The organism is Gordonia sp. p3-SID1431 (genome assembly GCF_025143765.1).
In the GTDB taxonomy this organism is placed as follows: Bacteria; Actinomycetota; Actinomycetes; order Mycobacteriales; family Mycobacteriaceae; genus Gordonia; species Gordonia hongkongensis.
The window spans coordinates 1-54,036 of record NZ_JAMBDT010000026.1; the positions used below are offsets into that span (position 1 = coordinate 1).

Consider the following 54,036-nt stretch of genomic DNA (forward strand, 5'->3'; position numbering starts at 1 on the left):
GGCGTGGTGGGCCGCATCACGACTGCGGCCCAGGGCCGGACCGCGGGCGAGGGTGTGCAGCAGACCGAGGGGTCGCTCGTCGAGATCGGCGATCATCGCCGCGATCTCCTCGCCCGACCGCCCGACGAGCGGACCGCTGAGGTGCTTGGCCTTCCACGGCATCGCGGAGTCGACGTGTTCACCGGCGCCGAGGGACGAGTCCTCGCCCCAGAGGATCGCGCGGCGTCGGAGGAGATCGAGACGGGCGCGGACGGCGGCCGCATCGGCGCGGCCGGACAGGGCCTTGACGATCGTGGTGACCGACGGACGCCGCGACTTCTTCGGGCTGCGGCTGTGGCGGGCGGCGACCTCTTCCAGAACCGCGACGGCAAGGATGTCGAGATCCTCGCCGGCCAGGGCCAACGACGCCGCCGACAGGGCCCGTTGCGCCAGTACCCGCGTCCCCGACGGCGTCGGTGAGGCGAGGTCGGGGCGCTCGAGGAGGAGCTCGGTCAGCGCGTCGTCGGAACGCGCGGCCAACTCATCGGCCAGGCCGGTGTGCTGGTCATCCGAACTCATTCGGCCCAGCTTACCGGGGGCTCAGGCAGCGGGGAGCGGGGCTCAGGCAGCAGGAGGTCAGACGTCGCCGCGGCGGAGCATGCGACCGCGGGCGGTCTCGAAGTCGACCTTCTGCCCGCGCACCCAGGTCCCCTTGACCACACCGGCCAGTGCTCGTCCGTCGTACGGGCTGACCGGGTTCTTGTGGTGGAGGCGGTTGACGTCGACGATCTGCGCGGATTCCGGCTCGAAGACCGCGAAGTCGGCGTCGCAGCCGAGAGCGATGCGGCCCTTCGTCGGCAGACCGGCCAGGTCGGCGGGTTTCGACGCCATCCACTCGATGACCTGCGGCAGGTCGATGCCGCGCTTCTTTGCCTCGGACCAGATGAGCGACAGCCCGAGCTGAAGCGAGGCGACCCCACCCCATGCGACGCCGAAGTCGCCGTTCTCGGGGTCCTTGAGGTCGACGGTCGAGGGCGAGTGGTCGGAGACGATGCAGTCGATGGTGCCGGCCAGCAGCCCCTCCCACAGCAGTTCACGGTTGCCGGCCTCGCGGATGGGCGGGCAGCACTTGAAGGCCGTCGCGCCGTTGGGTACCTCTTCGGCCAGCAGGGTGAGGTAATGCGGGCAGGTCTCGACAGTGATCTTCACACCGTCGCGCTTCGCGCTGGCCAGCATCGGCAGCGCGTCCGACGACGACAGGTGGAGGACGTGGGCGCGGACGCCGGTCCAGCGCGCCCGCTCGATGACCTCCGCGATCGCCAGGTTCTCGGCGCCGCGCGGACGGGACGCGAGGAAGCGGGTGTACTCATCGCCCTCGGGGGAGGGGGCCTTGTCGATGGCGCGGGAGTCCTCGGCGTGGACGATCATCAGCGAGTCGAATTCGGCGAGTTTGGCCATGTCGGCTTCCATCTCGTCGGCCGTCAGGTGCGGGAACTCGTCCACTCCCGAATGCAGCAGGAAGCACTTGAAGCCGAACACACCCGCGTCGTGCAGGCCGCGCAGATCGTCCTCGTTGCCCGGGATGGCGCCGCCCCAGAATCCGACGTCGATGTGCGTCTTACCTTGTGCCGCAGCACGTTTCTCGGCCAACGCGTCGACGTTCACGGTCGGCGGGATCGAGTTGAGCGGCATGTCGATGAGCGTGGTGACACCACCCGCGGCCGCCGCCCGGGTGGCCGAGTCGAAACCCTCCCACTCGGTGCGCCCGGGCTCGTTGACGTGTACGTGGGTGTCCACGAGTCCGGGGATCATGACCTGATCGTCGGCGAGCTCGATGACCTCGGCCCCGGTCAGCCCGCTGCCGAGGGGCTCGATCGCGACGATCCGACCGTCGCGGATACCGATCTCGCGGGCCACGATGCCGGCCGTGGTGAGAGTCTGTTCACCCCGCACGACCAGGTCGAACGGTGCGTCGGAAGTAGCGGCCGGGGCATCGGGTGCTGCGGTCATGGGGCGGGACTCCTTGCTGGTGCCGTGTCCGGTGTCGTTCCAGAGACTAACCCAGGTTATTCCTCATCATGGAATGAAGCCGTGTCATTTCGGAACTCGACTCGCGAGTAGGCCGGTGTTGTGCTATTGACAACGGCCTCGATCGTCAGGCTAACTGTCACGAACGCGGAAACTTCATTCCACATCACGGAACTCCGCGAGTGTAGGAGCGCGGTCATCGATGACCGTCCGACCGAAAGTGCAGACATGAGCACTGAGCAGCACACAGCCCCCGTCGACGGACCGGTTTCGGAGGTCACCGGCACCGTCCCGGCCGGGCTGAGTCCGAAGCTGTACAACGACGACCTGGCACCGACCAGCCGCGTCGGACGACGCTGGAACACCTACAACATCTTCACGTTGTGGGCCAACGACGTACACAGTCTCGGCAACTACGCCTTCGCCATCGGTCTGTTCGCGCTCGGGCTCGGCGGGTGGCAGATCCTGACCGCCCTGGTGCTGGGTGGGGTGTTCCTCTTCCTGCTGCTGAATCTCTCCGGCTTCATGGGGGAGAAGACGGGCGTGCCGTTCCCGGTCATGAGCCGCATCTCGTTCGGGTTCCGCGGCGCGCAGATCCCCGCCCTCATCCGCGGTGGGGTGGCGATCGCGTGGTTCGGCATCCAGACCTACCTCGCGTCGGTCGTCCTGCGAATCATGCTGGTGGCGCTGTTCCCCGGCGCCGCCGACCTGGACACCAACCGTTTCCTCGGGCTCTCCACCCTCGGCTGGATCTCGTTCGTCTCGCTGTGGGTGATCCAGGTGATCATCGTCAGTTACGGCATGGAGATGATCCGTCGTTACGAGGCCTTCGCCGGTCCGGTCATCCTGGTCACCATGGTCGCCCTGGCCGTCTGGATGCTGAGCAACGCCGACTGGACCATCGCGTGGTCGACGCCCGATTCGCTGACCGGCGTGGACATGTGGCTCCAGATCATCGGCGGCGCGAGCCTGTGGGTGGCGATCTACGGCACCTTCGTCCTCAACTTCTGCGACTTCACCCGCAACGCGGAATCGCGAAAAGCGATCGTGCGCGGCAACTTCTGGGGCATCCCGCTGAACATGCTGCTCTTCGGTGCCATCGTGATCACCCTCGCCGGAGCCCAGTTCCGCATCAACGGCACCGTCATCGAGTCGCCGTCGGACATCGTCCAGACCGTTCCCAACACCTTCCTGCTGGTGCTGGCCTGCCTCGCGCTGCTGATCCTCACCGTCGCGGTGAACCTCATGGCCAACTTCGTCGCGCCGATCTACGCGCTGTCCAACCTGTTCCCGCGCCACCTCGACTTCCGGCGCGCGGCGCTCGTCGCCGCGATCATCGGCTTGGTCATCCTGCCGTGGAACCTCTACAACTCGCCGGCGGTGATCAACTACTTCCTCGGCGGACTCGGTGCCCTTCTCGGCCCGCTGTTCGGTATCGTCATGGCCGATTACTGGCTCGTCCGCCGTTCGCGAATCGACGTGCCCGCGTTGTTCACCGAGGCGCCGGGTGCCGCCTACCACTACCGGAACGGGGTCAACATGCGGGCGATCCTCGCGCTCGTCCCGACTGCGGCCATCGCCCTGGTGATGGCCTTCGTCCCGGCCTTCGAGGTGATCTCGGAGTTCTCCTGGTTCATCGGCGCCGGTCTCGGTGCGATCGTGTACCTGGCGGTCGCCGACCGTCGCGGTCCGTTCGCCGAGGTGTCGGGCGAGTCGATCTCCGTCGCCAGCACTCACTGACCCACGAAGGACATCACCGTGCGCATCCTGGTCGCCAACGTCAACACCACCGTGTCGATGACCGAGGCCATCGCCGACTCGGCCCGCTCGGTCGCCTCCCCGGGGACCGAGATCGTGGGTATCACACCGCGTTTCGGCGCCGACTCGTGTGAGGGGAACTTCGAGTCCTACCTCGCCGCGATCGCCGTGATGGATGCGATCCTCGCCTACCCCGAACCGTATGACGCCGTCATCCAGGCCGGTTACGGCGAACACGGTCGAGAGGGTCTCCAGGAGCTCCTCGAGGTGCCGGTCGTCGACATCACCGAGGCCGCGGCGTCGACCGCGATGTATCTGGGACACCGCTTCTCGGTGGTGACGACCCTGGACCGGACGGTTCCGCTCATCGAGGACCGGCTCAAGCTCGCCGGCCTCGACCAGCGGTGCGCGTCGGTGCGGGCGTCGGGACTCGGTGTGCTGGAACTCGAGTCGGACCCGGAGCGGGCGGTGAAGGCGATCGTGGAACAGTCCACGCGTGCGGTCACCGACGACCACGCCGAGGTGATCTGCCTCGGGTGCGGCGGGATGGCCGAACTCGAGGAGCAGGTCCGCGAGGCGACCGGGGTACCGATCGTCGACGGCGTGCGGGCGGCGGTCACGATCGCCGAAGGTCTTGTCCGAATGGGACTTTCGACCTCGAAGGTCCGGACCTACGCCCCGCCGCGGGAGAAGAAGATCACCGGCTGGCCGTTCAACCGCTAGTCCGCCTTCGCCGCCTGCGGCCACCGGGGATCCCGTCCGGTCAAGCCGGCGAGGCGGTCGACGAGGGGTGCGTCGTCGGGTACCTCGACCACCGGCCCGAACATGCCGTCGCGCTCTTCCTGCGGTTGGGGTGGGTAGTGGAGGTCGAAGACGACTTGGAGGATGTCGTCGGAGATGTCGAACGGGATGCACATGGCACGTGCGATGTCCCACCCGTGCAGCACGAGTTCCGACAGCGCCACGAGTCCCATGATCTCGGCCGGCAGTTCGACACCGCCCGCCTGGGTCATGCCGTCCCAGGCGGCGGGGTCATCCCAGGAGTCGGCGAGGTCGTGGACGTGGCGACGCAGGTCGTCACGCCACTGCGTCGAGAGCCGACTCTGCGCTGGGTCCGGCGGCGTCGAGGTCAGCGGTCCGAAGTCCTTCCGCGCCGCGGCCGCGAAGGCCTGGGACAGGCCGTCGACGTGGGCGACCAGCGCGGCGAGGTCCATGTCGCCGCAGGGGGTCGGACGGCCCAGGTCGGCGTCGGCGACTGTGGCGGTCAGAGCGAGCATGTGATCGGCGGCCGCTGATATCGATGGTGCTCGGGTGGTGTCGGTGGGCATGGGACTCCCTCTCGTCGTGTGTGCACTCGACAGGGCTGACCCGCTCGACGCCGGTTTCTCATCGGTCGCGAGCATCGATGTCCCCGTATTGTGGTCCCGTGACGTCTCCGACACGCGAGTACACGACCATCAGCCATCCGGAACCGAACACCCGTGTGTGGCATGAGATCCAGGGTGACGGGCAGCCGGTCGTGCTGCTGCACGGCGCCTTCTCGGGTGCGTCGTCGTGGGGCGGGCAGGTGCCGGCCCTGGTGGACGCGGGGTGGAAGGTGTTCTGTCCGGAGCGTCACGGTCACGGACACAGCCCGGACGTGACCGACGAGTTCCACTACGCGGACATGGCCGAGGAGACGATCGCCTACCTCGACGAGGTGGTCGGTGGTCCCGCCGAGATCGTCGGGTGGAGCGATGGCGCGGTGGTGGGCGTGCTGGTCGCGCTGCGGCGGCCCGACCTGGTCCGGCATCTGGTCCTGATCGGCCAGTACTACAACAGTTCGGGCCGGGCGGTCGGCGGCATCCTCGACGCGCTCGATTCCGCCGACGACGAGCTGATGGAGTTCTTCGCTGCCGACTACGCGTCCGAATCCCCGGACGGTGCAAGGCATTTCCAGGTCATCTTCGACAAGACGATGGCGATGATCAACTCCGAACCCGAGATCGACCTCGGTGATCTGGCCGCGATCACAGCACCGACGCTGGTCATGCAGGGGGACCGCGACGAGGTGACGCTCGAGCACAGCCGCGACGTCGTCGCCGCCATTCCGGGTGCCCGCCTGGCCGTGATCCCCGGGACGCACCTCATCCCCATCGAGGCGCCGCAGGCGGTGAACGCGGTCCTCGTCCAGTTTCTCGGCGCGGAGTGAGCCGGAGCCGTCAGTCCGGGACCATCGCCGAGAACGCGTCGGCCAGGGTGGGATAGAGGTCGAGCGTGTCGTCCAGGCCCGTCAGCCGCAGGGGCCGAGTGATGGCGGGATGCCCGCCGACGACGCCGAACCGGCCGCCGGCCGGGGTGACGGCCGCGTGCGCGGCGAGGAGCGCGGCGATGCCGGACGACGCGAGGAAGTCGGTGGCGGTGAGGTCGACGATCAGCCCCCGGGGTCGCTCGCTCACTGCTTCCAGCACGGCCGCACCCAACTGCGGGACGGTGAGCAGGTCGATGCTGCCGTGCACAGTCAGGATTATGAGTTGATCGCGCTGCGTCGAGATCACTGCCAGCGCGCGACCTGCCCGGGACGCGTCCTGGTCATCGTCGACGACCACCGGTTCGAAGCTGTCTGCCCTCATGTAGCCCTGCCTCCCTGTTCGCTCGAAGTCGCCCGTCCGTGAGATGGCAGCGCCTCGAGGTCCGCCTGGTGGCGTCGGCAGTTGGCTTCACCGGTGCCTTGGTGTGTCCTCGATATGACGTTCGGCGCCGTCGAAGACGCGGATGGCTGCGTGCCCCTCCCCGAGCACCGCGACATACCCGGCGACAGCTACTGCGCTGATGAGGAGCAGGTACCAGCCGGCAGCGTGATCGAAGGCCAGCAGGTAGAGCGCGGTCAGTGTCGCGGCGCAGATCGCCGCGGCTGGCAGTGCCGGAAGCCATCGTCTGTCTCGCAGGACGAGTATCGCCGCCTGACACTGCACGGCGATCTGCATCAGGGCCAGGAGCGCCCCGGCGCCGGCCATCCCGAGCAACCCCGGCAGTGTTCCGGTGTCGGAGAGGGCCGCAGTCGCGACGGTCGCGAGAATCGCGACCGAGCCGAGGGCTGCTCCGGCCGTCGGAGAGGTGAAGCGCGCGAAGTCCTGGTCTACAGAGTTCTCGGGGTTGTCGACGGAAAGGTGCATGACTTCTGTCTAACGCCTGATGCACTTCGGCGGTAGTATGCACAATATTGTCCATATGGACGAGGATGTCCACGCCGACGGCAGGGGTCTGACGATGGAGAACGAGGGCGAGTCCGTTCTGCGCGACCCGGTTCGACGTGCCTACGAGGTGTGCCCCGTCGAGGTGAGCGTCGCCGTGCTCGGCGGTTCCTGGAAGATGACCATCGTCAAGAACCTTCTCGAGGGGCCGTTGCGATACGGCGCCCTCGGGCGGGCGGTCGGTCCGGTCACGCCACGAGTGCTCACCCGCCAGCTACGTGAACTCGAATGCGACGGCATCGTGCAGCGCACGGCCTATCCCGAAGTCCCTCCGAGAGTTGAGTATTCGCTCACCGAACAGGGACGGGCGCTGCGCCCCTTCGTCACCGCCCTCAACGAGTGGGGGAAGACCTACGCGACCGAGGTGATCGAACCCAAGGTCGCGCAGCGGGAGAGTGCGGCGAGCTGAGTCGAGGTCGGAGTTGGTCCGAGGAGGTGTCAACACAGCGGACCTCCCGGCGACTGCGGCAACCGCCGCGCCGGCGACCTCCGAGCCACCGAGTCATTGAGCCCTTCGCTCCACGTCACCGTACGAAGCGTCGGGTCTCAGAAGGAATGGCCGCTGGGACGAAAGCCGAATCCGGGCTACAACCGGCCGATCTGGAGGACGACGATCTCGAGGTCGAGGCGGTTCAAGAGTTGGCCGTTGCGCGCAACCTCGTCGAAACCTGCGGCGTTCGACCCGGTCTCGGCACCGAGATGGCGACGCGCCTCTCGCTCGCCAACTTCGGTTTGCTCGGATTCGCAATGCTCAGCAGTGCGAATGCACGGGAGGCGCTTTGGGTCGCCCCGCAGGCGCTACAGATAGGCAACCGGTTCGTCGACATCAGCGTCGACATGAGTCAGTCGGTCGGACATATCGAGTTGCTTTGACGAGACACCCTGCCCGTCTGAACATGGGCCGCCGAACACTGCATCGACGCCTCGAACAGGAGGGGACAACCTTTCGGGTCCTGACCGAGGAGGTTCGTCATGAGGTCGCGGTCGACTTACTCGGCGTCCTCGGCGTCCTCGGCCTCACCGTTCAGGAGGCCGCCTCGCGTCTGGGCTACTCGATTGCCGCGGCCTCCAGCCGATCCTTCACCCGGTGGACGGGCAACCCTCCCAGTACCTATAGAAGGTGATCCCGAAGTGTTCCGCGGAACACTCTCGACCTCGGGTTGAGGCTCGAGGAATTGTCGGTGCCTGGCGATACCTTGTTCCTGTACTTCTCGCTCGGTTCAGGGGGTTGCGTTGGGGTTCAGTGCTTTTCGTTGCGGTGGAGATGCGTCGTCGATGTTCGATGGTGCGGATCCTGAGTCGCTGACGGATGAGGTGCTCGAGGCGCGGGTGCTGGGTATGCCGCTCGGATCACGGCTTTGACAGCGGACTTCCTTGAACTGGTGGCAGAACTGGATGGGCGGGAGTCGTGGCGGGGGCCGGGGATTCATTCGCTGGCGCACTGGTTGTCGTGGAAGGCGGGCATCGCACCGCGAACGGCGCATGAGCAGTTGAGGGTCGCCAAGGCGATACGGGAATTGCCGGTGATCCGCACGGCGTTTCGCGAGGGTCGGTTGTCGTATTCGAAGGTCCGCGCGTTGACACGGGTCGCTACGCCGGAGCGTGAGGCGGAGTTGGTGAACCTCGCATTGTCGTCGACGGCGTCTCAGTTGGATCGGGCGGTGCGGGCGATGGTCCAGATCGATCGTGACCGGGGTGTCGAGGAGGATGGACGGCCGCCGGTGGAGTCGACGGGCCGGTGGAAATGGAACACCGATGGGTCGCTGTCGGTGTCGTTGACGCTGAGTCCGTTGGATGGTGCGCGATTTCTCGCTGGGGCGGTGCGCGCAGAGTATGAACGCACCCGGACCGCCGACGATCCGGATCTACCAACCGCGGGGAGTGTTCCGCGGAACACTGAACCGGAGTCGGGTGACGGCGATTCGGGGCAGGGGTCGGGGGTGGTGCCGTCGCGGCGTCGGGATCTGTGGCGGCAGGTGCCGTCGAATGTGGCGCCGGCGGTGGTGGCGATGGCCGGCATGGTGCATGACGGGGTCGCGATGCCTGATCTCGCACCGGGTGCGGAGATCCTGATCCATGCCGGTGACGGGGTGGAGCATGCTCATCTGGATGACGGTCCGGCGTTGTCGGAGGTCGAGGTGGCCGAAGCTCGGTGCGGGGCGTCGACTCGGGATGTGGTGAGTCGCCGGGTTCCCGGGCAGCCCGGCAAGTGGCGTTGTTGGGGGTGGGGCGTCGGAAGCGGGTGCCGAACAAAGCCCTGATCAGGGCGTTGTTCGTGCGGGATCGGTGTTGTCAGGTGCCGGGGTGTGGTCGGACGCGTCATCTGCATGCCCATCATGTGCAGTTGTGGTCGGCGGGTGGGCGGACGGATCCGGACAATCTGATCTTGTTGTGTGGGTCGTGTCATCGGGCGTTGCATCGGGGGGAGTTCGCGATCACCGCACACGGTGAACAGCGGTTCAGCTTTCATCGCCCGGACGGCACCGAGATCGACGTGGCGCCAAAGACTTCGAAGCCGCCGGAGTGGCAGCCGAACCCTCGAATCGATACAGAGGCGACGGTCCCGATCGGCGGTGGTCGGATGGATCTGGGTTACACCACCGAAGTGCTGTACGCGGTGTGGGAATGGAAGCAGCACAACGAAACTCGCTCGACACCATGGGGTCGAGCGGCTGCGTAGCGACCCCGGGACACCAGCTACTCGTCGCGCAATTCGTCGATGTCGGCTCGCGCGATCTCGGTGAGCCGGTCGAGGATTCGTGTGTAGGCGGGGGACTGACGATGGACGAGTGAGGTGTGCGTTTCGCCGTCGAACAGGTGTAGATCAGTCGAGCCACCAGCAGCGTCGAGGGCGCGCGTGTACCGGCGGGAGTTGTCCGGATCGACATCGGTGTCGGCCAGTCCGTGGAACAGGGTGACCGGAAGCGCGGGGTCGAGGTTGCGGATGGGATCCACCGAGTCATAGCGGTCGGGGACCTGTCGTGGTGTGCCGCCGAGAACATGGGTGATCACCCGGTTGTTGCCGTGGCCGACGGCGTAGCGCATGTCGAGCGGGCCGGAGATGGACACCGCCCGGGATGGAACGAAGGCCGGACGCGAACCCACTTCGTCATCGGTGAGGCGATGGCGCGTGCCGCCCCACACGGCCAATTGCGCACCGGCGCTGTGACCGACCACCAGCTCGTCGTCGATTCGCAACTGCGGGTAGGTCTCGGCCATCGCGGGCACATGGTCGAGTGCTCGGGCCACGTCGTGGAAGGTCGTGGGCCACCCTCCGCCGGTGCCCAGACGTCGGTACTCCACGTTGTAGACCGCCAGTCCGCGATCGGCGAGGTCCCGGGCCATCTCGTCGAATTGCTCTGCGCCCGCTCGGCTTTCCCACCCGCCGCCGTGGATGATCGTCACCAGTGGCAGCGAGTCGTCGCCACGGACCCCGGAAGGCAGATACAGATTGGCCCAGTTCTCGGCGGGGTCGGCATCGTCGGAATCGAGATACTCGACGCGGACGACGTCGAAGGATTCGGTCCCCGCGGGGACCGGGGGAGCCGTCGCGGGTCCGTGCGCATCCGACGGCGTACCGGAAGACGGTGACGGCGTTGACGACTGCTGGTCCGGCGGCGTCGAGCAACCACCGGCCACGAGCGCGATCACGCCCACGGCCACCGTGACGATCCGACGTCTCATCGGTTATCGCAGACCGGAGGGCACGATCTTGCCGTTGACCGTCACGGTCACCTCGCCGGTCTCGGTGTTCTCGGAGATCTCGCCGTGCTCGAAGGTGACCACCTCGAGGTCACCGTCGACCGTCACGTCGCTCGTGGGCACACCGAGCGGCCCGGCCGAGCCGTTGGTGCCGAGGAGCAACGGGGTGCCGTCCGGAGCGCGCTCGGTGTTCCAGGCGTCCCGGATCTTGCCGGAGGTGACGATGTACCCAGGCGTTGCGGGGTCGCTGTTCCTCGCGATGATCACGCCACCGCGGAACTGTTGGTAGACAACGCCACTCTCTCGTGTCCCCGCGTTGTGATCCCCGGTCAACGGCTTGCCCAGGGCGGCCCGCTGTGCCTCGGTGGCCGACGCGTACTTCGTTGCGATCGGACCGGTGAGGGTCACCTCGACATCGTCCTCGCCCATGACCGTCGTCTCGGTGGGCTTCGCGTTTTCCACGACAGGAACGGGGCCCGTCGTGTCGCCGGCCGCTGAGGTCGTCGTCGAACCCCCGGTCGTCGAGGCTCCGGAGGGTGACTCGTCGGCGTCTGACGTGCCGCAACCGGCGGCGATCAGTGTGATCGCGAACAATCCGGCGACCAACTCGGAGCGGCGGGATGCCACCAGTTTCATGTGATCCTCTCGACCCTCGACTCGTCGGCCTAGGTGTATCACGGACCGCGACCCGTCGCCGAGCGGCTGCGGTTCACCCGTGCCGACGGCGGTACTCGCCCGCGGCACCCGGATGCAGGGGGATGGGTCCGGTGAGGATCAACGACTGCGCGTCGAGGAACTGGCTGCCGATCGCCTGGGCGGGCACGAGGTGAGCAGCCTGGTCGAGCAGGACGTCGGCGATGGCCGCGGCGGTCGCATCCGGCACATCCCGACGGGCGAGCAGGAGATTCGCGATCCCGACGGTGGTGACCGCGGGGTGCCGGCCGTAGATGTCGGCCGGGATGCGTACGGGCTCGTATGCGGGTCCGAACCGCTGTCGTAGGCCCGCGACCACGTCACCGAGGTCGAGCAGGACGATCGGCACGCGCGGGTCGGTGAACGCCGGGGTCGGCAGACCGCCCGCCCACATGACGGCGTCGACCTCTCCCGCGGCAAGGGCGGCGCCGGCGTCGGCCATCGTCTGCCGGACCGGGCGGATGTCACGGCCGGTATCGAGGCCGGCCGCGGCGAGTACCCGCTCGGAGAGCCCGGCGGCGCCGGACCCCGGTGCTCCGACACTCACCGACCGCCCGCGCAGGTCGGCGACCGTCGCGATCCCGGACCCTGTGCGGACCGCCACCTGAAAGTAGTTCTCGTACACGCATCCGAGCGCCGTCAGCTGTGGGCCCGCGCGCTCGATGGCCGTGTCGCTGAGACTGATGGCGAGTTCCGCGGAACCGTTCGCCAGGGCGTCGAGGTTCTCGGCCGAGCCGCCGGACTGCCGCGGGCGGATCTCCAGCGCGCCGGACCGGTCGGCCGCCGCGGCGAGGAGACCGGCGAACTCCCAGAAGAAGCCACCGGGCTCGCCCGCCGCGAGGCGGACCGGTGCGCCGCGTTCGGTTTCGCACGCGGTCAGGAGAAGCAGCGCGCCCAGGCCGGTGGCCCCGCGGAGCAGAGTCCGCCGGTCCACCGGCCCGCGCGCGAACGACATGATGACACCTTAGGCCCGCCGGGCAACGGCCTCTGCGTCGAGGAAGGCCCGCCCCTGCTCGCGATCGAGTGGGGTCTCCGCCTTGTTGCGCAAGACGAAAATGTAGACCATCAGCGACACCGCGATCACGACGGTGACGTAGGCGATGAACCACGGGACATGACCGCCGTTCTTCGCGGCCTGGTAGATCAGCGGCGCGGTGCCGCCGAAAGCCGAGTTCGCGAGCGCGTAGCCCAGACCCACTCCCAGCGCGCGGACGTGAGAGGGGAAGAGCTCCGCCTTCACGATCGCGTTGATGGAGGTGTAGCCGGTGAGGATGATGTAGCCGACTGCGAGCAGGGTCAACGACGTTGCCACCGAGGTGGTCTGGGGCAGGTAGGTGATCAGGACGTAGGTGTACAGGACACCGCCGACGCCGAAGAAGATGAGGACGGGTTTGCGTCCGACCTTGTCGCTGATCATCCCGCCGATCGGCTGCAACACCATCAGGAAGATCAAACCGATGAGGTTGATCCAGGTCCCGGTGCGACCGTGGTCCTCGTAGGCGGTCTTGACGATGGCCGGTGCGTTGACGCTGTAGGTGTAGAAGGCGATGGTGCCGCCGATGGTGACCAGGAAGCAGACCAGCAGAGGGCGCCAGTAGTTCAGGACGAGTTCGCGAATCGAGCCGGACTCGGAGTCGGCCCCGCTGCGGACGGCCTCCAACTGCTCCGGGGTGAGCGACTCGTCCATGCTGCGGCGCAGCCAGAAGACGACCACCGCGGCCACGCCGCCGATGAGAAACGCGATACGCCAACCGAAGTCGGAGATCTGGTCCTTGTCGAGGAAGCCCTGCATCACCAGCAGGGTGAGCTGCGCCAGTACGTGTCCGCCGATGAGCGTGACGTACTGGAACGACGAGAAGAAGCCGCGACGCTCCCGGGTGGCCGCCTCGGACATGTAGGTGGCCGACGCGCCGTACTCGCCACCGGTCGCGAATCCCTGTACCAGTCGACAGAGCACCAGGACGACCGCCGCCCATACGCCGATCGACTCGCGACCCGGTGTCAACGCGATGACCAATGAGCACGCCGCCATCAGCGACACGCTGAAGGTCAACGCGGCCCGGCGGCCCCGACGGTCCGCGTACCGACCGAAGAACCAGGAGCCGACCGGCCGCATCAGGAAGGTGACGGCGAAGATGGCATACACGTAGACGGTTGAGTTCTTGTCGGCCGAGTCGAAGAACTGGCTCTCGAAGTACGTCGCGAAGACGGTGTAGACGTAGACGTCGTACCACTCGACGAGGTTGCCCGAGGACCCGCGCAGGGTGTTGAGCACGGCACGACGCGTCGCCGCGGCCGACGACGTCGGCGGTGCGCTCCGGGCGTTCGTGGGCTGCCGGGTGGGCGAGTCGGTCATCAGGGTCCTCCAGGTCGTCGAACGTGCACCCGACCCGGTCCGGCGTCGGTGCCCCTAACACTGTGAACGCAGTCACAGGCGGAACGGAAGCCGATCGCCGTTTCCTAACACTCCCTTAGGACAGGTCGTCCACGGCCTCGTGGAACGGGACGTCGGCCGCCGGGATCCAGAGGTCCACCCGCAGTCCCGCGGGGCGTCCGGCGGTCACCTCCAGTTCGCCTCCGGCTCCGTCGACAAGGGCCGCGGCGATGGCCAATCCGAGTCCGGAGCCGGGCCCGCTGCCGGCCGATGCGCGGAAGAACCGCTCCGTGATCCGTGGCAGGTTGTCGGTCGTCACGCCACGGCCGGTGTCGGCGACCCAGACCCGGATACGCGCTCCCTCGGATCGACAGCCCAGCTCCACGTGGGCACCTTCCCCGGCGTGGTTGACCGCGTTGCTCATCAGGACGTCCGTCGCCCGGATGAGGTCGTCCTCGTCGAGCGCGGCGATCATCGGCCGGGGCTGCGAAGCGATCGACGCCGACATCCCCGCGTCGGCGAGCGCGTCCGCCCAGAAATCGTGGCGCTCGACCAGCACGGCGGCGACGTCGCATACCCCCGTGGTGGAACCGGCGGGCCGCGACTCGGCGGTGGCGAGGACGAGTAGGTCGTCGACGATGCGGTCGAGCCGGTCGATCTCCACGACGGTCTTCCGATGCGATTCCAGCGAGCGGCCGGTCAATCCGAGGCCGAGGGTGTCGAGGCGAAAGCGGACCGCCGCCAACGGATTACGAAGTGCGTGCGCGGTGTCGGCGACCAGGCGGCGCTGGGCGGCGGTGGCGTTCTCGACGTCGTCCGCCATCGCGTCGAAGATCCGGGCCAGCTCGCGGACCTCCGGTGGGCCGGTGTGGCGTTGACCGGGCGGCCCACCCGGGGGCGTTTCGTGCGCTGACGGGCCGCTGTCGATGATCGAGGCGCGTAGTGAGCGCACCCGTGCCGACAACGCCGTGAGTGGGCGAACCGTCCACCGCGACAACGCAACCGCGATCATCGACCCGATCACGAGCATCGCGAGGGCCCCGGCGGCGATCACGGCCCACGTTCTGACGACATCGCGTTTCGCCGCCGTCGTCGACGCCTCGATGACGACCGCGCCGTCGACCTGGGTGCCCGTGCCGATCGGCATGGCCACGAGTACCGAGTCGGGCGACCAGGGCGTCAGCCCCGACGCGATCCGCGTGCGTTGATTGCGCAATGCCTCGGAGACGGCCTCGGCGACCGCGGGTGACCGGGCTGCGAGGCCGGCCGAGGCGCGCGTCGTGCCGGCTCGATCGACCACCACCACGCCTTCGTCGTAGAGGTCGCGGTAGCGCTCGGCGGCCCGCTGGAGTTCCGTACCCCGCATCTCCGGGTCCCGATCGGCGAGGTCGGCGAAGTAGACCGCGGATGCGGTCCGGCTCTCGGTGAACCGTTGCAGCCGTTCACGACTCGCCGTCGTCGCGAGGGGTACCGCCAGACCCAGGACCACGATCGCCGAATAGACGACGAGCACGAGCAGCACGCGCCGCCACATCGTTCAGGTACCCCAGCGGTAGCCGTACCCGCGGATCGTCTCGATCACGCCGGGCCTGCCGAGCTTCGCCCGGAGCGCGGTCATGTGGACGTCGAGGCTGCGCGAGATGGCGACGTAGGCGTCGCCCCAGATCGCATCCATCAACTGTTCGCGGCTCACGGCCTCACCCCGGCGGGTGACGAGGTGCGCGAGGAGTTCGAACTCCTTGGGGGTGAGGGCGACGTCGGTGCCGGCCACGGTCACCAGTCGCGCGTCGAGATCGACGACGATGTCGCCGGTGGCGATCTGTCGCGCCGCGGGTGCCGGTGCGTCGGCGGTGCGCCGACGGGCGGCCACCTCCAGGCGCGCCATCAGCTCGCCGAGGCGCGCAGGTTTCACCACATAGTCGTCGGCACCCCCGCGGAGTGCCCGCACCACCGACCGCTCGTCCTGCCGCGCGGTGAGCACCACGACCGGCATCTCACTCACCGCCCGCAACCGGCGCAGCACGGTCAGCCCGTCCTCGTCGGGCAATCCCAGGTCCAGCAGTGCGAGGTCGAATTCCCGGTGACCGAGGAGGAGATCGGCGCCGCGACGCATGCGACGGGGCTCGTGGCCGACCTCGTTCAGGGCGTCCACGAGCGCGTCGCCGACCCCGTCGTCGTCTTCCACCACCGCGATACGCATCGTCTCTCACGGTACGACAGTGGGTGCAGGCGACCCCGTCAGAGCATGATCTGCCGGTTCACGTCCTTGTAGAGCAGGTACCGGAAGTTCGACGGTCCGCCGGCGTAGCAGGCTTGCGGGCAGAACGCGCGCAGGGACATGTAGTCGCCCTCCTGGACCTCCACCCAGTCCTCGTTGAGGCGGTAGACGGCCTTGCCTTCCAGGACGTACAGACCGTGTTCCATCACGTGGGTCTCGGCGAAGGGGATAGACGCGCCGGGCTCGAAGGTCACGATGTTGACGTGCATGTCGTAGGCGAGATCCAGCGGATCGAGCATTCGCGTTGTGCGCCAGGCGCCGTCGGTGTCGGGCATCGGGGAGGGCTCGATGTCGCGCTCGTTGCCGAACTTCGGGGCCGGCTCGTGACTCGCAATCGGCTCGTAGCGCTTGCGAATCCAGTGGAAGGAGACGGGGACGTCGCCGCGGTTGTGCGCCGACCACGGCGTGCCCGCGGGCAGGTAGCCGAAGCCGCCGTCGGTCAGGGTGTGTTCCTCGCCCGCGATGGTCACGGTCAGCGTTCCGGCGGTGACGAAGACGAAACCCTCGACCTCCGACTGCGGTTCGGGCGCAGCCGATCCGCCGCCCGGGGCGACCTCGACGATGGTCTGGGCGAAGGTCTGCGCGCCGCCGGGTACCGGGCGGTTGAGCACCCAGGCGCGGGTGTCGGTCCACTCCGGGAAGACCGAGGTGACGATGTCGCGGAGCACGCCGCGCGGGATCACCGTGTACGCCTCGGTGACGACAGCGCGGTCGCTCAGCAGGTCGGTCTGCGGCGGGAGTCCACCGGCGGGGGTGTAGTACGGCGTCGCGTTCATCGGATTGTCCTCTGTGAGTGGGGGAGTGCGAAGTCGCGCACCTTCTCGATGGGCAGATCGGTCGCGGTCTCGACCTCGTCGACGGTCAGCGCGCCGCACACCTCGCCGCGTCGGATGAAGCCGGCGAGTGCACGGGCCGTCGCCGGTTCGTCGAGCACCGACGACTCGAGCTTGTGCGCGTAGTTGCGCAGACGCACTGCGGCGGAATCGAATCCGTCGCGATAGAAGGCGTACGTGGCCAGGAAGCGGGTGACGAGTTGCGCGGGGTGGAGGTCCCACCCCTGATAGAAGCCGCGCTCGAGGTGGCGCCGGACCAGTCGCGCGTGCAACGCCCAGCCGGCTTCGACGGCCTCGGCGTCTCCGACGGGGAGGATGTTCGTCGATCCGTCCGACAACCGCACACCGGTGCCGGCCGCGGCGAGTTGCATCACGGCTTTCGCGTGGTCGGCGACGGGATGTTCCATCGACTGATACGCCGCGGCGATGCCTAGGGACGCCGAATAGTCGTAGGTTCCGTAGTGCAGTGCGGTCACCCGGCCCTCACCGGCCTGGATCATCGCCGCCACGGCCGCGGTGCCGTCGGCGCTCATCACCGACTGCGGGGTCTCCACCTGGATCTCGAAACCGATGCGACCGTCGGTGAGTCCATGGACTCGCTCGAGTTCGCGGGCGACGGCGACCATCGCGACGACCTGATCGGTCGAGGTGACCTTGGGCAGCGTGAGCGTCAGACCCGCCGGGAGGTTCCCGGTGTCCGCCAGGCCGGCGATGAACAGGTCTAGGGTGCGCAGGCCGCGGGCGCGGACGTCGGCCTCGAAACACTTGAAGCGGATGCCGAGGAATGGCGGTGAGGCGTCGCCCGCCGCCCGGATCGCGGCGACGGCGGCGCTGACGTGCGCGTCCTCCTCGTCATCGGCGCGGACACCGTAACCGTCCTCGAAGTCGATGCGCAGATCCTCGATGGGCTCGGTGCGCAGCTTGTTCTCGACGAGATCCGCGAGGGCGGTGGCCGCCGAGTCGGTCCGGGCGACGGTCGAGCGGGCGATCGCGGCGAGGCCGCCGTGGTCGGCGGCTGCCTCCAGGGCGGAATGGCCCCACTCCCGGGCGAGCTCGGCGGTGTACCGGTCGGCGGGAACGTAGACCGTGTGGACCGGCTGCCGGCTCCCGTCGTCGCCCGGATACCGATCGGATAGCACCGCGTCCGACGGTGCGAGGGCGGCCTCGATCTCAGCGAGGAAGGTCGCGCCGAGGCGACCGGGTTGCACGCTCATGGCGCCCCTTCGTGTCGGATTAATGGAAATCAAATTCCGCAGAGCGGAGTTTACTCCAGAACTGTCGGACGCGACCACCCGTGTGCGCAGACGGACCCTGATTGTGGTTTCACATCATGGAACGTAGCGTGATGCCGGACTGTGGAGGTGGCGATGGCGGGGAACTCCGGCGGGGTGCAATCCGTCGAGCGCGCATTCGAACTGCTCGAGCTCATCGGGCGCGCCGGCGGCGAGTGCTCACTGAGCCATCTGTCGGCGGAGTCCCCGCTGCCGCCCCCGACCATCCACCGGCTGCTGCGAACACTCGTGGGAATCGGCTATGTCCGGCAGCTCCCGAACCGGTCGTACGCCCTGGGCCCCCGGCTCATCCGACTCGGCGAGGTGGCCAACCGGCAGCTCGGCGCGGTCGCCGCACCCGTCCTCGCCTCCCTGGTCGGCGAACTCAGCGAGACCGCCAGTCTCGCCGTCCTCGACGGCGACATGGTCATCTACGTGGCGCAGGTTCCGTCCCCGCACAGCATGCGCACCAACAACGAGGTCGGCCGGCGGGTCACGATGCACAACACCGCGGTCGGCAAGGCCGTGCTCGCCGAACTCGACGATGCGCGCATCCTCAAACACGTCACGCAGGCCGGGCTCACCCCCGCCACCCAGTGGAGCGTCACGTCGCTGTCGGGTGTGTTCGCGGCCGTCGAGCAGGTGCGGGCGAGCGGGGTCGCCACCGACGAACAGGAACACGAGGTCGGCGTCTGCGGGATGGCGGTCGCCGTCCCCGGTGCGCCCACGCCCATGGCGGTCGGGATCTCCGGGCCGGTCGCCCGATTCGACGACGGGCTCCGGGCCCGCGCGGTCGGGGCGCTCCGCACGGCCGCGGAGACCGTGTCCGAGGCGCTGATCGGGTCGCGCGAGTAGGCCTTCGACAAGCTCAGGCGGCGGTAAAAGAGCTAGATGGTCAGTTTCGTGGGCGTCGTGCGGTTGGCGCCGTCGCCGCTGGAACCGTCGCCGACCTGACCGTCGTTGTTGAATCCCCAGCAGTACACCGACGCGGCCGCCATCGCGCACGACGTCCCGTTGCCGGTCGAGATCGAGGTGACGTCGGTCAGCGTCGAGACCTCGCGGGGGATCTTCACCGACCCGCCGGACGAGCCGAGCTGGCTGCGGTCGTCGTCTCCCCAGCAGAAGGCCCGGTCGTCGGAGACCGCGCAGGTGGTGCCCCAGTCGGTGGAGATGGCCGAGACGCCGCTCAGCTTGCCGACCTGAACGGGGGCCTGGCGGGTCTCGGTGGTGCCGTCGCCGATCTGGCCGTAGGCGTTGGAACCCCAGCACCACGCGTCGCCACCGGCGACCGCACAGGTCGTCTGGAAGTACGTGCTGGTGTTGGTGTTCGGATCGTCGTCGTCGGATGCCTCGTGATAGCCGCCGACGGTGATGTCGGTGACGTCGGTCAGCGCGCCGACCTTCACCGGCGCCGAGCGCGCCGTCGTGCTGCCGTCGCCGATCTGCCCGTTGTCGTTGGCGCCCCAGCAGAACGCCGAGCCGTCCGACACCGCGCAGGTGGTGCCGTAGGCGGTGGTGATGTCGGTGACGACGCCGAGTCCGGGGACCTTCGTCGGCGCCGAGACCGGGTCGGTGCCGCCGCCGGTGCCGAGCTGGCCGTATTCGTTGTTCCCCCAGCAGTAGGCGTCGGTGCCGGCGACCGCGCAGGTGGTGCCCCAGCCGGTGGAGATCGCCTTGACGTCGGAGATGGCGCCGACCTTGGTCGCGGAGTCCACCGTCGAACCGCTGGAACCGTTGCCGACTTCGCCGTAATGGTTGTTGCCCCAACAGAATGCGTCGCCGGCGGCGATGGCGCAGGCCGTCGAGACGTAGGCGTTCTCGCCGGTGAGGTAGCCGCCGGTGGTGGCCGCGGTCGCGTTGGCGCCCCCGGGCACCGCCACCCGGCGGGTGTGCGGCGTCGTGGAACCGTCGCCGAGCTGACCGGAGTCGTTGTCGCCCCAGCAGTGCACGCTGCCGTTGACCACGGCGCAGCTGCTGCCGAAGTTCGTGCTCACCACCGGCTGCGCGACGGTCGCCTTCTCCGGGTCGGCGACGGTGCTGCCCAGGACGGCGAGTCCCACGACGGCGGCGACCACCAGCAGCAGCACGGCGCCGAGGACGCCGGCGACGATGAGGCCGGTCCGCTTCTTCTTTTTCGGCGGGACCGGCGGCATACCCGGGTAGCCGACCTGGGGATGCCCGGGCTGCGCGTGCGGGCCCGAGAGGTGAGGGGCCGAGGAGTACATCGGCTGGGGACCCGACGGCTTGTTCATCAGCGGCTGCGGGCCCGACGGCCCGGTCATGGTCGGCTGCGGCGGCGGGGTGTACTGGCCATGGGGTGGGCCGAACTGCTGCTGGGGTCCCGAGGGGTGACCCGTGGACGGGCCGCCGGTGCCACCGCCGACGAGGGTGGGCGGCGGAACCGAACCCGCGATCATCGTGTTGCCCTGCGCGGCAGGGGATTCGAGCGCCGACTTCAAGGCGGCCGCGAAACTGCGGCAGTCGGGGTAGCGGGATGCGGGATTCTTCGACAGGGCGCGCTGGAACACGGGGTCGAGGTGCGCGAGGTCGCCGCGCAGCTGGCCGATGTGGGGAACCGGGCGCTGGATGTGGCCCAGCATCACCGACGGTTCGGACTGTCCGACGAAGGGCGGCTGCCCCGCGAGCATCGCGTAGGCCGTGCAGGCCAGCGAGTACTGGTCCGACCGGGCCGTGGCGTCGGCGCCCTCGAGTGTTTCCGGGGCCGAGAAGGCGACCGTCCCGATGAACGAATGGGTGCCGGTCAGGTTGGCCGAGCCGGCGAGCTTGGCGATGCCGAAGTCGAGCACGAGGGCGCGTTCGACGGCGTTCGTCGCCGGATCGCGCGTGACGAGGATGTTGGCGGGCTTGATGTCCCGGTGCACCACGTGGTGGCGGTGCGCGTAGTCGAGGGCGTCGGCCACCTGTCCGACGACCGTCGACACCTCCGCCGGCGTGAGACGTTCCTCGGTGAGGTCCTTGCCCTCGACGTAACTCATCGAGAACCAGGGCGAACCGTCTTCGATGCCGTACTGGTGGATGGTGATGATGCTGCGATGGTCGAGCTTCGCGGTGGTGCGGGCCTCGTTGGTGAAGCGCTGGTTGAACCCGGGCTGGGCACTGACCGCCGTGGAGATGACCTTCAGGGCCTCTCGCCGCTCGAGTTGCAGGTTCTCGACGAGGTACACCTCGCCCATACCGCCCGCGCCGAGCTGGGAGACCACGCGATAACCGGCGATGTGGGTGCCGGGACTCAACGGCACGGCGTCACCTCTTTCTGGCTTGGCGGGAGAGCGGCTGCCAAATGGCTGCTCTCGCAGACGTATGCAGGGACGATACCGAACCGGGAAAGGTCCGGGGCACCCTTCAACCGGATGACGGAGCCGACGCTAGAACGTGACCTGAGTGGGGGTCAGACGGTCGTCGGTGCCCCCGATGCCGAGCTGTCCGGTGGCGTTGAAACCCCAGCACCACAGGTATGACGACGCGAGCGCGCACGTGGTTCGTTCGCCGGTGGACACCGCGCCGACATCGGACAATCCGTTCACCCGGGTGGGCGCCGGCCGGTCGGTCAGGGTGCCGTCGCCGACCGAGCCCCAGGCATTGGCGCCCCAGCAGTACGTGACCCCGGCCGCGAGTGCGCAGGTGGTGTTCGACGTGCCGGTGCTGATGGCCTCGACTCCGTCCAGGCCGGACACCGGCGTCGCCGTGCGTCGGCCGTAGGTGGTGCCGTCGCCGAGTTGGCCGAACGCGTTGTCGCCCCAGCAATATGCACTCGCCCCGGCGATCGCGCAGGCGGTCGCGGCGCCCGCGGAGACCGACGTCGCGCCGTCCAGGTCGGCGACCCGGGTCGGGCGGGCCCGGTTGGTGGTCGTGCCGTCGCCGACCTGCCCGTTGTCGTTGAGCCCCCAGCAGTAGGCGTCGCCGGCTGCGACGGCACACGTGAAGTTCACACCGACGCTGATGGCGGTCACGTCGTCGAGCCCGGCGACCCGGACCGGCCGGTACTGATTCGCGGTCGAACCGTCGCCGAGCTGGTCGAAGTCGTTGGTGCCCCAGCAGTACGCCGAGCCCGCCGAGATCGCGCACGTGGCCCAGTTGGCGGTCGAGATGGCGGTGACATCGGCGAGACCGGCGACCCGGGTCGGCGTCAGCCGCGCGTCGGTCGTGCCGTCGCCGATCTGCCCGTAGTCGTTGTTCCCCCAGCAGTACGCGAGTCCCTCGGCGATCGCACAGCTGTTGGGTCCGCCGGTGCTGATCGCGGTGACGCCGCTGAGATCGGCGACCGCCGTGGGCGTCTGGCGGCTCTCGGTCGTACCGTCGCCGAGTTGGCCGGCCGCGTTGTCGCCCCAGCAATAGGCGGTCCCGTCCCGGATCGAACAGGTGGCACCGAGGCCGGCGCTGAGCTGGGCGCCGGCATCGGCCGCCGCGATCGGCGACGACGGGGCGTCGGACGTGTCCCCGCCATCTCCACCGCCGAGGGTGAGGACCCCGATCGCGACGACGACGGCCAGCACCGCGACCACGGCGACCGCGGCGAGGGCGAGCGGCCACCGTCGCCGGCGGGTGGGCGTCGGTGGCGCCGGGGATGGGGCGACCCACGGTTGGGTCGGTTTCGCCGGTGGAGGCGGGGTGATGACCTGGGTCGCAGCCACGGGCGCGGGTGCTCGGCCGTCGGAGTGGGTTCGCCCCAGGGCGGCGCGCAGATCCGCGGCGAACGCGCCGCAGGTGGGGTACCGGTCGAGGGGGCCGCGCGCGAGCGCACGGTCGAAGACGGCATCGAGGGCGGCGAGCTCGGGGCGATGCGTGCTGATCGGCGCCGGGCGCGTCGTGAGCTTGGCGACGATGTGACGGGTCTGCGTGTCGGCATCGAACGGAGTTGCGCCGGATAGCAATTCGTAGGCCGTGCAGGCCAGCGCGTACTGATCCGATGCGGGGCCCGCGGGTTTGCCGTCGAGGATCTCCGGTGCGGCATAGACGAGGGTGCCCACGAACGACGACGGCGCCGTCAGAGTGGTCGCGGTGGTGAGCTTCGCGATCCCGAAGTCGAGCACGACGACGCGGTCGAGGGAGTCGTCCATCGCGCGGCGCGTGACCATGATGTTGCCCGGTTTGATGTCGCGGTGGATCACGCCGTGCTCGTGTGCGTAGTCGAGGGCGTCGGCGACCCGGGAGGCGACGGCCACCACCTCGTCCGGGCGGAGCGAGGCGCGTCGGAGGTCACGGCCGTCGAGGTAGGCCATCGTGAACCAGGGGTCGCCGTCGGCTACTCCGTAGTGGTAGATCGTGACGATCGAGGGATGGTCGAGGGCCGCCGCGGTCTGTGCTTCGCGACTGAACCGGCGGGCGAACTCCTCGTCGACGGTCTCGGCGATCGAGATCACCTTGAGGGCCTCGCGCCGACGTAGCTGCGGATTCTCGACCAGGTAGACGGTGCCCATTCCGCCGCTCCCCAGCCGCGTGATCACCCGGTAGCCGGCGACCTGGACCGGTTGGGCGACCATGGGCGCCTCCTGGGGCGTGACCTGTGTTGCGACGACCTTAGCCCCGGCACGGGACTTCCGCCCCGGACACGGGTCTTGTTCATTCGAACGGCATGGCACAATGCACGACGTGGCAAACAAATCTGGCGCTGAAACACCCTCCTCCGGCGAAGCGGGGGCCGGCACCGGCAAGGTCGTCGAATCTGCCAAGGGCAAGAAGCACTACGTCGACAACGGCTGGCCGCAGGACGAGAACGGCGACGCCGCCGAGCACGCGGTCTCCGAACTCGCGACCCACATCTCGGGTGCGTTGTCGCCGTTCGGCGACACGGAGTTCCCGCTTCCGGTCGACGACCTGCCGTTCGTGCAGTCGAAGACCATCGTCAACCGCTGACGTCGATGCCGCCCACCGGGACTGACGAAGGTGGGTCGGACGCCCGGGACACCGGGCCGGCCGGCGGCTCCCGGCTGAGTCATCTGGACGAGTCCGGAACGGCCCGCATGGTCGACGTCGGCGCCAAGCCGACGACGAAGCGTCGCGCCGTCGCCGCCGGCACGTTCCGCACCACCGCCGAGGTGATCGGTCTCCTGAGCGAGTCGCGGCTGCCCAAAGGAGATGTGCTGGCCACGGCGCGCATCGCCGGGATCATGGCGGCCAAACGCACCGACGAGCTGATCCCGCTGTGCCATCAGTTGGCGTTGTCGTCGGTGGAGGTCGACTTCGCGATCGGCGCCGACACGATCGAGGTCACCGCGACCGTGGCCACCTCCGGCCAGACGGGTGTGGAGATGGAGGCGTTGACAGCGGTCGCAGTCGCCGGGCTGACGCTGCACGACATGGTCAAGGCCGTCGACCGACGGGCGCAGATGGACGGCATCCGCCTGCTGGCCAAGACCGGCGGCAAATCCGGCGACTGGTACCGCGAGCCGTCTGACCCGGCTCATGACTGACCGGAATCTTTCCCGCGTGGCGCGCGTCGTCGTCGCGTCGAACCGCGCCAGCAGCGGTGTCTACGAAGACCGGTCCGGACCGATCATCGAGGCCTGGCTGGTCGAGCAGGGCTTCACCGTCGACGAGTGCGACGTCGTCGCCGACGGCCCGCCGGTCGGCGAGGCCCTCCGCGCCGCGATCTACGCCGAGGTCGACCTCGTCATCACCACGGGCGGAACGGGTTTGACGCCCACGGACCGGACTCCGGAACAGACCCGCCCGCTCCTCGACGTCGAGATCCCGGGTCTGGCCGACGCCATCAGGTCGGCCGGGCTGCCGACGGTGCCCGCCGCGGTCCTCTCGCGCGGACTCGCCGGAATCGCCGGGACGACCCTCGTCGTGAACCTGCCCGGTTCGACCGGCGGGGTCCGCGACGGGCTCGGCGTCCTCGCGGGGGTCGTCCACCACGCGCTCGATCAGATCCGCGGAGGCGACCACCGATGACCCGAGAGGCCGGCTCGCACGTGGTGCACACCGCCGTCGTCGACGAGCCGATCACGCTGGCCGACCACGAGGCGATGGTCATCGACGCCGCCGACGGCAAAGCCGGTGCGGTGGTCGGGTTCGTGGGCGCGGTCCGCGACCACGACGGCGGCCGCACCGTGACCGCCCTGCATTATTCGGGGCACCCGACGGCGACGAAGGTCCTGGCCGAGGTCGTCGCGGAGGTCTCCGCGGTCGACGGGGTGCGCGCGGTCGCGGTGTCCCACCGGGTCGGCGACCTCGTGATCGGCGACATCGCGTTCGTGGTCGCGGTGGCGGCCGACCATCGTCGGGCGGCGTTCGAGACCTGCTCGCGCCTCGTCGACGAGGTCAAGGCCCGGCTACCGGTCTGGAAACACCAGTTCTTCGACGACGGCACCGACGAGTGGGTCAACTCGGCCTGACCCCGCCCCCCCGCTGGTTGAGCTGAACACCCGCTGGTTGAGCTGACCCCCGCTGGTTGAGCTGACCCCCCGCTGGTTGAGCTTGTCGAAACCAATGGAAAAGGGCCCCGCACGGATGGTTCATCGTGCGGGGCCCTTCGTCTGGGTCCCAGATCAGGCGTCGAGCGGCGATCAGGGGTTGGGCAGCAGATGCTTGTTGTCGTTGAACAGCTTGATCTGGTCCTGGTTCAGCGTGACGCCGCTGTCCTTGGCCGCCTGCCAGAGGTTCTTGATCTCGGGGCTGACGCCGGCCTCGGTGAGGGCGTCGGTGACCTGGTTGGCGACGTCCTCGGTGGTCTTCGCCAGGTCGACGCTGCCGTTGCCGCCGGGGAGCACCGGGGCGATCTCACGCGGGGTGTCGGTCGGCGCGCTGCGCGGGGTCGAGCCCGACAGGCCGGTGCCACAGGTGGGCCAGGCGCCCTTGCCCTGCGAACCGAGCACACGCTCGGCGACGACGATCTGCTCCTCGCGGGAGGCCTGATCGGCGGTCGGGGCGAACTCGCCGCCGCCGTGGCCGGTCCAGGTGCTCGGGGAGAACTGCAGGCCGCCGTGATAGCCGTTGCCGGTCGCGATGGCCCAGTTGCCACCGGATTCGCACTGCGCGACCTGGTTCCACTCGGCGTCGGTGGCCGCATTGGCGGTACCGGTGCCCAGGAGGGCTGCTCCGCCGCCGAGGACCGCGCCGGTGAGGGCGACCTTGGTGATGGTCTTGGCGGCCGTGCTGGTCGTCTGCTTGCGATGACGTCCGGACATGTATGTGTTTCCTCTCTCCACGCGCCTACGAAGTCAGCTGTCGGGTTCGAGCGAGAGGTGCTCGGTCCCGGGTCGTCGTGGTGGTCGCCGCGACTTCCGGGACTTAACCCCGAGGACACCTGGTGTGGTGCCCGGTCTCAGGGGATGAGGTTGGGTCCCCCGTCCTCGTTCCTAGATTGCTTGTCGTTCCCACCGGCGGAACGAGGCTCGGCGCGGCCGGTGGGACGTTATGTCTTGGTTGCTGTGTCGTGACCTCCGAGGAGGACGCTTCGAACAGTACGTCGTTCGTTGGACTGAATCACCTGCTTGGACGCAAGCGATTTTCGGCCCGGATCCGGGTCTTCCGACCCACTTCGGCCGTCATCCCAGTTCAACGGGTTAGTGGCCGTCCCGTGCCCATCCTGTTACCGCGCCGTGATGTGACTAAGGTCACAAGCCGGGTGTGGCGTCAGCCACCGGCAAACGGGGGGAGGACGTCGAGTGTCGCGCACGTGCCGAGCGCACGCGTCCGATCGGAGAACGCGATCTCGTCGCGCAGATACGAGCAGCGTTCGAGAACCGTGGCGAGGGACGGGTTTCCGGCGGCGAGCATGCCCTCGAGGGCGCCGAGCGGGGTCGACGGGTCGACGTCGATCACCTTCTCCTCGGCACCGGCCGCGGCGCGCGCGGCCGCGAAGAAACGAACTGTGAGCTGCATCGGACGCGAGCCTAGCCGCCGATCGCCGACATCGGCCGATCCGGTTGGGTGAAGCCCGCCGCGTTCACTTCGTGGCCCGCCGCTTTCGCCCACATGTTCGCGCGCCACAGGCGCGCGAGGGCGGCGTCGATCTCGTCGCCGGGGAGGGTGCGCAGCGCGTGCCGCACGTCGGTTTCCGACGTCGCGAACAGGCAGTTGCGCAGTGATCCGTCCGCGGTGAGCCGGGTGCGGTCGCAGTCCCCGCAGAACGGCCGGGTGACCGACGCGATCACCCCGACGCGTGCCGGGCCGTGCGCGCCGCGGTGGCCGTCGACGAGCCACGTGGCGGCCGGCGCGCTCCCACGTGGCGTGGGGTCGGGCAGCAGGGTGAACCGCTTCCGCAGGGTCGCGAGGATCTCGTGTGCGGTCACCATCTGTGCTCGCTGCCACGCATGGTCGGCGTCGAGTGGCATCTGTTCGATGATCCGCAGCTCGTAACCGTGCTCGAGACAGTAGGCGAGCAGGTCGGGGACTCCGGGTAAATCGCCACGGTCGGGCACCACGGCGTTGACCTTGACCGGATCGAGCCCGGCGCGGCGGGCCGCCGCCAGGCCGTCGAGCACATCGGACAGACGGTCCCGGCGCGTGATCTCGGCGAAGCGGGCCGGGTCGATGGTGTCCAGCGAGACGTTGATGCGGTCGAGGCCGGCGTCGACCAGACCGTCGACCCGCCGGGGCAGTCCGAGTCCGTTCGTCGTCATCGCGATCTCGGGTGACTGCGGGAGGCCCGCGACGGCGGCGATGACGTCCTCGAGGTCGCGGCGCAACAGTGGTTCGCCGCCGGTGAATCGGATGCGCTCGATCCCCAGGTCGCGCACCGCCACCGTCAGCACCCGGATCAGTTCGTCGGTGGACAGCACCTGGTCGGTGGGCATCCAGTCGAGGCCCTCGGCCGGCATGCAGTACGAGCACCGCAGATTGCAGCGGTCGGTGACCGAGACCCGGAGATCCTTGGCGACCCGGCCGAAGGTGTCGAGCAACGGCCCGTCGGTGGGCGCGTCGGAGGTCGCTGCTTCCCGCGGCGAGCGGGGCAGCGGCAGTCCGAGGCCGACCGTGCTCATGGTGCTGGGCGACTCACTTCCGGGTCGGGTCCGTGCGCGCCTCCAGGGCGCGGAAGGTGCTGGCGTGGAAGACCAGGGGCTCGATGTCGGGATCGGCGCGCAAGGTCTCGATCTCCAGCAACACGACGGTGTGGTCGCCGGCCTGGATCTCGTTGTGGATCGTGCACGACAGGTGGGCGGCCGCGTCGGGCACGAAGACCGCCCCGCGATCGGTGCTCAGCGGCGTGATGCCGTCGAACCGGTGCCCCGACGACCCGGCGAGTTGCTTGCAGAGTTCGATCTGGTCGCCGGCGAACACGCTGACCCCGATGGCCGGAGCCGTACGGATCCGCGGCCAGGTCGTCGAGGTGTTCTGGACGCAGACCGAGACGAGTGGCGGGTCGAGCGAGACGGTGGTGAACGAGCTCGCGGCCATTCCGATCAGCGTGGTCGAATCCCCGTCGCGCTGTTCGCAACACACCGCCACGACGCCCGACGGGAAACAGCTGTACGCGTCACGCAGCGCCCGCCCGTCGGAGACGGGGGAGAGATCGGGGGTGGTGTCGATGGTTGTGGTCACGGTCCTCACCTGGCTCGGCGTCCGGCACGGAGTGCGTACACCAGGCCCAGGACGAAGCCCAGCGGTGCGCACATGGTCAGCAGATAGACGACGGTCGGCGCGGTGTCGCCGCCGGTCACCAACGGTGTGAGGAACAACGCCACGATCGCCAGAATTCCGATCATGAACACGACCCCGGCAGCCTGCAGCAACCGCGGGGAGGATGTCTTCTGCATACCCGCCACGGTAGTGCAACGCCGGCCGGTGCGACGCCGCGCGATCCGTGCCCGCCGGGTAATGGTGTGACCGCGCGGTGGGGCGTTGGCTAGGATGGTCCGAAGCAGGCGCCTTGCATCCGTCTGGGCTCGCACGGTCTTCCGCCGTCCGGGCCGCGAGATGGGTGACGGCGTCTTTTGTCGTGACGGGTCGTTTTTCGACAGATCTAGAACAGATGAGGGTGAGCACAGTGCCGACCGGCAAGGTGAAGTGGTACGACGCGGACAAGGGCTTCGGCTTCCTCTCCCAGGAGAGCGGTGAGGACGTCTACGTCCGTTCGGCAGCGTTGCCCGACGGAGTCGAGGCGCTCAAGCCCGGCCAACGCGTCGAGTTCGGCATGGCCGCCGGTCGTCGCGGCCCGCAGGCGTTGAGCGTGAAAGTGCTCGAACCGGCACCCAGCGTCTCCAAGAACGTGCGCGAAGCCGCCCGCAAGGACGTGAAGCGGCACACCCCCGACGAACTGCACGGGATGGTCGCCGACCTCATCACCCTGCTCGAGGGCAAGGTCCAGCCGGACCTGCGCAAGGGGCGTTACCCCGACCGCAAGACCGCACAGCGGATCTCCGAAGTCGTGCGTGCCGTCGCGCGGGAGCTCGACTCCTAGGACCGACTACGCGGCGGGCGCGGTCTGAACCGCGAGCTCGCCGCGCGGCAGGACGTCGTCGGCGGGGGTGAGCCGCGCCGACGCCGAGATCACGGTGAACCCGACCAGCACCCGGTCCGGTTCCGACCGGAGCGTCAGGGTGAAGGTGTCGTCCGCACCCTGCTGCTGCTCGTCCTCGACGATCCCGCGCGGAGTCTGATAGACCGCCGCGAGGTTCCACGGACCCTGCGCTATCTCGCTCGAGACCGTCAGCATGATCGTCGAACCCACCGGCACCGGCACCGTCGCGGTCTCGTTCGGCGCGGTGATCTCGGGATCGCACGCGGTCAGCATCAAATCGCACCACCAGCGCGGATCGACGGTGTGCAACTCATCGCCGACCGCGACGTGCAGGTAGGGCTGATTGTCGTGCGCCGCGTTGCGGGTCAGCAGGAACACCGACGTCCCCACCACCGCGACGAACAGCACGACGACGATCGCGATGATCGACAGAGCCTTCTTCTCACCACTGCTGATCACTGACGACGTTGTCCTGTCTGGTTGGGCGGCGGGTGATCGCCGGGGCTGTACGGGCGCTCACCCCGGGTCTCGAACGGGGCGGTCGACGGGGTCCGGGTGGGCATCCGGGCGGTCGAGGGCCGCGCGGCGTGCGGTCGGGTGTCGGCGTCCGCCGGACCGGTCCGGGTGGCCGATCGGGCTTCTGCCGCGCGGAAGGCGACGGTGGGCGCGGCGTGGTCGGGGCGTCGACCGCCCAGACCGGGGACCAGTGACTTGCCGCGGGTGGTCATCACCGTCTGCAGCAGCCCGAGGCCGAGCAGTACCGAGACGACCGTGAACCCGATCCACAGGGTCGGCGGCAGCAGCACCCCGAGCGAGGCGCCGAAGACCCACGACAGCTGCAGCACCGTCTCCGACCGGCCGAACGCCGAGGCGCGGGACTCGTCGGGCAGGTCGTCCTGGATGGACGAGTCGAGGCACACCTTCCCGATCGCGCTGGTGCCGGAGGCGACCAGGGCTGCCACGGCGGCCGCGGCGATGTTGCCGAAGATGGCGGCCAGGACCGCGACGACGAAGCAGGCGGCGGTCGCGCCGACGACGATGTTCGGCGGGTTCTTCAGCTCGAGGCGGGTGCCGACGCCGTTGCCGATCATGTTGCCGACGCCGGCGGCGGCGCCGACCGCGCCGAGGAGGAGCAGCTGGGTCCAGTCCGAGGCGTCGCCCTGCTGGGCCTTGGCGTAGAACGCCACGAACAGCGTCAGGAAGCCGGTCAGGATGCGGATCGTGCCGTTGCCCCACAACCCGGCGACGACCTTGCGTCCGAGTGGCTGGCGCATCTTCGCCGCGAGCATCTTCGCGCCGTCGCGAGCGCTCGTCGGCTGCTCGGAGTCGCCGGGAGCCGACCGCGCGGGCTCGCCGTGGTACGTGAGGGTCGTCGGGATCTCGCCCTCGGTGGACTCGACCCACGCCGGGATGCGCATGCACAGATAGGCGCCCGCGGCCGCGACGACGGCCAGCCACACCATGGCACCCGGCAGATGCAGCGGGAGCAGCTGGCCGAGGAGGAACTCGATGGCCGCGGCGACCGCGCCGCCCACGACCGTGCCCCCGATGAGGCCGAAAGTGGTCAGCCGTGAATTGACCCGGGGAAGGTCGATGGTCGGCGGCACCACACGCGGCGTGACGGCCGACTTGAGGACGCCGAACGATTTGGACAGCACCAGCAGACCGAGGGCACACGGATAGAGCACCCATGGGTCGTATTCGAGCTGCTGGGTGATGTCGTTCCACTGGACGTTGGCCATGATGAGCAGGGCCAGGACGACGCGCAGGCCGAAGGTCGTGGCCATGGCGATGCGGCGGCCGCGCTGCAGTCGGTCGAGGAGCGGGCCGATGAGCGGAGCGATCAGGGCGAACGGCGCGATTGTCAGTGCCAGGTACAAGGCCACATTGGTCTTCGACTCACCGGTCGCGGCGGCGAAGAACAGCGTGTTCGCGAGCGCGACGGCCATCGCGGCGTCGGCGGCGAAGTTGGCGATCACCGGCAGCGTCAGCGCGGTCAGGCCCGACTGGTCGGCGCCGTCGGCGGTGGCCGCCCGGTGGATCTTGCCGATCCCCCTGCCGGTCAGCTCGCGACTCCGCATCGCCGCGACCCGCATCACCGTCAGCTTCTTGGGTGTACGGCTTCCACCGTTCTGGGGCCCGTGGTCGGTCGGCATCGCCCGGGTCGCCTCGTCGGCCGGCGGACGGGCGCGGTCGTCGAGCGGCGGGAGATGCGGGTTGTGGGTCGGCGGGGGGAGGTAGGCGTTGCGGCCGGGACCCGGCCCGGACGGCGGCTCTCCCCATCCCGGCGCCGGTCGCCGGGTCCGCATCTGCCGCGTCTCGTCGGCCGGATAGTTCGTCGAACCGGGGTGCTGCGCGGCGCGTCGTGCACGACCGGCGGGTGGCGGTTGCCGAAGGTGCTGGTCGGCGGGACCCCTGGGGGCCCCGCGCCCCTCGTCGTGTCGGGAACTCCGTGGGATCACGCAGACGATTGTTCCTCATCTCCGGCTGTGGTCGCTTGAAGCGGGTCGGTTGTGTGGCACACGTCGGCGGTATTGCACACTGGAGCGGTGACTCAGGTTGGTGACGGCGAACGGCACGGTGAGACCGAACGGCTGCTGGCAGCCGTCGACATCGCGCGTTCCGCGCTGCTCGATGAAGGTCAGCGGCCCGGAGCGCACCGGCGCAGTGTCGCCGAGGGCGACTGGGCCGCCGCGCACTACTTCGATGCCGAGCTCACGGGCTACCGGGGGTGGCAGTGGTGCGTCGTGCTGGCGGGTTCTCCGGGCAGCGACGAGATCACGCTCAGCGAGGTCGTGCTGCTTCCGGGTGACGGCTCGCTGCTCGCGCCGCCGTGGGTGCCGTGGTCGGAGCGGGTCGCGTCGGGCGATCTCGCACCGGGCGATCTGCTCGCCGCCGAACCCGACGACCCGCGTCTCGTGCCGAACCAGATCGACACCGGCGACGAGTTCCGATTCGAGTCCGAGTCCGTGGAACCCGACGACATCGGTCAGGTCGCGGGCGAGCTGGGGCTCGGCCGCAAGAGACTCCTGAGCCCGGAGGGACGCGCCGAGGCTGCGCAGCGCTGGTACGACGGCGACTTCGGTCCCGGCTCGGAGATGGCGCAGGCCGCGCCGTACTCGTGCTGTACCTGTGGTTTCTACGTCCCGCTCGCGGGTGCGCTGCGCGCCGGCTTCGGCGCCTGCACCAACGAACTGGCGGCCGACGGGCGCGTGGTGTCGGCCGAATACGGATGCGGTGCGCACTCGGACGTGCAGGGCCCCAAGGGGAACGGATCGCCCGCGTACGACGCCTACGACGACGGCGCGATCGAGGTCGTCGAGATCTCCCGGGACGCGGAACCGGCCCGGACCTGATCCGGCGCGAACCGACCGTGACCGACGATCCGTTCGGCACCGCGACATTGCGGTCGTCGACCCTGGATGCGTGGGCGGCGTCGCCGACCCGGTTGGCCGAGGACGCGGCCGCCGAAGCGGATCTGGTGACCGTCGGCTACCGGGATCGGCTGCTGACCGAACTGGCCGCGAACGCCGCCGACGCGGCCGCGGCGGCCGGTGTCGCGGGGCGGCTGGCGGTCTGGGTGGACGGCACCGAGTTGCATGTCGCCAACACCGGCGCCCCGCTGACCGATGCGGGGGTGCGTTCACTCGCCGCGTTGCGGGTGTCGGCGAAGACCGCGGACGACTCGGGCGCCCGGCAGATCGGGCGGTTCGGGGTCGGCTTCACCGCCACCGCGACGGTCGCCGATCGCATCGAGATCCGTTCGCGCAGTGGGTCGGTGGTCTTCGACCGGGCGGACTCGATGGACGCCGCGCGAGCTGCCGGGATCTCCGTCGACGGGCCCGCGGACGTGCCGGTGTTGCGGCTGGTGTGGCCGACGGATCAGACGCCGACCGATGGCTTCGACACCGAGGTGGTCCTGCACCTCCGCGAGGAACCCGGCCCGCTCCTCGACGCCATGCTCGGCCAGGCACCGGATCTGGTCGTCGAACTGACTGCGCTGCAACGGATCAGCGTCGGTGATGTCGAGGTGTCGGCCGAACGGTCGGCGGGGCCGGACGTCGACGACGATGCCGCGCGCTCGGTCGTGACGACGGTGTCCGTCGTCGGTGCGCCGGACGCGACCGGCCTGCCGTCGACGCGCCGATGGCTCGAGGTCGCCCGGGGCGGCACCCGCTGGCTCGTCGACGCCGACGGTGAGCCCGCGGCGGCCGGCGAGGTCCTGCGCGCCCCCACGCCCACCGACATCGAACTCAGCCTGCCGTGCCGGTGCATCACCGACCTGGCACTCACGCCAGATCGACGGCACCTCCATCCACGTGCCGAGATCGGCGATGCGGCAGCGGGTTACGTCGATCTCGTCCGGCTCGTCGAACCGGTGCGCAGGGTCGAACTGGTACCCGAACTGCATCTCGCGCGTAATCCCGACGACGCGCGCCTGATCGAGGCCGTTCGTCGCGAACTGCGGGATGTCGCGTGGCTTCCGGCGGCGGCCGGTGCCGACCTGGTGCCACCGCGCGGGGTGATCCTCGTGGGGCTGACCGATCGGCTCGCGGAGATCCTCGGCGACCTGTTCGGTGATCTGATCCACCCGGATCTGTCGCTGACACAACATCTCCCGACGCTGGGCCGGCTGGGTGTGTCGGAGCTCGGGCTCGCGGAGCTCGCCGAACGTCTCGTCGGCGTCGAACGTGAACCGTCGTGGTGGCACGACCTGTACGCCGCCCTTGCGCCCCTGGTGTCGACCGGCCGCGAGGTGGAAGAACTCGGCGCCCTGCCGATCCCGAGATCGGACGGACGGATGGCGATCGGGGTGCGTGGGCTCTTTGTCAGTGACCGGATCTCGACCCCCATGCGGTGGATCCCCACCGTGCATCCCGAGGCGCGCCACGAACTGCTGACCCGACTCGGCGTCGCGGATCTGACGGTCGCGCAGGCAGTCTCGGACCCGGCGTTGCGCAGCCTCGTCGAAGATGTCGACTTCGATTCGGCCGGCCCCGACGATGACCGGCTCGCCGTCGAGGTGTGTGCGGTGTTGCGAGCCGATCCGGAAGCACCGGTTCCCTCGTGGCTCTCGGCGCTCGCCCTCCCCGACGCCGACGGCGAGTTGCGGCCGGCCGACGAACTCCTGCTGCCGGGCAGCCCGCTGCTCGAGGTCTTGGTCGACGATCACCCGTTCGGTGTGGTCGACGCCGAGGTGGTCGCCGAGTGCGGCGTCGAGGAACTGCGGCGGATCGGCGTCGGCTGGGGTTTCGTGACCGTCGACGACGACCTGCCCGTCGCGCCCAAGCATGACCTGCCCGACGAGGAGGACTGGTGGGCCACCCTCCCGGACGCGCCCGAGAAGCTCAGTGCAGTACGGGATCTCGACTTGATCGAGGACCGGCGCTGGCCGGAGGCGTTGACCATGATGGCCACCGACGAACGGATCCGGCCGCTGCTCGCCGACCGGACGGGTTACACCGCGTGGTGGTTACGACGCCATGCGGAGATCGACGGTCTGCTGCTGGGGGAGTACCGGTCGCCGTCGGATGAGGTTCTCGAGAACATCATCGATCCCCTCGACCACCCGTATGCCGACGAGCTCGCCGGCACCCTCGCCCGGCTGGAACCCGACTCCGCCGACGACGCGACGCTGCTGCTGACCCGGCTGGGCGATCGGGAGCGTGTGATCAGTGCGGGCGCAACGGTGTCCGTGCATGCCGCCGTCGTCGCGGCGTGCCGGAGCGGCATCGTCGATGCGCACGACGTCGAGGTGCCCGAGCGGGTGCGCACCCTCGCCGGCACAACCGCCGACCGCGCGGTGGTCGTCGACCGGCCGTGGTTCCTGCAGACGCTGGCCGACGACGAGGCGGTACTCGCCGGACCCACCGTGGTCTCGGCCGACGCCGACCTGCTGGGCACGCTGCTCGACCTGCCGCTCGCGAGCGAGGAGTATTCGGCGACGGTGTCCGCGCCGGGGGAGGCAGTCGGCTGGGCGCACCCCGCGGTGGTGCGCTTCGGGGCGTCGCGGGGGATCGAGATCCCGCACGGCGATGTCCGGCTACACGACGAACTGTGGATCGCGTTGCGCAGCAAAGACGGCGGAGACGGCCCCGATGTCGCACGGGAAGTGCGGGTCGAATGGTGGGTCGACGACGCGGGTGTCACCCACCTCGAGCGTCCGGGCCGGCGTCGATCCCCGCGGTGAGGATCGACGCGAGCTGGCGGTAGGCGGCCGCGTCGTCGAGTCCGGTCGCGGCCCACACCTCGCGACGCTGGATCCGGGTCATCATGGATGAGGCGAGGTCGGCGGCGAACGCGGCGTCGACGTTGCGGAACTCGCCGGCCGACACCCCGTCGGCGATGAGCGCCTGGACCCGGGACGATGCCGCCGCGGTGTTGCGCTCGTACAGTGCGCGTGCCGGTTCGAACGCGTCGAGATCGCGCATGAACGCCTCCGAGGCCGGTGCGAGTGCCTCACCCACCGCCACCAGGTAGACGATGACCCGTTCGCGCGGACTCGACGACGCCGCGACCCGTGACTCGACCTGTTCGGTCGCGCTGCGGAAGAAATGCGTCACGGTGGCGGTGACCAGTTGTTCCTTGCTGGCGGCGAGGGTGTACAGGGTCGACTTCGAGCAACGGAGTTCGGCCGCGATGGAACCGATCGACAGGTGCGCGAACCCCTCGCGCAGGATCAGCTCGAGAAGGGCGTCGAACAGCGCGGCCCGTCGGCGGGTGGCGAAACCCTGGGTGGCCATGCGTGCTCCCTTCCGCTGTACGAACGCTGCCCGAAATAGTACTGTGCAGAAGACCTGAGTACTAGTTTCGTAACCCTGGAGGTCTGGAATGCCGGTCGATCGCCTGCTCCCCAACGACGAGGCGCGCGACCTGATCGCGCTGGTCCGCGACATCGCCGACAAGCGCATGGCGCCGATCGTCGATCAGCACGAGAAGGACCGTCGGTACCCGGACGGGTTATTCGCCGAACTGGGTGAGGCGGGGTTGCTCGGGCTGCCCTACCCGACGGAGTGGGACGGCGGGGGCCAGCCGTACGAGGTCTACCTGCAGGTGCTCGAGGAGCTCGGCGCGCGCTGGGCTGCGGTCGCCGTGGCGGTCAGCGTGCACGGGCTGGCCTGCCATCCGCTGTTCAACTTCGGCACCGACGAGCAGAAGCAGCAGTGGCTGCCGGACCTGTTGAACGGCAAGCTGATCGGTGCCTACAGCCTGAGCGAACCCCAGGCCGGCTCCGACGCCGCGGCGCTTGCGTGCCGCGCCGCACCGACCGACGGCGGTTACTCGATGACGGGCTCGAAGGCGTGGATCACGCACGGCGGCATCGCCGATGTGTACAACGTCTTCGCCCGCACCGGTGAGGGTTCCAAGGGGGTGTCCTGCTTCTTCGTCGCCCGGGACACCGAGGGGCTCAGCTTCGGCAAGCCGGAGGACAAGATGGGCCTGCACGCGGTCCCGACGACCGGCGCCACCTACGACGACGCGTTCGTCGAGGAGGGACGCCGGCTGGGGGCGGAGGGGCAGGGGCTGCAGATCGCCTTCTCCGCGCTTGATTCCGGACGCCTGGGCATCGCTGCGGTGGCCACCGGCCTGGCGCAGGCGGCGCTCGACGCCGCCGTCGACTACGCGCAGGAACGAGCCGCGTTCGGCCGCAAGATCATCGACCACCAGGGGCTGTCGTTCGTGCTCGCCGACATGGCCGCCGCGGTCGACTCGGCCCGCGCGACCTACCTCGACGCCGCTCGACGCCGCGACGCCGGCATCGACTACACGCGAGCGGCGGCGACCGCCAAACTGGTGGCCACCGACGCCGCGATGAAGGTCACCACCGATGCGGTCCAGGTGTTCGGCGGTTACGGCTACACCCGCGACTTCCCGGTCGAGCGCTACATGCGCGAAGCGAAGATCACCCAGATCTTCGAGGGCACCAACCAGATCCAGCGGTTGGTGATCGGTCGGTCGCTGGCGCGGTGAGTTCGCCGGCCGTCGGTGTTCAGCGCGGGTTGTAGTAGAACGCGCGGTCGTCGAGGCGCCGGAATCTCGGTCCGCCGAGTCTGATCATCAGCCGCAGGATGGCGGGGATGCGGGCGTAGACCGCCTCGCGGTCGGGACCGGTCAGCCCTTTCGCCATGAGCGGGCACGTCCGCAGGGTCTCGGCCAGACCGGAGCGCTTGCTCATCTTCTCCTCGAAGGCGTCCCAGTCCTGCGGCGTGAGGCGGCGCTGCACGATGGCGATCGCATCGGTCTCCTCATGGGCCAGGTGTCTGCCGAGGACCTCCTGGGCGCGGTGCAGCGCGTCCGCGAGGGTGGCTCGGGTCTGTTCGTCGGCGCGTTCGGCCATCCGCGCGAAGCCGGCCGCGCACTCCTCGAGCAGCGGATCGATCTCGTCGTGCTCGTCCTCCATCGCCTGCAGGATCTCCGCCTCGGCGTTGTCGCACCGCTCGAGCAGCAGCGGCCACAGTTCCAGGTCCTCGCCGGTGTGGTGGTGGTGCAGCGCATGGGCGAACATCGCCCATCGACGGGAGAGCGCACGCCAGGTCCCCGCGTCGTCGACGGGGGTGGCCGGAACGGTGGCGGCGAAGTCGGCGAGGTCTCGCCGGAATCCGTGGTGCAGGACGTACATCATGAACGGGTCGAGCGGTCCGTCGGGCGCGGCCGCCTGGCCGGGGAGCCGGAGCTGGATCGGGTGAGCGGTGTGGGCGGGGTGGGCGGGGTGGGTCGTCATCGTGGGGGTCCTCATCGATACGTGGTCGGGCGGGTTCGAGGACCACAGTGGGCGGTGACGCTTGCGATGTGCTTGAGGGCGACTTGAGCGACGCCTGGATAGGGTGGCGGGATGTTCATCTCTCCGACGACGATCGACGAGAACATCCTGAACTGGGTGGTCGAGAACCGGTCGGAGCCGTGGGTCTCGATCGCCGAAGTGGTGACGGTGCTCGGCAACACGGTGACGATGTTGGTGCTGACATGTGCGGTCGTGGTGACACTCGCCGTGACCCGGCACCGAGTCGACGCGGTCTTCGTCGGCGCCGGAGTGCTTTTCGGATACGGTCTGATGCAGGCACTCAAGTACTCGTTCGCGCGGGACCGGCCACCCGTCGAAGACCGTCTACTGAACATTGACACCTTCTCGTTCCCCTCCGGGCACGCGATGATGACGATGGTCGTGTTCGGGCTGTTCGCTGTCGCCGCGTTTCGCTGCTCGCCCTGGGTGCGGGCGCATCGCTGGATCCTCGTGATCGCCCCCGTGCTGTCGATCCTCGTCGGCCTCACCCGAATACAACTCGCCGTGCACTGGGCCACGGACGTCGTGGCCGGATGGGTGTTCGGGGCGATCTGGGTGGTGTTCTGTACCTGGATACTGCTCCGGTACGAATCATGCCGCGGCTCCGGTGGTCTCGCCGGGGTTCAGCAGTAGACCACGCCCAGCGCGGTACCCGGCCGGGGTTCACTGTGGAGTTGTCAAGGGACTGATGCGGTCCCGGGTGTGGCCCGGGTGCGGAAGGTGCTACGCGAAAGTCTGGTGGTCTGTGGCGGCAGCGGTCAGGCGGCGTCGTCGAGTCGCATGGTGCGTCGGTTGTAGGCGGGTAGTGGTCGGCGTTGCGGGTCAATACTGGCGGGTGGGACAAGCCAGGGATGGCGGTCGAAACCCATCACGATGTCCCAGCCGTGGTGGTGGACCTGCGTATGGCAGCGCTGACACAGCAAACAGCCGTTGTCGAGGTCGGTGGGTCCACCGTCGGCCCACGACTTGATGTGGTGCACCTGGGTATGTGACGGTGGTGCACCGCATTTGATGCAGCAGGCGTCGCGCACGATGATCGCCTTGCGGAGGTGTGACGGATACAACCGGTGGGTGTGACCCATCTGTAGTGGTACGCCCTCAGCGTCGAGGATGATCTCGGTCAGCGAGCCGTCGCACGAGACCTGTTTCGCGGTGGCTTGGCTGACCGTCCCGGTCCACGGCAGCGTTGCGAGTTCTCCGGTGGCGGGGATGGTCAGCATCAGTTGCGTGCGTGGGCTTCCGACGGTGTCGATGGTCGCGCCGATCGCTGCTTGGTCGAGGATCAGTTCGAAAGCGTCGGCACGACGCTGCTCGGCGGTTCGTCGATCTTCGGCTCCGTCGGGTTCGGGCCGTGGACACGATCGTTCGTCGATCATGGCCTGGAACTTCTCGCCGGCGACCTGGGTGAGGTCGGCACGGATTTCGACGCGGCCTTCGTCGGTGGTGTGGGCGTTGACCGAGTTCAGCGATGGGTCGTCGGCGGCGGGGACTCCTGTGTCTGAGGCGTCGGCGAGCGTGTTGGCGATTGCTCGAGCATGCTTGAGTACTTCTGTCGGAGTAGCACCCGAGAGTGCTTGGGCGATGAGTTCGATCTCGTACCGGGAGCGCTCGTCGTCGGAAAGCGCTTCGGGGCAACGCTTCGCGATCTGGTTCATTCCGCGGGCGATGGCGTCGACGATCTCGCTCGACAGTCTCCCGTCAGCGGCATGTCGGGCCATAGCTGGAAGGGAGGCCATAGCGTCGACACCCCGCATGGTGCGAAGAGCAGCGGCTGGTGCATGTCCTGACTCGATCAGCAGCTTCTTGGTGGTGCTGCCGGCCTTCTGTGCGACACCGAGAGCTTCGAGTTGCGCAGTGTGCATGACGATCTGGTGGTCGACGGTGTTGCGGATCAAACGCAGCGTCTCGAGGGCGTCGAATGTTGCTCTGCCCGTTGGGTCGTCGGCGGGCGGGGTGGTCTCGACGAGTTGATCGAGGAGAGTGGCGAGCTCTGGCATGACTCCAAGGTACAGGAACATTCGTTCGATCTCGAGGTTTCTCCACAGGCTCGAGATCCCGAAATTGTCGACTGTGCAGTCGATTTCGTTGAATGCGCGTTGATCGTTGACAGTGATGAACTTCAGTCACACCCGTTTCGATTTCCGGTCGAAAAGTGGTGGGTTTGTCACGAACGAAGGCCTCGACGGTAGCTCGGGGTCGCTCGGCGAGCGCGAGCTACTCAGCCGGCGGGGCGCACCCGGGCTCGCTGTGCAAATGCGGGAACTGCTCGGTCGGCGTGAGCGGACGCCGAAATTCCCCCGGGTGGGGGACAGTCGAACGGCGTCGGACTGGGATTCACTGGACGGATGTCGAATCCGGGGCCACCCGACGATGACGCGACCATGCCCGGATCAGCCGACGGCGACGAGTCGCCGACGACGATCCAACCTGCCCGCCCAACGGTGGTCCCGGGGGTGTCGCTGAACAAGGCCCCGGCGCCGGACCCCTACGCCGCCACGCAGACGGGCCCGACGCCGCAGTACCCACCGCCGTATCAACAACCGCCGACTGGCTATCCGCCGCCACCCGGACAGCCCCAGTACGGCTACCCACCGCCGGGTTACCCACGACCGGGGTACCCCCAGCCCGGATATCCTCAGCCCGGGTACCCGCGCAGGTCCAATCGGCGCGCGTACCTGATCACGGGCGTCGCGTTGGTCTGTGTCCTCGCGCTGGTCCTCGGGGGCGTCGTGTGGTGGAAGGTGTCCTCGTCGAGTGGCAATTCCGACGAAACGCCGGACCTCGTCGCCGGTCAGCTCACCGGTTCGTTCCCGACCGCGCCGAGTCCAGCCTGGAGCGTCGACGCGAGTTCGTTGGGTGGTACGGGGTACGTCTCCGGTCTGCCGCTCGAGGCGACGTACAGGACTCAGGGTGCGGTCCACGACGACCACACATTGGTGACGCTCGTGCAGGTAGGTGACTCCACGAACGGCCCGGCACTGCGGCCCATCGGGATAGACGCCGAGTCCGGCCGGGCGTGGTCGTTCGACGAACCCGTGTCCGGGTGCTCGGCCTCCATCGTGGACAGCACCATCGCCTGCCTGGGTCGGGGCGCCGCGTATTTCGTCGACGTCCGGACAGGTCGCGAGATCGGCCGTGCTCCCGCTCCGCCGCAGGCGTTCGGGATCGCGTTCAACGGGAGAGCGGCGTTCGTCCGCGACTTCAGTGGTGGCAACGAACGCCAGGTCGTGTTCCACAAGGTGACACCAGGAGGCGTGGAGTGGCAGCGAACGATCGACCTGCCCGAAGCGCTTCCGAGCGGGGACGCCTCGCAGTTCATCGCCACCGACGAGCTCATCGCGAGCGCCGACGGCGTGGTCGCCGTCATCTCGGCCGACGACGGCCGGGAGATCTTCACGAGTCCGGGCCGGACCGGGATGTTGCCACGCCCGGACGGATCGATCCTCGTGGTGACGGGCAGCATGACAAGCGGCACACCGACGAATGGTCCGGTCGTCGTGGTCCGGCCGGACGGCACCACCAGCGACTTGGCGGGTATGAGCGTGGAGTCCGCTGCTGTCATGACTCCGACTCAGAGCGGGCGTGTGCTCATCGACGGTGCATACACCGACGTCGCGGACGGCGCGCGGATCTGGACGACGACTGATCTCCCGGCCCACACCTCGCCGACCGTCGTGCTGGCCGATGACCGTGAAGTCGTGTGGACGACGCACGACGCTGTCACCGCAGTCGATGCCATCTCCGGCCAGACGTTGTGGACGACTCCGACCGGGCCGGTCTACGGGTCGACCGGCCACGCCGTCACCGACGGCGAACGCCTCATCGCGCCCATGGCCGACGGCGGCGTAACCGCCCTGGATCTGGTGGGCGGTGCGCCGGTGTGGTCGGTGCCCCCGTCCACGATCGGCAACACCCCCGCTGCGGGTGTCACCGAACCGCGTCCGCCGCTGACGTTCGCCGTCGGCGACCGCCTGATCACGATGACCGCGACCACGATCACCGGCTTCGCGCCCACCGGTCCGGAGGCCATCGTCCCGGGCACGACTCGCGAAGCCGGCACCGCCGACGGCGGCGAACCCGAATACGTCACGCCGTGCGGGGCGCCCCCGGTGTTCACGCCGCAGTCGTTCCGGACGTCGGCGGGCGGGCTCGGCGTGACGATGAAGGTCACCGCGAAGTGTCCGGGCGGCGACGTCCTGTACGGGCCGCAGACACGCATCACCATCACCGACGGCAGCGGCATCGTCGCGTCGGGCAACTTCGACTTCCAGCGGGCACCGGTCGCGGTGCCCTCGCTCGACGGGGCGGGCGAGGCGCTGACGATGGAACTCACCTATCCGCCCGGGAGCTTCTTCCGGCTGCCGGACACGCTCGGTGCCCAGGGGAGTGCGGCCGGCGACGGCCGCTACCTCGTCGACTGCGACAAGGGCCCGACTTCCGGGGCCGCGCCGAAGCTCGCGACTCCGCAGTCGGGAACGGCCGCGTCGTCGACCGCCACCGGGCCGTCGTTCCCGGCCGGAGCCGACGTGACGGCGAGCAGCGTCAGCGCCCTGCGTCTGCAGGCCGACGCCGATCGGGCCTTCATCGTGGCGAACCTGAACAACCGGTGGGTGGCGCAGCTGAGCTCCAAACGGCCGGGTCTCGTCGCCGAGGGGCGGACCTGGGCCGACCAGGCCATCCTCGACGAGTTCCTGGCACTCCGGTTGCGATTCAACGACGTTCGGCTCCTGTGGAGCGACGAGTGGCCGGTGTTCTCGTACCGCGGCTGGTGGGTGACGGTGGCCGCGGCGACCTTCCCGGGCCCGGTCGAGGCCAACAACTGGTGTCGCGCTCAGGGATTCGGCCCGGACAACTGCTTCGCGAAACTGGTGAGCACCACGGCCGGACCGGAGCGGACGACCCTGTACTGGAAGTGACGGTGCCCGACGCCGCGCCGGTTTGTTCGGAACGATGACGACTAATCGGTTCATCGCGATACGGTCGGGTATGGATTTCTCCCCGTCAGCGCGGTCGGCCGAACTCACCGAACGCGTGCGCACCTTCGTGACCACCGAGATCGAGCCGGTCGAACCCGAGATCCATCGGGACATCAAGACCCGCCGCGACGAGAACGGCAACCCGTGGACGCCGTCGCCGATCATCGCCGAACTGCAGAAGAAGGCCCGCTCGGAGGGGCTGTGGAACCTCTTCCTGCCCGCCGAGCACGCCGGCCGCTATGCCGCCGACTTCGGCACCGACGGCGGGGCCGGGCTGACCAACTCCGAGTACGCGCCGATCGCGGAGGCGATGGGATCGTCCGGGCTCGCGCCGGTGATCTTCAACTGCAACGCCCCCGACACCGGCAACATGGAGGTGTTGCTGCGCTACGGCACCGACGAGCAGCGGAAACAGTGGCTCGAACCCCTTCTGACCGCCGAGATCCGCAGCGCCTTCTGCATGACCGAGCCGGCCGTCGCGTCGTCGGACGCCACCAACATGGCCGCGACCGCCGTACTCGACGGCGATGACGTCGTCATCAACGGGACCAAGTGGTTCTCCACCGGCGTCGGCCACCCGGACTGCAAGGTGCTCATCTTCATGGGCGTCACCGACGCCGAGGCCGACCGGAAGTCGCGGCACACGATGGTGCTCATCCCGATCGACGCCCCCGGGGTCACGATCGACCGGATGCTCACCACCATGGGCTACTTCGACGAGCCGTTCGGCCACGGCGAGGTCAGCTTCGACAACGTGCGCGTCCCGGCGTCGAACATCCTGCTCGGACCCGGCCGCGCCTTCGAGATCGCCCAGGGCCGGCTCGGTCCGGGTCGCGTGCACCACTGCATGCGGGCGATCGGACTCGCCGAGCGGGCGCTGGAACTCGGTGTGCGTCGCGCACTCTCGCGGGAGGCGTTCGGCAAGCAACTCGCCCGGCTCGGCGGCAACAGCGAGCGCATCGCCGACGCCCGCATCGCGATCAACCGGTCGCGACTCCTCGTCCACCACGCGGCCTGGTTGCTCGACCAGGGCATGTCCCGCGAAGCCCTGTCGGCGGTCAGCGAGATCAAGGTCGAGGTGCCCAACATGGCACTCGACGTCATCGACCTCGCCATCCAGTTGCACGGCGGCGCCGGTCTCACCGACGACTTCCCGCTCGCGCAGGCGTGGGTGGGCGCGCGGTCGCTCCGACTCGCCGACGGCCCGGACGAGGTGCACCGCAACGTGGTTGCGCGCATCGAGTTCGGCAAGTACCGCTGATCGGGGGACGAGGATGACCAACGAGGTGGCCGGTGCGGGCGAGGTCCGCACCGAGGATGCATTCGACGTCGAGGCGATGGCGAAGTGGCTGGAGGCCAACGCCGCGGACCCGACCGGTCTCGACGCCGTGCCGGAGGTCCGTCAATTCGGCGGTGGCGCTTCTAATCTCACGTATCTGCTGCGCTATCCGTCGAAGGACCTGATCCTGCGCCGGGCGCCCCGGGGTACCAAGGCGCGGGGCGCGCACGACATGGCACGCGAGTACCGGATCCAGTCCGAACTCGCGACCGCCATCCGCTACATCGCGCCGATGATCGCCTTCTGCGACGACGAGTCGGTCCTGGGCGCGGACTTCTACGTGATGGGCCGCATCGACGGTGTCATCCCGCGGACCGAGTGGCCCGCCGACGTCCCGCTCGACGCCGAGCAGGCACGCCGGCTCTGTCTGAACTTCATCGACACCCTGGTCGAGGTCCACTCGGTCGATCCGAGCACGACCGGACTCGCCGATCTCGGCAAGGGGCCGGGTTATGTGCGACGGCAGGTCGAGGGCTGGTCGGCGCGATTCCGCAACGCGCACACCGATGACGTGCCCGACTTCGAGTCGACGATGACGTGGCTGGCCGACAACCAGCCCGACGACGTCGCCAACTGCGTCATCCACAACGACTTCAAGCTCGACAACGTCGTCCTCGACAAGGACGATCCCACGCGGGTGATCGGCATCCTGGACTGGGAGATGGCAGCCCTCGGCGATCCCCTGATGGATGTCGCGGGTTCGATGGCCTACTGGATCCAGGCCGACGACCCGGATGCCATGCAGCTCATGCGACGTGTCCCGACGCACCTGCCCGGCATGCTCAGTCGTGCCGAGTTCGTCGAGAACTATTGCGAGCGCATGGGATTCGACATGACGCCGGAACGCTGGCGCTGGTATGAGGTGTTCGGACTGTTCCGGGCGGGGGTGATCGCCCAGCAGATCTACTACCGCTACTACCACGGCCAGACCACCAACAAGGCGTTCGAACGTCTCGGATACGCGGTCGGGATCATCGCGCAACGGCTGGACGACCTGCTCGTGTAACCACCCGACGAAGGGGACCGCCATGGCGGAGGACGTGGTCACCCCGGCGGGTGCCGGCAGCGGATCACCCGACGAGATCCGCATCAGCGGCTACCGTCCGGAGCTGCGCCGGACGCTCGGCGGGTTCGCGGTGTTCGCGATCTCCTTCGCGTTCATCTCCGTCGCGGTCGGGATCTTCGCCACCTACGGCAGCGTGCTCACCACGGCGGGTCCGGTCGGGATCTGGTTGTGGATCGTCGCCGCGGTCGGCCAGACCCTGATCGCGCTGGTCGTCGCCCAATTCGCCGCCCGGATCGCACTGAGCGGGTCGTCGTATCAGTGGGCGTCGAGGCTGGCGAACCCGAAGATCGGCTGGTTCTTCGGCTGGCTGAGCTTCTGGTACCTGGTGATCGGCGTGGTCGCCATGGACAACGCGCTGGCCAGTCAGGCGCTGATGCCGCTCGCCGGGATGGCCGAGGACGAGGACGTCGCCCGCGTCATCACGCTCGTCGTGCTCGTCATCCAGGCCGTGCTGGTGATCGCGTCGACCCGGTTGCTCGGCCTGTTCACCTCCGGCGCGGTGGCGGTCGAGTTGGCGATCGTGGCGATCCTGATCCTGGTGCTCGCGGCGGTGATGGTGTTCAGCGGAAGCGGTCACCCGGGCAACCTGGTGTCCGAGGGGGTGGCCGCCGGTGCGCCGGACTACTGGGCGATCGGTGGCGGGGTGATGGCCGCGATGGTCATAGGACTCACCACCCTGGTCGGGTTCGATTCCGCGGCCAACCTCGCCGAAGAGGCGAAGGATCCGTTCCGCAGCGTCCCCCGGGCGATCGTCGGATCGGTGGTGGCCGCCGCGGTCCTGGGACTGGTCTTCCTCATCGTCCTGACCACGGCGATCGAGGACGTTCAGGCGGTCACGGCCGACGGGTCGCCGGTCGCCGCGATCATCCGGGAACAACTCGGGCCGGTCGCCGAGCGAATCCTGCTCGCCTGCATCGTCTTCGCGATGTTCGGCGCCGGCATGGTGGTGATGGCGGCGTGCGCCCGGCAGGTCTTCGCGATGGCCCGCGACCGGCGCTTCCCGGCGCACCGGCTGATGGCCAGGGTCAACCCCCGGACCCAGACCCCGGTACCGGCGACGCTGCTCATCCTCGGCGTCGGAGTGGTGCTGATGCTGGCCCTGCCCGGGGCGGCGCTGATCGAGCTGATCATCGCGTCGACGATCCTGCCCGCGCTCATCTACGGCGGGACCGTCGTGCTGTACCTGGTCGTCCGAAAGCGTCTGGAGCGCAAGTCCGGTGGGTTCAGTCTCGGACGCCTCGAGATGCCGGTCGCCGTCGCCGCGCTGATCTGGGTGGGGGTCGCCCTGTTCGTGCTCGTCACGCCCGACGACGCGCGGGTTCCGACCCTGATCGTGCTCGGGCTGATCGCGGCGGGCGGCCTCTACTTCGTCGCCCTGCTTTTCGGGCCCGGTCGCGTCCTCGAACACGAACCCGGTGTCGACGAATTCGCCGCGGCCGCAGAACCGGACGGGGCTGAACCGGACAGAAGCTAGTCGAGACCTTCCTGCGCGCCCCGATCACCGCGTCGGACACCGGCGCGCTGGACGAGGACGATCGTCGTCCCGAGCAGACCGACGGCCAGGCCCACCAGGCACACCGGCAGCGCGCGGTCGCCACCGAGATCGGTGAGGGCGACGATCACGGTCGCCACCACCCACCCGATCATCCCGACCACGATCACCGGCTCCGGGGCGCGCAACGCGCGGGGGAGTTCGGGGATCTCGAGTGTCGTGGACATGGACAACAGGGTAGCTTTCGGAACGTGCCACACGATGAGCCGAGTGAGTCTCGCGATCTGAGGTCCTCCGACACCCCGGGTGCGGACATGTCGAAGGGGAACCTCCCCACCGAGCCCGACTTTCCCGCGACCACCCCGGGGCCGGATTCTGCGGTCCCGCGCGGCCCGCTCGACCGGTTCTTCAAGATCTCCGAACGCGGTTCGACGATCAACCGCGAGTTCCGCGGTGGCCTTGTCACGTTCTTCACGATGGCCTACATCGTGGTGCTCAACCCGATCATCATCGGCGGTATCCCGGGCGGGGACAAGAACACCGACGTCCTGGGCAACGTCCTGCCGCTGGCGCAGGTCGCCGCGGTCACCGCGCTCGTCGCGGGCGTGATGTCGATCCTGTTCGGCCTGGTCGCCAACTATCCGTTCGCGATCGCGGCGGGTCTCGGCATCAACAGCCTGCTGGCGGTGTCCATCGCGCCGCAGGTGACCTGGCCCGAGGCAATGGGTCTGGTGGTCGTCGACGGCATCATCATCGTCCTGCTGGCCGTCACCGGATTCCGCACCGCGGTGTTCAACGCGGTGCCCCCCGAACTGAAAGCCGCGATCGCGGCGGGGATCGGTCTGTTCATCGCCTTCATCGGTTTCGTCGACGCGGGATTCGTCAAGCGCATCCCCGATGCCGCCGGCACCACCGTCCCGGTGCAGCTGGGCAGCGACAACTCGATCTCCACGATCCCCACACTGATCTTCGCGGTCGGGGTGCTGCTGATGGGCGTCCTGGTGGTGCGTCGGGTCCCCGGTGGCCTGTTGATCGGTATCGCCATCACGACGGTGCTGTCGATCGTGCTGGAGCGGATCTTCGATTACGGGTCCAGCGTCGACAGCCCCTCCGGCTGGGGTCTCAGCGTGCCCGACATTCCCAGCGCCCTCGGCGGTCTGCCCGATCTCAGCCTGGTCGGTGACGTCGACCTGTTCGGCGCGTTCACCCGGATCGGTGTGCTCGCGGCATCGGTGCTGGTCTTCGCGCTGGTGCTCTCCAACTTCTTCGACGCCATGGGCACGATGACCGGCCTCGGCAAGGAGGCCGGGCTCGCCGACGAGAAGGGCAACCTGCCCGGTATCGGCCGAGCGCTCGTCGTCGAGGGGACCGGCGCCATCGCCGGCGGTGCCGCCTCGGCGTCGTCGAACACGGTGTTCGTGGAGTCTGCGTCCGGTATCGCCGAAGGTGCGCGCACCGGCCTCGCCAACGTGGTGACCGGAATCCTGTTCCTGGTGGCGATGTTCCTGACACCGCTCTACGAGGTGATCCCGCTCGAGGCGGTCGCCCCCGCGCTGGTGGTCGTCGGCGCCATGATGATCGGCCAGCTCACGTCCATCGATTTCAAACGGCTCGACTACGCGCTGCCGGCCTTCCTGACGGTCGTCTCGATGCCGTTCACGTACTCGATCGCCAACGGTATCGGCATCGGCTTCATCAGCTGGGTCGTGATGGCGACCGCGGCGGGCAAGGCCCGCACTGTGCATCCGTTGCTCTGGTTCGTCGCCGCGATCTTCGTCGCCTACTTCGCGCGCGGACCGATCTCCGACCTCATCGGCTGACGAACTTGGTCGTCTGTCCGGGTTTGCCCGTTTCGGTGTCGTCCACCCGGTTCAATTTCGTCGCGGACGGGCAGCGAGGCCGATTTCCTGGCCTACGATTTGGCAATGCATGCACCTTGTGGTGACGGAAGTCTGTCCGGCGACCTGTCCCTCGCCGTGGTGCGCCTGGCGCGCCGACTCCGAGGTCGGCGGGAGAACAAGCTGGTCTCGCTCACTCAGCTGTCCGCCCTCAACACGCTGCACCACGAGGGCCCGATGACACCAGGTGCGCTCGCGGCCGCCGAGCGGGTTCGCCCGCCGTCGATGACCAGGGTCATCGCCTCGCTGTCGGATCTCGGGATGATCAAGCGCGAACCCCATCCCACCGACGGCCGTCAGGCCATCGTGACGTTGTCCCCGGAAGGCGTCGAAGTCGTGACCGACGAACTCGCCGCCCGCAAGGCATGGTTGAGCGACCGCCTCGCGGAACTGTCCGCCGAGGAGCGGGACATCCTGCGCGAGGCCGTGCGCATCGCCAACAAGATCCTCGGGCAGGCCGACACCGACGTCCCGCGCTCACGCGCGATCTAATCCCGCTCCCTGAGGAGTCCCGGAGCTTGCGGAGGGACGTCTCTCCGCTCCCTGAGGAGTCCCGGAGCTTGCGAAGGGACGTCTCGAAGGGTCAGAAGAACGTGCCCGAGAAGGGGGCGCGGTCGGTCATGAACGCGTGGTCCAGCGCGCGCAGCGTCGCCGGGGAGTCGACGCGCAGGCGTCCCGCCGCCGCGAAGGCCGAGGGTCGGATCCCGCCGAGGTAGATGCTCGACAACACCGAGATGTCGAGCGAGACGGTGGGCGTCGCTCCCGACTTCGCCGGCGCGACGATCGCCCCGCCCTCGCGTACCGAGATGTCGAAAACGCCTCCGTGTGCGCGGAATTCGTCGGTCACCTCGATCACGGCGTCCAGGTCGGCGGCATAGTGACGGGCGCCGAGGGCGGCTGGGACGTCGAGGATGCGCAGCCACATCGTGTCGGCGGTCCCGGTGACCGACACCGACCGCGGATTCACGAGTTTCTGCGACAGCGGGTCGTCGACCGGGATGGTCGCGGTGAGCGAGGGAATGAGGTCGAGGCTGATCAGGACGCGCCACAGATCGGTGTGTGCGTCGTCGGTGACCGCGAAGACCTCGTTGACCTCGCCGCGCACCGCGCCGGTCTCGTCCTTGTAGATGCGGTAGCTCGCGTAGCCGTCGGCGTGCAGCAGGTAGTGCAGACCGCTCGCCGACAGCGGCCGCTCCGACGCCCGGTCGGCCAGGATGGGATTCCACCAGGCGGGGGTGCGGGTGAGCGCGCCCGGGGTGGTCAGCGTCCACCGTGCGTGGAGGTCGGGGATCGCGGCGGCCACCGCGTCGGCGTCGGCATACCGGACGGTGGCATCGTCGGGCTGGGCCGCGCGCATCTGGGCGCCCGGGCTCAGCGACACCGAGTTCGCGAAGCATGCCGGTCCGAAGCCGAAGCGTTCGTAGATGGTGCCCTCACTCGCGGTGAGGATTCCGAAGGTGTACTTCTCCGATTCCCACTGCTCGACGAGTTCGGTGAGCATGCGGCGGAGGATGCCACGCCGCCGGTGGGTCGACGCCACCGAGACCCACGACAGTCCGGCCGCGTCGGACACGCCCCCGCCGGGCAGTGACATCGACATCCGGTAGAACATCGCCACCCCGACGAGGGGCCGCGTGTCCAACCCGGTGTCGCGCACCAGTACGACGTCGTCGTCGGCGACCTTGCCGCGCAGATCGGCGACCTCGTCGTCGGGCAGCGGGTTGCGCATGGCGAACGCGCGGGCATCGGTGGTGATGATGTCGGCCCAGTCCGCGTCGGTGGCGCGGGCGAGGGACAGACGTGACATCGGAGTCGAATCGCTGGTCACGCCCTCCACAGTTTCACACCCGTGCGCTGCCGGTTTCGTCCGGGTGGCAGACTGTTGCGGTGCCCGGGCTCGCAGTGAACGTGATCGACATCGACGACTCGGAGGACCCGCGCGTCGACGACTTCCGCGACCTCAACTCCGTCGACCGACGGCCCGATCTCCCGGTTCTGCCCGGCGGGCGCCCGGGCCGTGGTCTGGTCATCGCCGAAGGTGTTCTCGTCGCCCAGCGGATGATCGCGTCACGGTTCGCGACCCACGCCTTCCTCGGTGTCGCGAAACGCCTCGAGGAGCTCGACGCCGATCTCCGTGATCCCGGGCTGGCCGGTGTCCCGTTCTTCCGCGCCACCGCCGAGGTCATGGCCGAGATCGTCGGCTTCCACCTCAACCGCGGCGTGCTCGCCGTGTCGCGCCGACCGCCCGTGCTCACGGTGCCGGAGGTCCTCGAGAGCGCGCGGACCGTTGCGATCCTCGAAGGTGTGAACGACCACGAGAACATCGGGTCGATCTTCCGCAACGCCGCCGGATTGGGCGTCGACGCAGTGCTTTTCGGTCAGGGTTGCGCCGACCCGCTGTACCGCCGATGCGTTCGGGTATCGATGGGCCATGCACTGCTCGTGCCGTTCGCGAGATTCGACGACTGGCCGCGCGGCCTGGACCTGGTGCGGGAACGTGACTTCCGGCTGGTCTCGTTGACGCCCGATCCCGCCGCCGTGACCCTGGCCGAAGCCGTCACCGCCGAGAAGGTCGGCTTCCTGGTCGGTGCGGAGGGCCCCGGTCTCACCGCGTCGGCGATGGCGGCCACCGACGTGAAGGCGCGCATCCCGATGAGCCGGGGCACCGACTCGCTGAACGTGGCGACCGCTGCGGCCGTTGCGTTCTACGAGCGCGCCCGGTCGGGCACCATGGGATCGTGACCGTCAAGCGGGAGGGTGTCGAACCGACGCCGTGGGCCCTGGGGCTGATCGTCGGTGCCTCGTGCGCGCTGTTCGCCGCATTCGTCTTGGTCGGCGTCTACCTGCTCATCGGCGAGATCCTGCGGTTCCTCGGAATCGCCGCCGTATTGGTCGTCGCAGGCGGACTCGGATGGACCCTCTGGGAGTTCCGGGCGCGGCCCGTGTGGCGGTGGGTCGTGTGGGGACTGCTGCTCGGCTTCCTCGCCGGGGTCGCGTCGTCGATCGCGCTGCTGGCGATGGGACGCCCCGCACCCTAGAACCCGAAGTACTCGCGGATACGCCCGCGCTTGCGAGCGTCCTGACCCGGCGATCCCGTCCGCTCCCGGGCGCGCGAAGCCGTTGCGGCGCGGTAGTTCTCGTAGTCGGCCGCGGTCGGTTCGTATTCGGCCGGGTGTAACGCGAAGCAGGTGACGGTGATCTGGGCCGGGTCGAGATCGGACTCCGCGAGCGGGTGGGTGTAGCGGAACCCGAGCCACGCACGGTTCGATTCCTCGGCGAGGTGCGCGGGATGGAAGGGGAGCGACATGGGTGCGGTGGGCACGCCCTCGGCGTGGCTGAGCGGGTGTTCGCCACCCCAGAACGGCTTCTCGAACGTGAACGGCAGGCCGTGGTCCTCGTGGATGGTGACCGGGTCGGCGGCGAAGGAGCGTCGGAGCGTCCCCGACTCCCACCGGGCGAACACTCCGAGTGAGGAGTCGGGCTCGGTGTAGAGGAGGGTCGTGGTCGCGCTGGGACGGATCCGCGCGAGCGCGCGGGTCAGCGTCGACGGCGTGGTCGTCTCGAACAGCGAACACGACACGACGGCGAGCGGGCCGTAGAACCCGGCGTAGACGTGGGTGTCGCGGACCGCGGCAGCGGACGCGAGATCGGTGTCGACGAGCGGGACCAGGACGCTGTCACCGAAGACGGTCGTCGCGACCTGCTGGGCGTGCTGGGAGTCGTTGGCCGGACGCGAGCGGAGAATCGCGGCCGGGTCGTCGGTGTCGATGAACCAGACCGTCGCCGCGCGCGCGGAGGACACTCAGCTGTTCCCGTTGCTGCGCACGCCGAGCAGGACATCCTCCCACGCCGGGACCGCCGGTTTACGTGCCTTCTTGCGGCGCGGACGTTCGGGGCCGGACGACGGTGCGGGCACCGATTCGTCGGCGTCGGCGTCGTCGGCGTTGGAAGTGGCCGCCGCGTCGTCCGTGTCCGAGGCTTCGGCGGTGGCGGCGGACGGCTCGTCGTCGAATCCGAAGTCGAACGGCACGGCGCCGTCGTCCTCGGCCGCGGTGCGGCGGTCGTGCCGGGCGCGCTGCGCACCGATGATCGAGGCTGCGTCGATGGTGACCTCTTCGCGTCCGTCCGGGGTCGTCTCGACAGCGACTTCGGGGGTGGCGACCGGGGTCAGCCGACGACGGGGCGCGATGGTCTCGGGATGGGTGAGCTCGTCGGCCAGGTCGTCGAGCGGGTCGACGCTGCCACCGTGCGATCCCGGCTGGTAGCGCCAGTGCGCCAGGTTGTCGGTGCGTCCGACGCTCCACGCGACCTGGACCACCCAGTACCCGTCGTCGCCCTTCCATGCGTCCCAGTCGGCGTCGTTGGGATTCTGGCCGTAGGCGAGGAGTCCCTCGGCGACCGACTCGACCAGGGTCGCCACTGCCGGGCCGTCATGGCGGATGGGATGCGCGGCGCCGGCGAGTTCGGTGGCGCGGCTGCGCTCGAGGAGGACCGGGTGGGCGAAACGTTCGATCTTGTCCACACCCACCCCGGCTGCGGCCGCCACCTCGGCGACGGTTGCACCCGCTCGGATTCGTGCCTGGATTTCGCGTGGCCGCAATGCACTCTCCATCTCGATCTCGATCTGTCCCAGTCGTGAGATGTCGCCGCGGGCGGCGGCGCGGAGGCGTTCGTCGGAGGCGATGCGGAATTTCTCGCCCGATTGCGGGTCCTGGCAGATGACATGGGAGCCGTCGGTTTCCACCCCGACGACGCGGAGCTCACGCATCTGCTCCTCCTCCGGTCGGTGCACGCATTGGGGTCACATTAACTCACCGATCTGCCGGTTCACTGTGGGACACGCGGCAAAACCGCAGTTCAGCACGCGTGGGGCGCAAGCGACGCCAGCGATCGATGCGTCGTATGTGGT

52 protein-coding genes, 2 pseudogenes and 1 riboswitch are annotated in these 54,036 nt (G+C 68.9%); of the genes and pseudogenes, 25 read left to right on the forward strand and 29 right to left on the reverse strand.

Features of this window, described 5'->3' with window-relative positions; all coding sequences use genetic code 11:
• A pseudogene (locus M4D77_RS08925) lies at positions 1–558 on the reverse strand (hypothetical protein); the annotation flags it as partial.
• Between the two features lie 57 nt (positions 559–615).
• The gene (gene allB, locus M4D77_RS08930) at positions 616–1,989 is read right to left on the reverse strand and encodes an allantoinase AllB (RefSeq protein WP_065631755.1); all 1,374 of its coding nucleotides are present in this window, start codon (positions 1,987–1,989) and stop codon (positions 616–618) included.
• A 246-nt stretch (positions 1,990–2,235) separates the two neighbouring features.
• Between allB and M4D77_RS08935 the strand changes: the two genes are divergently transcribed.
• Both M4D77_RS08935 and M4D77_RS08940 read left to right on the forward strand, forming a co-directional pair.
• On the forward strand, positions 2,236–3,747 hold the full coding sequence (locus tag M4D77_RS08935; RefSeq protein ID WP_068970590.1) for an NCS1 family nucleobase:cation symporter-1: 1,512 nt from the start codon (positions 2,236–2,238) through the stop codon (positions 3,745–3,747).
• Between the two features lie 18 nt (positions 3,748–3,765).
• On the forward strand, positions 3,766–4,488 hold the full coding sequence (locus M4D77_RS08940) for an aspartate/glutamate racemase family protein (RefSeq protein WP_065631757.1): 723 nt from the start codon (positions 3,766–3,768) through the stop codon (positions 4,486–4,488).
• On the opposite strand, the gene M4D77_RS08945 is transcribed toward M4D77_RS08940, so the two are convergent.
• Positions 4,485–5,093 carry a TIGR03086 family metal-binding protein gene (locus tag M4D77_RS08945; protein ID WP_259936036.1) on the reverse strand — a complete coding sequence of 203 codons (609 nt, stop codon included), beginning with the start codon at positions 5,091–5,093 and terminating at the stop codon, positions 4,485–4,487. The genes M4D77_RS08940 and M4D77_RS08945 overlap by 4 nt on opposite strands.
• Before the next feature lie 98 nt (positions 5,094–5,191).
• Between M4D77_RS08945 and M4D77_RS08950 the strand changes: the two genes are divergently transcribed.
• Positions 5,192–5,956: an alpha/beta fold hydrolase gene (locus M4D77_RS08950; RefSeq protein ID WP_259936037.1), complete on the forward strand. Its 765-nt coding sequence runs from the start codon at positions 5,192–5,194 to the stop codon at positions 5,954–5,956.
• 10 nt (positions 5,957–5,966) lie between these two features.
• On the opposite strand, the gene M4D77_RS08955 is transcribed toward M4D77_RS08950, so the two are convergent.
• Both M4D77_RS08955 and M4D77_RS08960 read right to left on the reverse strand, forming a co-directional pair.
• Positions 5,967–6,377: an STAS domain-containing protein gene (locus tag M4D77_RS08955; protein ID WP_137810531.1), complete on the reverse strand. Its 411-nt coding sequence runs from the start codon at positions 6,375–6,377 to the stop codon at positions 5,967–5,969.
• A gap of 87 nt (positions 6,378–6,464) precedes the next feature.
• The gene (locus tag M4D77_RS08960; protein WP_259936038.1) at positions 6,465–6,920 is read right to left on the reverse strand and encodes a hypothetical protein; all 456 of its coding nucleotides are present in this window, start codon (positions 6,918–6,920) and stop codon (positions 6,465–6,467) included.
• A gap of 94 nt (positions 6,921–7,014) precedes the next feature.
• Here M4D77_RS08960 and M4D77_RS08965 point away from each other — a divergent pair, with 94 nt between their 5' ends.
• From M4D77_RS08965 to M4D77_RS08975, 4 genes and pseudogenes are all read left to right on the forward strand, one after another.
• Positions 7,015–7,407: a helix-turn-helix domain-containing protein gene (locus tag M4D77_RS08965; protein ID WP_058251692.1), complete on the forward strand. Its 393-nt coding sequence runs from the start codon at positions 7,015–7,017 to the stop codon at positions 7,405–7,407.
• Positions 7,408–7,553: 146 nt separating this feature from the next.
• The gene (locus M4D77_RS08970) at positions 7,554–7,871 is read left to right on the forward strand and encodes an AraC family transcriptional regulator (RefSeq protein ID WP_259936039.1); all 318 of its coding nucleotides are present in this window, start codon (positions 7,554–7,556) and stop codon (positions 7,869–7,871) included.
• Between the two features lie 23 nt (positions 7,872–7,894).
• The gene (locus M4D77_RS23870) at positions 7,895–8,122 is read left to right on the forward strand and encodes a helix-turn-helix domain-containing protein (protein ID WP_159370263.1); all 228 of its coding nucleotides are present in this window, start codon (positions 7,895–7,897) and stop codon (positions 8,120–8,122) included.
• A 151-nt stretch (positions 8,123–8,273) separates the two neighbouring features.
• Positions 8,274–9,678, forward strand: a pseudogene (locus M4D77_RS08975) (HNH endonuclease).
• A 17-nt stretch (positions 9,679–9,695) separates the two neighbouring features.
• Here the strand turns inward: M4D77_RS08975 and M4D77_RS08980 are convergent.
• The 8 genes from M4D77_RS08980 to M4D77_RS09015 all read right to left on the reverse strand — a co-directional run bounded on the left by M4D77_RS08980 (position 9,696) and on the right by M4D77_RS09015 (position 18,092).
• On the reverse strand, positions 9,696–10,682 hold the full coding sequence (locus tag M4D77_RS08980) for an alpha/beta hydrolase (protein ID WP_259936040.1): 987 nt from the start codon (positions 10,680–10,682) through the stop codon (positions 9,696–9,698).
• Between the two features lie 3 nt (positions 10,683–10,685).
• On the reverse strand, positions 10,686–11,336 hold the full coding sequence (locus M4D77_RS08985; RefSeq protein WP_065631959.1) for an LGFP repeat-containing protein: 651 nt from the start codon (positions 11,334–11,336) through the stop codon (positions 10,686–10,688).
• A gap of 73 nt (positions 11,337–11,409) precedes the next feature.
• Positions 11,410–12,348, reverse strand: coding sequence for a TAXI family TRAP transporter solute-binding subunit (locus M4D77_RS08990; RefSeq protein WP_259936041.1), 939 nt, complete (start codon positions 12,346–12,348; stop codon positions 11,410–11,412).
• Between the two features lie 9 nt (positions 12,349–12,357).
• Positions 12,358–13,749 (reverse strand): MFS transporter, encoded by a 1,392-nt coding sequence (locus M4D77_RS08995; protein ID WP_259936042.1) that lies wholly within the window; start codon positions 13,747–13,749, stop codon positions 12,358–12,360.
• A 115-nt stretch (positions 13,750–13,864) separates the two neighbouring features.
• On the reverse strand, positions 13,865–15,301 hold the full coding sequence (locus M4D77_RS09000; RefSeq protein WP_259936043.1) for a HAMP domain-containing sensor histidine kinase: 1,437 nt from the start codon (positions 15,299–15,301) through the stop codon (positions 13,865–13,867).
• 3 nt (positions 15,302–15,304) lie between these two features.
• Complete coding sequence (locus M4D77_RS09005) at positions 15,305–15,967, reverse strand: response regulator transcription factor (protein WP_259936044.1); 663 nt, start codon at positions 15,965–15,967, stop codon at positions 15,305–15,307.
• A 38-nt stretch (positions 15,968–16,005) separates the two neighbouring features.
• Positions 16,006–16,821, reverse strand: coding sequence for a bifunctional allantoicase/(S)-ureidoglycine aminohydrolase (locus M4D77_RS09010; RefSeq protein WP_259936045.1), 816 nt, complete (start codon positions 16,819–16,821; stop codon positions 16,006–16,008).
• Positions 16,818–18,092 (reverse strand): HpcH/HpaI aldolase/citrate lyase family protein, encoded by a 1,275-nt coding sequence (locus M4D77_RS09015; protein ID WP_259936046.1) that lies wholly within the window; start codon positions 18,090–18,092, stop codon positions 16,818–16,820. The genes M4D77_RS09010 and M4D77_RS09015 overlap by 4 nt, the downstream gene beginning before the upstream one ends.
• Before the next feature lie 153 nt (positions 18,093–18,245).
• Here M4D77_RS09015 and M4D77_RS09020 point away from each other — a divergent pair, with 153 nt between their 5' ends.
• The gene (locus tag M4D77_RS09020) at positions 18,246–19,004 is read left to right on the forward strand and encodes an IclR family transcriptional regulator (protein ID WP_065631960.1); all 759 of its coding nucleotides are present in this window, start codon (positions 18,246–18,248) and stop codon (positions 19,002–19,004) included.
• A 32-nt stretch (positions 19,005–19,036) separates the two neighbouring features.
• Here the strand turns inward: M4D77_RS09020 and M4D77_RS09025 are convergent, their stop codons facing one another.
• Positions 19,037–21,409 (reverse strand): protein kinase domain-containing protein, encoded by a 2,373-nt coding sequence (locus M4D77_RS09025; RefSeq protein WP_259936047.1) that lies wholly within the window; start codon positions 21,407–21,409, stop codon positions 19,037–19,039.
• Positions 21,410–21,535: 126 nt separating this feature from the next.
• A complete protein-coding gene (locus M4D77_RS09030; RefSeq protein ID WP_259936048.1) occupies positions 21,536–23,650 on the reverse strand; it encodes a protein kinase domain-containing protein in 2,115 nt (704 codons plus the stop codon).
• Positions 23,651–23,750: 100 nt separating this feature from the next.
• On the opposite strand from M4D77_RS09030, the gene M4D77_RS09035 reads away from it, so the two are divergent.
• The 4 genes from M4D77_RS09035 to M4D77_RS09050 are packed head-to-tail and all read left to right on the forward strand — an operon-like array spanning position 23,751 to position 25,507.
• Positions 23,751–24,023, forward strand: coding sequence for a hypothetical protein (locus M4D77_RS09035; protein WP_058251633.1), 273 nt, complete (start codon positions 23,751–23,753; stop codon positions 24,021–24,023).
• A gap of 5 nt (positions 24,024–24,028) precedes the next feature.
• Positions 24,029–24,580 carry a cyclic pyranopterin monophosphate synthase MoaC gene (moaC, locus tag M4D77_RS09040; RefSeq protein ID WP_259936049.1) on the forward strand — a complete coding sequence of 184 codons (552 nt, stop codon included), beginning with the start codon at positions 24,029–24,031 and terminating at the stop codon, positions 24,578–24,580.
• Complete coding sequence (locus M4D77_RS09045; RefSeq protein ID WP_259936050.1) at positions 24,573–25,064, forward strand: molybdenum cofactor biosynthesis protein B; 492 nt, start codon at positions 24,573–24,575, stop codon at positions 25,062–25,064. Before moaC ends, M4D77_RS09045 begins: the two co-directional genes overlap by 8 nt.
• Positions 25,061–25,507, forward strand: coding sequence for a molybdenum cofactor biosynthesis protein MoaE (locus M4D77_RS09050; RefSeq protein ID WP_159370274.1), 447 nt, complete (start codon positions 25,061–25,063; stop codon positions 25,505–25,507). The genes M4D77_RS09045 and M4D77_RS09050 overlap by 4 nt, the downstream gene beginning before the upstream one ends.
• Positions 25,508–25,678: 171 nt before the next feature.
• Here the strand turns inward: M4D77_RS09050 and M4D77_RS09055 are convergent, their stop codons facing one another.
• The 5 genes from M4D77_RS09055 to M4D77_RS09075 all read right to left on the reverse strand — a co-directional run bounded on the left by M4D77_RS09055 (position 25,679) and on the right by M4D77_RS09075 (position 28,870).
• Entirely contained in the window at positions 25,679–26,299 is a 621-nt protein-coding gene (locus M4D77_RS09055) for a transglycosylase family protein (protein WP_058251629.1), read from the reverse strand.
• 6 nt (positions 26,300–26,305) lie between these two features.
• A riboswitch (cyclic di-AMP (ydaO/yuaA leader) is annotated at positions 26,306–26,522 on the reverse strand.
• Positions 26,523–26,747: 225 nt separating this feature from the next.
• Entirely contained in the window at positions 26,748–26,996 is a 249-nt protein-coding gene (locus M4D77_RS09060) for a MoaD/ThiS family protein (protein ID WP_259936051.1), read from the reverse strand.
• A gap of 11 nt (positions 26,997–27,007) precedes the next feature.
• Positions 27,008–28,096: a GTP 3',8-cyclase MoaA gene (gene moaA / locus M4D77_RS09065; RefSeq protein WP_259936052.1), complete on the reverse strand. Its 1,089-nt coding sequence runs from the start codon at positions 28,094–28,096 to the stop codon at positions 27,008–27,010.
• Positions 28,097–28,109: 13 nt separating this feature from the next.
• On the reverse strand, positions 28,110–28,655 hold the full coding sequence (locus M4D77_RS09070; RefSeq protein WP_259936053.1) for a flavin reductase family protein: 546 nt from the start codon (positions 28,653–28,655) through the stop codon (positions 28,110–28,112).
• Positions 28,656–28,660: 5 nt separating this feature from the next.
• Complete coding sequence (locus M4D77_RS09075) at positions 28,661–28,870, reverse strand: hypothetical protein (protein ID WP_259936054.1); 210 nt, start codon at positions 28,868–28,870, stop codon at positions 28,661–28,663.
• A gap of 230 nt (positions 28,871–29,100) precedes the next feature.
• Here M4D77_RS09075 and M4D77_RS09080 point away from each other — a divergent pair, with 230 nt between their 5' ends.
• Entirely contained in the window at positions 29,101–29,514 is a 414-nt protein-coding gene (locus M4D77_RS09080) for a cold-shock protein (RefSeq protein ID WP_004020198.1), read from the forward strand.
• A gap of 6 nt (positions 29,515–29,520) precedes the next feature.
• Here the strand turns inward: M4D77_RS09080 and M4D77_RS09085 are convergent, their stop codons facing one another.
• Both M4D77_RS09085 and M4D77_RS09090 read right to left on the reverse strand, forming a co-directional pair.
• Positions 29,521–30,033 (reverse strand): DUF2771 domain-containing protein, encoded by a 513-nt coding sequence (locus M4D77_RS09085; RefSeq protein WP_259936055.1) that lies wholly within the window; start codon positions 30,031–30,033, stop codon positions 29,521–29,523.
• The gene (locus M4D77_RS09090) at positions 30,030–32,036 is read right to left on the reverse strand and encodes an MFS transporter (RefSeq protein WP_396266563.1); all 2,007 of its coding nucleotides are present in this window, start codon (positions 32,034–32,036) and stop codon (positions 30,030–30,032) included. Before M4D77_RS09090 ends, M4D77_RS09085 begins: the two co-directional genes overlap by 4 nt.
• A gap of 87 nt (positions 32,037–32,123) precedes the next feature.
• On the opposite strand from M4D77_RS09090, the gene M4D77_RS09095 reads away from it, so the two are divergent.
• Together M4D77_RS09095 and M4D77_RS09100 are read left to right on the forward strand one after the other, a co-directional pair.
• Complete coding sequence (locus M4D77_RS09095; RefSeq protein ID WP_078113542.1) at positions 32,124–32,930, forward strand: DUF3027 domain-containing protein; 807 nt, start codon at positions 32,124–32,126, stop codon at positions 32,928–32,930.
• 17 nt (positions 32,931–32,947) lie between these two features.
• A complete protein-coding gene (locus M4D77_RS09100) occupies positions 32,948–35,764 on the forward strand; it encodes a sacsin N-terminal ATP-binding-like domain-containing protein (RefSeq protein ID WP_259936056.1) in 2,817 nt (938 codons plus the stop codon).
• Here M4D77_RS09100 and M4D77_RS09105 read toward each other — a convergent pair.
• Positions 35,721–36,317: a TetR/AcrR family transcriptional regulator gene (locus M4D77_RS09105; protein WP_058251621.1), complete on the reverse strand. Its 597-nt coding sequence runs from the start codon at positions 36,315–36,317 to the stop codon at positions 35,721–35,723. The genes M4D77_RS09100 and M4D77_RS09105 overlap by 44 nt on opposite strands.
• A gap of 88 nt (positions 36,318–36,405) precedes the next feature.
• Between M4D77_RS09105 and M4D77_RS09110 the strand changes: the two genes are divergently transcribed.
• On the forward strand, positions 36,406–37,545 hold the full coding sequence (locus M4D77_RS09110) for an acyl-CoA dehydrogenase family protein (protein ID WP_058251620.1): 1,140 nt from the start codon (positions 36,406–36,408) through the stop codon (positions 37,543–37,545).
• Positions 37,546–37,564: 19 nt separating this feature from the next.
• On the opposite strand, the gene M4D77_RS09115 is transcribed toward M4D77_RS09110, so the two are convergent.
• Positions 37,565–38,296: a hemerythrin domain-containing protein gene (locus M4D77_RS09115; protein WP_259936057.1), complete on the reverse strand. Its 732-nt coding sequence runs from the start codon at positions 38,294–38,296 to the stop codon at positions 37,565–37,567.
• Positions 38,297–38,407: 111 nt separating this feature from the next.
• Here M4D77_RS09115 and M4D77_RS09120 point away from each other — a divergent pair, with 111 nt between their 5' ends.
• Positions 38,408–38,989, forward strand: a complete 582-nt coding sequence (locus tag M4D77_RS09120; RefSeq protein ID WP_259936058.1) for a phosphatase PAP2 family protein — start codon at positions 38,408–38,410, stop codon at positions 38,987–38,989.
• Between the two features lie 125 nt (positions 38,990–39,114).
• On the opposite strand, the gene M4D77_RS09125 is transcribed toward M4D77_RS09120, so the two are convergent.
• Complete coding sequence (locus M4D77_RS09125; RefSeq protein WP_259936059.1) at positions 39,115–40,374, reverse strand: HNH endonuclease signature motif containing protein; 1,260 nt, start codon at positions 40,372–40,374, stop codon at positions 39,115–39,117.
• Between the two features lie 363 nt (positions 40,375–40,737).
• Between M4D77_RS09125 and M4D77_RS09130 the strand changes: the two genes are divergently transcribed.
• The 4 genes from M4D77_RS09130 (at position 40,738) to M4D77_RS09145 (ending at position 47,211) form a co-directional block, all read left to right on the forward strand.
• Positions 40,738–43,272 carry a PQQ-binding-like beta-propeller repeat protein gene (locus tag M4D77_RS09130; RefSeq protein ID WP_259936060.1) on the forward strand — a complete coding sequence of 845 codons (2,535 nt, stop codon included), beginning with the start codon at positions 40,738–40,740 and terminating at the stop codon, positions 43,270–43,272.
• A 70-nt stretch (positions 43,273–43,342) separates the two neighbouring features.
• Positions 43,343–44,593: an acyl-CoA dehydrogenase family protein gene (locus M4D77_RS09135; RefSeq protein ID WP_065631957.1), complete on the forward strand. Its 1,251-nt coding sequence runs from the start codon at positions 43,343–43,345 to the stop codon at positions 44,591–44,593.
• Between the two features lie 13 nt (positions 44,594–44,606).
• On the forward strand, positions 44,607–45,677 hold the full coding sequence (locus M4D77_RS09140; RefSeq protein ID WP_259936061.1) for a phosphotransferase family protein: 1,071 nt from the start codon (positions 44,607–44,609) through the stop codon (positions 45,675–45,677).
• Positions 45,678–45,699: 22 nt separating this feature from the next.
• Positions 45,700–47,211: an APC family permease gene (locus M4D77_RS09145; protein ID WP_259936062.1), complete on the forward strand. Its 1,512-nt coding sequence runs from the start codon at positions 45,700–45,702 to the stop codon at positions 47,209–47,211.
• Here the strand turns inward: M4D77_RS09145 and M4D77_RS09150 are convergent.
• A complete protein-coding gene (locus M4D77_RS09150) occupies positions 47,208–47,456 on the reverse strand; it encodes a DUF2530 domain-containing protein (RefSeq protein WP_058251612.1) in 249 nt (82 codons plus the stop codon). The two genes, M4D77_RS09145 and M4D77_RS09150, sit on opposite strands and share 4 nt — an antisense overlap.
• Positions 47,457–47,480: 24 nt before the next feature.
• On the opposite strand from M4D77_RS09150, the gene M4D77_RS09155 reads away from it, so the two are divergent.
• Positions 47,481–49,049: an NCS2 family permease gene (locus M4D77_RS09155; RefSeq protein ID WP_259936063.1), complete on the forward strand. Its 1,569-nt coding sequence runs from the start codon at positions 47,481–47,483 to the stop codon at positions 49,047–49,049.
• A 105-nt stretch (positions 49,050–49,154) separates the two neighbouring features.
• Complete coding sequence (locus M4D77_RS09160; protein WP_065630756.1) at positions 49,155–49,619, forward strand: MarR family winged helix-turn-helix transcriptional regulator; 465 nt, start codon at positions 49,155–49,157, stop codon at positions 49,617–49,619.
• Between the two features lie 91 nt (positions 49,620–49,710).
• Here M4D77_RS09160 and M4D77_RS09165 read toward each other — a convergent pair whose 3' ends face one another.
• Positions 49,711–50,934 carry a GNAT family N-acetyltransferase gene (locus M4D77_RS09165; protein WP_259936065.1) on the reverse strand — a complete coding sequence of 408 codons (1,224 nt, stop codon included), beginning with the start codon at positions 50,932–50,934 and terminating at the stop codon, positions 49,711–49,713.
• An 80-nt stretch (positions 50,935–51,014) separates the two neighbouring features.
• Between M4D77_RS09165 and M4D77_RS09170 the strand changes: the two genes are divergently transcribed.
• Together M4D77_RS09170 and M4D77_RS09175 are read left to right on the forward strand one after the other, a co-directional pair.
• Positions 51,015–51,869, forward strand: coding sequence for an RNA methyltransferase (locus M4D77_RS09170; protein ID WP_259936064.1), 855 nt, complete (start codon positions 51,015–51,017; stop codon positions 51,867–51,869).
• Positions 51,866–52,165, forward strand: a complete 300-nt coding sequence (locus M4D77_RS09175; RefSeq protein WP_065630758.1) for a DUF2537 domain-containing protein — start codon at positions 51,866–51,868, stop codon at positions 52,163–52,165. Before M4D77_RS09170 ends, M4D77_RS09175 begins: the two co-directional genes overlap by 4 nt.
• Here the strand turns inward: M4D77_RS09175 and M4D77_RS09180 are convergent.
• Together M4D77_RS09180 and sepH are read right to left on the reverse strand one after the other, a co-directional pair.
• Positions 52,162–52,929, reverse strand: coding sequence for a DUF6928 family protein (locus tag M4D77_RS09180; RefSeq protein WP_065630759.1), 768 nt, complete (start codon positions 52,927–52,929; stop codon positions 52,162–52,164). The two genes, M4D77_RS09175 and M4D77_RS09180, sit on opposite strands and share 4 nt — an antisense overlap.
• Positions 52,930–53,895: a septation protein SepH gene (gene sepH, locus M4D77_RS09185; RefSeq protein WP_065630815.1), complete on the reverse strand. Its 966-nt coding sequence runs from the start codon at positions 53,893–53,895 to the stop codon at positions 52,930–52,932.
• Between the last annotated feature and the right edge of the window lie 141 nt (positions 53,896–54,036).

Bases quoted from the DNA above. Each gene is read 5' to 3' on its own strand.
- M4D77_RS09060 (WP_259936051.1), bottom strand. From the start codon at position 26,996: ATGCAGCTCACAGTTCGTTTCTTCGCGGCCGCGCGCGCCGCGGCCGGT.
- M4D77_RS08945 (WP_259936036.1), bottom strand. From the start codon at position 5,093: ATGCCCACCGACACCACCCGAGCACCATCGATATCAGCGGCCGCCGAT.
- M4D77_RS09160 (WP_065630756.1), top strand. From the start codon at position 49,155: ATGCATGCACCTTGTGGTGACGGAAGTCTGTCCGGCGACCTGTCCCTC.
- M4D77_RS09125 (WP_259936059.1), bottom strand. From the start codon at position 40,374: ATGTTCCTGTACCTTGGAGTCATGCCAGAGCTCGCCACTCTCCTCGAT.
- M4D77_RS08960 (WP_259936038.1), bottom strand. From the start codon at position 6,920: ATGCACCTTTCCGTCGACAACCCCGAGAACTCTGTAGACCAGGACTTC.
- M4D77_RS09050 (WP_159370274.1), top strand. From the start codon at position 25,061: ATGACCCGAGAGGCCGGCTCGCACGTGGTGCACACCGCCGTCGTCGAC.
- moaC (WP_259936049.1), top strand. From the start codon at position 24,029: ATGCCGCCCACCGGGACTGACGAAGGTGGGTCGGACGCCCGGGACACC.
- allB (WP_065631755.1), bottom strand. From the start codon at position 1,989: ATGACCGCAGCACCCGATGCCCCGGCCGCTACTTCCGACGCACCGTTC.
- M4D77_RS09165 (WP_259936065.1), bottom strand. From the start codon at position 50,934: ATGTCACGTCTGTCCCTCGCCCGCGCCACCGACGCGGACTGGGCCGAC.
- M4D77_RS09130 (WP_259936060.1), top strand. From the start codon at position 40,738: ATGCCCGGATCAGCCGACGGCGACGAGTCGCCGACGACGATCCAACCT.
- M4D77_RS09055 (WP_058251629.1), bottom strand. From the start codon at position 26,299: ATGTCCGGACGTCATCGCAAGCAGACGACCAGCACGGCCGCCAAGACC.
- M4D77_RS09150 (WP_058251612.1), bottom strand. From the start codon at position 47,456: ATGTCCACGACACTCGAGATCCCCGAACTCCCCCGCGCGTTGCGCGCC.
- M4D77_RS09005 (WP_259936044.1), bottom strand. From the start codon at position 15,967: ATGCGTATCGCGGTGGTGGAAGACGACGACGGGGTCGGCGACGCGCTC.
- M4D77_RS09105 (WP_058251621.1), bottom strand. From the start codon at position 36,317: ATGGCCACCCAGGGTTTCGCCACCCGCCGACGGGCCGCGCTGTTCGAC.
- M4D77_RS09045 (WP_259936050.1), top strand. From the start codon at position 24,573: ATGACTGACCGGAATCTTTCCCGCGTGGCGCGCGTCGTCGTCGCGTCG.
- M4D77_RS08990 (WP_259936041.1), bottom strand. From the start codon at position 12,348: ATGTCGTTCGCGCGCGGGCCGGTGGACCGGCGGACTCTGCTCCGCGGG.
- M4D77_RS09120 (WP_259936058.1), top strand. From the start codon at position 38,408: ATGTTCATCTCTCCGACGACGATCGACGAGAACATCCTGAACTGGGTG.
- sepH (WP_065630815.1), bottom strand. From the start codon at position 53,895: ATGCGTGAGCTCCGCGTCGTCGGGGTGGAAACCGACGGCTCCCATGTC.
- M4D77_RS09145 (WP_259936062.1), top strand. From the start codon at position 45,700: ATGGCGGAGGACGTGGTCACCCCGGCGGGTGCCGGCAGCGGATCACCC.
- M4D77_RS09010 (WP_259936045.1), bottom strand. From the start codon at position 16,821: ATGAACGCGACGCCGTACTACACCCCCGCCGGTGGACTCCCGCCGCAG.
- M4D77_RS08985 (WP_065631959.1), bottom strand. From the start codon at position 11,336: ATGAAACTGGTGGCATCCCGCCGCTCCGAGTTGGTCGCCGGATTGTTC.
- M4D77_RS08970 (WP_259936039.1), top strand. From the start codon at position 7,554: ATGGCCGCTGGGACGAAAGCCGAATCCGGGCTACAACCGGCCGATCTG.
- M4D77_RS08955 (WP_137810531.1), bottom strand. From the start codon at position 6,377: ATGAGGGCAGACAGCTTCGAACCGGTGGTCGTCGACGATGACCAGGAC.
- M4D77_RS08965 (WP_058251692.1), top strand. From the start codon at position 7,015: ATGGAGAACGAGGGCGAGTCCGTTCTGCGCGACCCGGTTCGACGTGCC.
- M4D77_RS09140 (WP_259936061.1), top strand. From the start codon at position 44,607: ATGACCAACGAGGTGGCCGGTGCGGGCGAGGTCCGCACCGAGGATGCA.
- moaA (WP_259936052.1), bottom strand. From the start codon at position 28,096: ATGAGCACGGTCGGCCTCGGACTGCCGCTGCCCCGCTCGCCGCGGGAA.
- M4D77_RS09135 (WP_065631957.1), top strand. From the start codon at position 43,343: ATGGATTTCTCCCCGTCAGCGCGGTCGGCCGAACTCACCGAACGCGTG.
- M4D77_RS09000 (WP_259936043.1), bottom strand. From the start codon at position 15,301: ATGTGGCGGCGCGTGCTGCTCGTGCTCGTCGTCTATTCGGCGATCGTG.
- M4D77_RS09075 (WP_259936054.1), bottom strand. From the start codon at position 28,870: ATGCAGAAGACATCCTCCCCGCGGTTGCTGCAGGCTGCCGGGGTCGTG.
- M4D77_RS09030 (WP_259936048.1), bottom strand. From the start codon at position 23,650: ATGGTCGCCCAACCGGTCCAGGTCGCCGGCTACCGGGTGATCACGCGG.
- M4D77_RS08980 (WP_259936040.1), bottom strand. From the start codon at position 10,682: ATGAGACGTCGGATCGTCACGGTGGCCGTGGGCGTGATCGCGCTCGTG.
- M4D77_RS08935 (WP_068970590.1), top strand. From the start codon at position 2,236: ATGAGCACTGAGCAGCACACAGCCCCCGTCGACGGACCGGTTTCGGAG.
- M4D77_RS09015 (WP_259936046.1), bottom strand. From the start codon at position 18,092: ATGAGCGTGCAACCCGGTCGCCTCGGCGCGACCTTCCTCGCTGAGATC.
- M4D77_RS09110 (WP_058251620.1), top strand. From the start codon at position 36,406: ATGCCGGTCGATCGCCTGCTCCCCAACGACGAGGCGCGCGACCTGATC.
- M4D77_RS08995 (WP_259936042.1), bottom strand. From the start codon at position 13,749: ATGACCGACTCGCCCACCCGGCAGCCCACGAACGCCCGGAGCGCACCG.
- M4D77_RS09035 (WP_058251633.1), top strand. From the start codon at position 23,751: ATGCACGACGTGGCAAACAAATCTGGCGCTGAAACACCCTCCTCCGGC.
- M4D77_RS09020 (WP_065631960.1), top strand. From the start codon at position 18,246: ATGGCGGGGAACTCCGGCGGGGTGCAATCCGTCGAGCGCGCATTCGAA.
- M4D77_RS09115 (WP_259936057.1), bottom strand. From the start codon at position 38,296: ATGACGACCCACCCCGCCCACCCCGCCCACACCGCTCACCCGATCCAG.
- M4D77_RS23870 (WP_159370263.1), top strand. From the start codon at position 7,895: ATGGGCCGCCGAACACTGCATCGACGCCTCGAACAGGAGGGGACAACC.